Below are 57,671 nucleotides of genomic sequence, written 5' to 3'. Positions count from 1 at the left end.
ATACGAACTTCCCTTCACAATCATCAGAAATCCTACAAGAGTTAAATCAAATTGATGAGCGAGTGATGTATGGACAGATTACTCCAGAAGAAGGTGCTGAAGAATTTAGAAAAGCAGCTGGTTCAATATTGGGGAATTAACATAGTAGAAAGAGACTCCTTAAGGGGTCTCTTTTTTTGATGGAAACATTCTTACATGTATGGGAAAATACTTGATCAAAATCAGCACCTCTGATTTTTGAACATAAAGTATCTGATTATTTGATTACATCCAAAAAATAGATAGTGTACGATATTAACAGATCTAGAAAGCGCTTTCAAACATTAAAGGGGGTTGCTTCATGAAAAAGAAAATGTTGTTTCTATCAGCTTCTATGTTATCACTTTCGTTAGCTTTGGCTGCATGTGGAGGGTCATCAGATGCAGGGGGAGACTCTAATTCTGGTGGCAGTGGCAGTGATGGTAATGGAGATGATGAGCAGGTTACGTTAAGAATGTCATGGTGGGGTTCTCAGGAACGACATGATATGACCTTTAAGATTATTGAGATGTATGAGGAAGCAAATCCTCACGTGAAAATTGAACCGGAGTTTACTGGATTTGATGGATACTTTGAAAGAATGGCTGCACAAGCTGCTGGGAACAACCTTCCAGACATTATGCAACAGAACTTTGGTGAATATCTAAACTTATATGCAAGTCAAGGATTGTTAACAGATTTAAGTGAATTTGTTGATAATGGCACGATTGATACAAGCCAAGTAGATGAACTGGTACTTGAATCAGGTGTGAAGGACGATCAACAACTAGGAATTCCGAGTGGAATGAATGCGCTTACAGCTATTTACAGCCAGAAGATGCTAGATGAAGCTGGTGTTGAAATAAGTGAAAACTGGACTTGGGAAGAGTTTGAGGAAGTTGCGTATACGATTCACGAAGAATTAGATACGTACGGCACACGTTCATTAGATGTAAAAAACATGTTTGAGTATTATTTAAGAGAAAAAGACTTTACCTTGTTTAACGAAGACGGAACTGATTTAGGATATAGCGATGATCAATTACTTGTTGATTTCCTATCTATGTCTAAAAGAATGGTGGACGATGGTGTAGCTCCTGGTTATGATGTTGTTCAACAAATTCAAGGGGTAGAGGATGAATTGCTTGTGCATGGTAATGCGCCATTTGATTTTAGATGGTCAAACCAAGTGGTGGTTATGTCAAGTGCAGCAGATTATTCGTTTGATCTAAACGTACTGCCCGGAGCTAATAATGAGCATGCGATGTACCTAAAACCAGCTATGCTTTGGTCTGTGAGTGAAAATTCTCAAAACAAGGAAGAGGCAGCTAAATTTATTGACTTCTTTACAAACACAGAAGAAGTGTTTGATGTGATTGGTTCAGACAGAGGTGTTCCAATTAACGCTGAAGTACGTGCCTACATGCAAGAAGATCTAAATGAAGTTGAAACGAAGATCTATGAGTATATCGATTATGTCACAGAGAATAGCTCTCCAATTGACACGAACTTCCCAGCTGAATCTACAGAAGTGTTACAAGCACTAGAAAATGTAGATGAGCGCGTTATGTATGGCCAAATCACTCCTGAAGAGGGAGCCGAGGATTTCAGAAAAACTGCCAGTCAAATATTAGGGAACTAGGCTGAGATTAGATCCTGATAACTCTGGGAGTTACAGGATCTTTTCAATCATGAGACATAAATACGTATAGTAAGGAGTGGAGAAAATGGCTCAAAATCAAACGGGGCAGGAAGTTAAAGTACCAATAAAACCCCCATTCAAAAAACCGTTTAAACGTCCGAAAAGATTGCGTACAGGCTATGAAGAAACGGCTGGCTATGCTTTTATTTCACCATTTATTATTGGACTATTAGCTTTTACTCTCTATCCGATCCTTTATTCTCTTTACTTATCTTTCACCAATTATGGTATGGGTGGCGATTACAACTGGATTGGGTTTGCTAACTATGAGCGTATGTTCACAACAGATGACACATGGAGGCAATCTCTAAAAGTTACGTTTCTTTATGCCGGAACAGCTGTACCAATTAGATTAGTTTTTGCTCTTCTTGTAGCTGTAGCTCTGAACAAAATTGTTGAGGCTGTTGGCTTGTATCGAACATTATTATACCTTCCATCTGTTGTTGGAGGAAGTATCGGTATCTCCATCATGTGGAGACAGTTGTTTGGAAACGATGGAGCATTTAACTCTGTACTTGCTTCTATCGGTTTACCTACACATTCATGGCTTGGGGATCCAGGTACAGCCATTTGGACACTAGTTGCATTATATGGATGGCAGTTCGGTTCATCCATGCTTATCTTTCTTGCTGGTTTACGCAATATTCCAAAAACATTCTATGAAGCTTCAAGTGTGGACGGAGCAAAACCTTGGCAACAATTCTTTAAAATTACGATTCCTTTGCTTACACCGGTGATCCTATTCAACACGATCATGCAGACCATTCAAGGGTTTATGGCATTTACACCAAGTTTTGTTGTAACAAATGGCGGGCCTATGAATAGTACCCTTTTGTACGTACTTTACATGTATCGCCGTGCCTTTGAATTCTTTGACATGGGTTATGCCTCTGCTATGGCGTGGGTGATGTTAATAATCATCGCCGTATTCACAGCTGTTATCTTTAAGAGCTCTGATAAGTGGGTTCACTATAACGATTGATGAGGAAAGGAGAAAGCCATTATGGATACAAAAAGAAAAAAACTAACTCGTAAAATTGTTCAACATATTCTCATGATTATTTTCACTCTAATTATGCTGTACCCACTAGCGTGGATGGTAATGAGTTCTTTTAAAGAAAGTTCAACGGTCTTTGTTGATGCTCATACGCTCATACCAAGTGAATGGGCTTTTGAGAACTTCAGTGAAGGTTGGAAAGGGTTTGGTGGAATCACGTTTACAACGTTTTTCATGAACTCGTTCATTATCACGATTATCTCTACAATCGGAAGTGTCATATCATCAACATTTATAGCGTATGGCTTTGCTCGAATTAAATTTACAGGTAAGAAAATGTGGTTTGTCTTAATGATGATGACATTAATGCTTCCATATGAGATGGTTATGATACCACAGTACGTGATGTTCTCAGGATTTGGCTGGATTGATACGTACTTGCCTTTAATCTTGCCTACATTCTTCGGAGTTCCATTCTTTATCTTTCTGATCATGCAATTTATTAGAACGATCCCAACGGAGCTGGATCAGGCAGCGAAAATTGATGGATGTAATACATTCTCTATTTTCTTTAGGATCATCATGCCACTTGTTGTACCGGCAATGATGACAGCAGCGATCTTCTCATTCTACTGGCGCTGGGATGATTTTATGGGACCACTTATCTATCTAGTGACCCCAGAAAAGTACCCAGTATCATTAGCACTAAAGCTATTCTCTGATCCAAGTGCAGTAACAAACTGGGGAGCCATGTTTGCGATGACAACTCTCAGTATTTTACCAGTATTTCTAATCTTCTTTTTCTTCCAGCGTTACATTGTGGATGGAATTAGTACTAGTGGCTTGAAGTCTTAGATAGCAAGGAGTGGAAAGTATGAAACGATTTGCAGTGTGTGGTGTGAGTAAACGAGCGGTTGGTATGTTTATTAAGCCAATGTTAGAGACATTTTCAGAAACAAGTGAGCTTGTGGGTATGCTTGATCCCGATGTAAAGCGATTTGCTTTATGTAAAGAGGACTTTCCTCAAATTGCCCATGTGCAGGAGTATGATGAATCTCAATTCCACAATATGGTGAAGGACACGAAGCCGGATGTCATCATTGTGACTGGACGAGATGATACGCATGTGAAGTACATTATATTAGCACTAGAGTATGGTCTAGATGTTATGACAGAAAAACCAATGGCAACAACGGCAGCTGATTGTCAACGTATTATGGATGCAGAGGCTAAAAGTAAAGGACGAGTAACGGTAACATTTAATTACCGTTACAGCCCTTTCCATACGAAGATCAAGGAGATGATCTTAGAGGGCAAAATCGGCAGGATTACATCTGTTGACCTTAATTGGTATATCGATACTTATCATGGCTCTAGTTATTTCCAACGTTGGAATCGGATGCGCAAGTTCTCTGGTGGTCTTTCGATCCATAAGAGTTCTCATCACTTCGATTTGGTTAACTGGTGGCTCGATCAGACACCTGAAGAAGTATTTGCTTTTGGGGCACGTAATTATTACGGAGAAGAAAGCGTTCACAATCCGGAGAAGAAAGATGGCCGGGTGTGTGCAACCTGTGATGTGAAGCATTCCTGTTCTTACTATTCAAGATGGAATTCCAGAAGCAATAGCTTTACCGTTCAGGATGATCATATTGAATCAGACAAAGGCAGGAATGAAAGCTACACGAATTATCGTTCTGATCAATGTATTTTCGATTCAGAGATAGAAATTGAAGACACCTATACAGCGACCGTCCGTTATAATCAAGGAGCTTTATTAAGTTATTCAATCAACTTTTCACTTCCTTACGAAGGATATAGTTTAGCGATTAATGGAACAGAGGGCAGGATTGAAACGAAAGAAATCCATGCACCATCGCGTGTGCCTTTTCCGTTTGATGAGCAAACCATTGATTATTATCCATTGTTTGGTTCAAAAGAGATTATTCATGTTGTAAAACGAGATGGAGGACACGGAGGGGGCGATCCGGTCATCCAGGAAGATCTATTTATGGGTCCAGACCCGGCACGTCCATATGAAATTCTATCAGGAAGCCGGGATGGTAGTTATGCGGTTGCTACCGGTGAAGCGATTTGGCGTTCTGTGAAAGAAAAGAAACCAATCCATATTAATGAGCTCTTAGAAAAAACGTCAACGAAAGTATAGTAGATAGGAGAGATGAACATGATGGAGACGAACAGATTATTCACTGGAATCTTTAAATTATGTAGGTGGATCACGTATTTTTTCTGGCTGAATCTTCTTTGGGTAGGGGGCACGTTGTTAGGAGGGATTGTGTTTGGAGTTATGCCAAGTACAACTGCCGTATTTACGATTGCTCGCAAAACAGCTGCTGGGGAAGAAGATGTTCCTCTTTTCAGAACATACTGGTCTATTTACCGTGAATCGTTTGTTCGTTCAAATGGAGTAGGGGCACTCTTACTCATCATCTCTTTAATCTGGTATGTAGACTTCATGTTCTTTCGAAACATGGAGGGTGCTCTTCATTCGGCTCTCCACATCGTCTTAATTGCTGTTGGAATAGCGATAGGGATGTTACTACTGTATGTATTTCCGGTCATGGTTCATTATCAGGTAAGTATCATGGCAACGTTGAAAAAAGCTTTGTTTATAGGATTCTTGTTACCTGCTAATACCGTCTTTCTTTTCGTAAGTTTGCTCTCCATCTATTATCTACTCATTTATTTGCCTGGTTTAATTCCACTTGTCGGAGTGAGTTTTATCATTCATGTGAATATGTGGATTGCATACAAAGGATTTGAGAGACTAACAGAGATTCATCTAAAGCATCAAAAGAAAAACGCTTCATCGGAACGTTTACCAACAACGTGAGTCTGTACTGAACTTTAATAATTATCACAAAACCCGAATCATCATGCAGCTTAACAAGCATAATGATTCGGGTTTTTTTGTTCATTAAAATAGGAGAGTAAGGCTACACCTCAGACATACACTCCTGATCCTCATTGCCCTTCCACTTCATGGGCTGAGGCCGTTCTTGTGGGTGCGTAGGTTTCTCCTGGAGCGGTGCCTATGAACTTATTTCTAGCTGACTTTTTCAATGACCTTCGTTTACTCCCATTGGAATCTCCACGTATGTCCTAAAATAGGTTTAAACTGACTAGTAATCTGTTTTGAGTTACTGTAGCCATGCGTTTCATTCAGATAGATTGTTAGATCCCAAACCCATTCTAAGATTTTCCTAGATATATTATCTAACAAGAAAGGTGTCGGTACGATTGTGCGTGGGTATATTACATACATGATACGTATTTAGATTTTTCAGATAAATAGTATAGCTAGGAGGGAATTATATGCAGAAGCTAGAAGTTAAGCAATATCTAGATATACTTGAACTACAAGAGGAACCCCCATCATTTGCTTACTTATCTAAGCTTGTGCAGGCCCATGTGTACCGTTTTCCGTTTGAGAATATAGGAAAACTACTGAATAACCATAATCAATCATTTGGCAGACGAGCAATCCCTACGTTGAGTGAGTTTGTATCACAATTTAATGACTATCAATTTGGGGGTACTTGTTATGTATTAAATACAGTACTGAAGCAGCTATTAAAGGAATTAGGGTTTACTTGCTATAATATTCACTTAGGGGATGAGCATCTTGCACTGATTGTCCACCTGAATGGAGAGACTCTATTTGTAGATTGTGGTGTAGCGGCGCCTATTTTTGAACCAGTGCGCATTGAAAAGGAAGATACACACATATTCACTTATCATGCAGAAACGATCATTATAAAAAGACTCGATGACACCACATTTGAATTTGCTCGATACATTAAAGGAAATCTAACAGAGGATTGCTGGAGCTTTACTCCATATAAACCAACTAGCAAAGCGTTCATCAATAAGATGCTACTCCAATCACATAAATTAACAGCGACCTATATGTCTGAGCTCCGTTGTCAATTATGGAAGCCAGACAAAAACATGCGAATTCGAAACAATCAATTGAGAGTGTATTACCCTGATGGAACGACAGAAAAGCATGAGTTTAAAACTGTAGATGAAATTGAACATTGTATTCACAATGAATTTGGTTTTACGAAACTTCCAGTTAAGCAAGCGGTACGTATTCTTAATGAGTTAGGTGTAGACATTTTTGAAAAGAAACAAGCTGTCATTAAAAGTGTAGAGAAGAGTTAGGAACCGCAGATTTCTGTGGTTCTTTTTTGATCGTACGATTCTATTCGTTCAGTATATCCGCTTCTAACTAACACTTTCTAATTCTCATTTACATATGTTATTAGTGTCTCACGTTTTTTTAATTTGATGAGAAAGGAGATCATAATTAATGGATAGTCACAAACAGCTTATAGACGTCGCAGTTGGACGTATTCTAAACAAATATGATGTGACCCCTTCTAAAGATCTGTCTGTTTCTGAGAAAAACAAAGTGAAGCAAACAGTGTTAAGTATCCAACAAGAAGTGGAGCAATTCCTTGCACGTCAAAAAGAAGCCGCAGATGCTTCTGGGAAACCAAGTCTTGATCTAACTGGTTTAGACCTTTTAGGCTCTGCACCTAAGATTACACTAGAGCCTGAGGAAGAGGAAGTAGTTGAAGTAGTAGAAGTTGAGGAACCTGTAGTAAATAGAGTAAACCCTGTTGCCTCAGTAAAAAAAGCTCAAACGAATCGTATTCAAACGTTTAAACGTCCTAAACGTTAAGCATAAACCTAAAAAAGGGTATATGTACCTGATGAATTCGAACAGGCATAACCATCGCTTTGACATAGAGTAAATTAGAAAGGAGAGGAGATCAGAATATGAGTGAAGAATTGTTAAGAGAAAAAGATGAGTGTAAAGAAGAGGAAAAAGAGTGTAAAAAGTGGTCTGCTCTTGATCCCGATTCGTGTCATCCTTTCAGTAAACGTAATGATGGGATAACTCAAAAAGGAGATCAAGAAAACAAGACGTTACAGCTTACAGAAGAATATATCTTCATTAAAGATTCATGTGATGTTGATGTTTCATCTGTAGATACAAAAGCTGCGGTTTCATTACAGGCTGCATTACAAGCTGCAATCGCGATTCTAATCAGTATCTCAATTGCGGATAATGCAAAAGCTGACCAAATTACTCAAGAGCTTTTACAAAGCTCAAAAGTGAAACAAGTAAACTTCCAAAAAACAGTCGTTGAAAATTCAAGAGGTGTTACAGTTAACACGGTAGATACCCAAATCTCTATCAATATTCAACTTTTACTTCAAATCCTTATTGCTCTACTTGTAAGATTAGATATTCTATAGAATCTTTAATTGGGAAGAAGATGCCTATTTTCTTCCCAATTATTTTCTTTTAATCGAATGAGCGGGAAGCGGTTTTACTCTAATCGTTTCGGGAATAGTGATTATACATAGGTATGGAAAGAAGGGATTTAAGGTGCTAGAAAAGAAATCATTACGTACAACAAATCGAGACAGTATGGTAGATGTCTCTCATGAGGTACGCAGTACAGTTAGAGAATCAGGTGTGAAAGATGGACAAGCCATCATTTATTGTCCACATACAACAGCAGGTATTACGATTAATGAAAATGCAGATCCCGATGTGAAGCACGATATGTTAATGAGGTTGGATGAAGTGTACCCTTGGGAGCATAAGCAGTATCGCCATATGGAAGGTAATAGTGCAGCTCATCTTAAAGCAAGTACCGTGGGAACATCTCAAACCGTATTGATATCTGAGGGAGAACTTATTCTGGGACAATGGCAAGGGATCTATTTTTGTGAATTCGATGGACCTAGATCAAGAACGTATTATGTAAAGGTAGTAACTGACAACTAAGGAGGCGTTACGATGAAAGCGGAAGTTGTATGGAAAACGCGAGCTCAATTAGGAGAAGGACCCTTTTGGGATGAAAAAGAACAAGTTCTTCATTGGGTCGATATTGATGGGTGTAAGCTCAATACATATTCTCCTAGTCTTAATGAAAATAAACAACTTTCATTCGGCCAGCAGGTAACGGCAGTTGTGAAAAGGAAGAAGGGTGGTTTTGTTTTAGCAATGAAGGATGGAGTCTATCTATTCGAAGGGGATCGATTAGAAAAAGTAGCCTCCCCAGAGAAGGAAGTCTCACACCACCGATTTAATGATGGGAAATGTGATCCGGCAGGACGTTTATGGGCGGGGACAATGGTCACAAAAGGACAGCATAAGGATGCAGCACTTTATCGAATTGATACAGATTTGTCCTGTGAAAAAGTAATTAGTGATGTGCAAATTTCGAACGGATTAGCTTGGGATATGTCACAACAGCTAATGTATTATATTGATACAAAAACTCAACAAGTAGTCTCATATCAATATGATATAGATAGTGGAGAAATCCAACATAAAGAAGTCGTCTATACATTTGATGACAGAGACGGGCACCCGGATGGAATGACAATTGATCGTGATGGAATGTTATGGGTAGCGATGTACAATGGCTGGCAAGTCATCCAACTAAATCCACGTACGAAGGAAAAAGTAAACTCAGTAGAAGTGAACGCCAAGTGCGTGACCTCCTGCGCGTTTGGTGGAGATGATTATCGCACGTTGTTTATTACATCCGCTTCAAGTGATGATGAACAGGATGAGTTTGGTGGAGCGTTGTTTGCAGTGGAAACCGATTCACAAGGGATGAAGCCTGATGAGTTTGCAGGGTAAAGAAAAAGGATACAATAAACATCAAAGAGACGTATAACGTCTCTTTTTTTTACATGAATCGTCACGAATATCTTGTATTAAACTATGCTACAATTCAAGTTAGATATTTTTTTGCGGTTACAGCACAGGAGGAAAACATGGCAGAAACAAACTTGATGCGCGGGACAAAGATTTTAACCGTGGCAACTCTTGCTTCAAAAATTCTTGGTTTCATCTATGTTGTTCCATTTTCAGCTTTAGTTGGACAAACTGGATTGGGCCTTTATTCTTATGGATATACACCGTATACGATTCTTTTAAGTCTGGCTACATTAGGTTTTCCTTTAGCCGTTTCAAAATTTGTTTCAAAATATCAATCACTTGGAGATTATGAGACAGGCTATCGATTATTTAAATCAGGTCTACTTGTTATGAGCATAACGGGATTGCTTGCTTTTTTATTGCTTTTTTTTATGGCACCCGTCCTTACACCTTACATACTTCCGGATGAACAAGCAGGAGTCAATTCATACGAGGATATTATCTTTACCATTCGAATGGTGAGTGTGGCACTATTAATTGTGCCGATCATGGGTATGATTAGAGGGTACTTCCAAGGGTGTCAATCGATGATGCCTACGGCTGTCTCACAAGTCATTGAGCAAATTGTACGCATCGCTTTTATCTTGTCAGCGGCCTTTTTAATTATGAATGTTCAAGATGGAGATATTGGTTTAGCCGTTGGTTTTGCTACATTTGGTGCGTTTGTGGGTGGACTAGCTGGGTTAGCTGTTTTGTTGTACTTTTTATTTAAGAATCGTACAAATATGCTTGGTCTGGCCACAACGAATGCGTCATCGAAACCTTTGCCACTTAAGTCGATGTACAAAGAGCTTATTTGGTACGCCATTCCTTTGTCTATTGTTGGCCTAGCCATTCCTTTGTTTCAGTTAATCGATACGTTGACCATTAATGGAGCATTAGCGAAAATTGGGATGGGAGACATATCTGAGAATTATGTGGGTGTATTAACACAATCAGCACATAAAATCGTTTTAATTCCGATGGCATTAGCTACAGCCTTGTCGGTTACCTTAGTTCCAACGATTACAAACGCTTATACATCAAACGATTCTGTCCGATTACAAAAATTAATTACACAAACCTTTCAGCTAATTCTTTTTATAACGTTACCAGCAGCTGTTGGCCTAGCCGTTTTGGCTAATCCGATTTTTGTGGCGTTATTTGGTTTAGAAGATCTAGCGATTGGAGGAGAAACGCTTCGTTACTACGGACCAATCACATTGTTCTTTTCCTTGTTCTCAGTAACAGCAGCTATTTTACAAGGGATTAATCGACAACTACTTGCCATCACAGCTCTACTTGTTGGCTTAGTGCTAAAGCTCGCACTAAATAATTTGTTATTACTTCAATTAGGACCAAATGGTGCGATTTTAGCTACCTATATAGGATTTTCAGCAGCCATAGCTATTACAATTTGGGGAATTGGCAAGCATACATCATTTTCCTATCAATTAATTATCAAAAGAGCAGGATTGATGCTGTTGTTTGCTCTTATTATGGCCACCTCTGTTTGGATCATTGATACAGGGTTACGCATAACACTTCCTCTAGACAACCGGTTGAATAGTTTTATTCTTTCTGGAATAGGTGCTGGTAGTGGAGCTGTTGTATATGCGTATCTTGCATATCGATCACGGATGGCAGAAGTGGTTTTGGGAGCAAGGTTTAAGCGTCCAGATTAACGATTTAGAGAATTTGCGTCAATGGCGCATGATTTTCAACAAGTTATGACAGCTTCATCCTCTTTTTCAAAAGCCGTGGCTCTGCTATAATAAAAGAACTGACTATGTTCGGGTGAAGTGGGGGAGGCAATGAAATATTCATTTTTAAAAGACAATGATTGGCTGCTTATCCTGACCACCTATGCACTGGCTTGTTTTGGTGTGTTAATGGTGTTTAGTTCTAGCTATGTAGAAGCTATGTATATGGGAGAAGGAGGAACTGGAGATCCTTATTTTTTCCTGAAAAGACAGTCTGTTTGGTTTATATTAGCCACATTGTTTTTCATCTTTTTTATGCATCTTAATTATCAGCTATTCAAAAAGATGTCTCCGTATATTATTATTTTGTCCTTTGTTTCATTATTGCTAGTGATTTTTGGATTTGGGAGTTCAGGTGGAGGGGCTCAGCGTTGGCTTCAACTCGGCCCAATAAGGCTTCAACCTTCTGAATTTGTAAAGCTTGGTATGGTTATTTACCTTGCACAAGTTTATTCTCAAAAACAAGTATATATTCATAAATTCATCAAAGGAGTTGTTCCTCCTTTAATTGTTGTTGGTCTTGTATTTATCCTTATTATGAGACAACCTGATTTAGGAACTGCTACAGCCATTCTTATGGTCACGTTTTTTATCATCTTTCTATCAGGTGCTAGATGGACTCATTTACTTGGTTTAGGTGTAGTAGGAAGCTCACTTTTTATTGCATTAGCTGTATCAGAAACCTATCGTTATGAACGATTAACTTCGTTTGTGGATCCTTTTGCAGATCCGATGAATAATGGACTTCAACTGATTCAAGGGTATATTGCATTTGCTCATGGAGGTTTAACTGGAACTGGTTTGGGTGGGAGTGTACAGAAGCTTCTTTACTTGCCTGAGGCTCATACCGACTTTATCCTTCCTATTATCTCAGAAGAGCTTGGTATTCTTGGTGTCTTATTTGTAATCGGGTGTTATGGCGTCATTCTCTTTAGGGGCGTGGTCATTGGATCTAGATGCAGAACACCATTTGGAAGTTTGTTGGCATTTGGAATTGTGTTTCAAATAGCCATTCAAGTTGTATTTAATATTGGTGCGGTCAGTGGACTGTTGCCTATAACAGGTATTACACTCCCGTTAGTAAGTAATGGTGGCTCTTCACTTCTTGTTACGATGATCTCTATAGCGATTTTGGCGAGTATTTCAAGAACGAACATTCGTCAGAAACGTCTTAAATTGGATCAGGATGACGAATTAAAAACTGCCTGATAAGGGAGTAACCTTAGTTTTGGAGGCATACTATGCAAGAGAAAAAAACAAGCCTTCAGCAGCTTGACTATACTTTATTGTTTCTATTATTTATTTTAATGTGTATCAGTCTGATGGCTATCTATAGCGCTTCTGGGCAATACAGTGTTGATCCAAGTTTTTTTGTGATTCGACAAGTATTATGGTTTGCTGTAGGCGCAATAATTATTGTTGGAGTTATGTTAATTGATTATGATTTTTTTAAAAACTTAACGATTCCAATTTATTCTTTTGGAATGGTCTTGTTACTTGCCGTTGAGTTTTTTGGGGTTTATCGAAATGGAGCACAACGTTGGATTAACATTGGAATCACAGAAATCCAACCGTCAGAGTTTATGAAGATCTTTCTTATTTTAGCTCTTGCTCATTTATTATTTAAAGTGACCAGCAATCGGAAGGACACATCGATTCAAGGTGATCTGATGATTTTGTTAAAGGTCTTGGCGTTGGGGATCCCACCATTTTTCCTTATTCTCAAACAGCCAGACCTGGGTACGGCTCTTGTAATTGCCTGTATCATTGCGGTGATGCTTTTAATGTCAGGCATTAGATGGCGGATACTATTCTTCCTAGCTTTTATGATGGTGTTTGCTATTCTTGTCCTTGTCTGGTTGCATAACAATTACTTTGAACTGTTTAGTATCTTTATTGAGCCCCATCAGCTTGACCGGGTTTATGGGTGGTTAGACCCTGATGGAGATACATCGGGAATTGGCTATCAGTTAAATCTGGCTATGCAGGGTATTGGTTCCGGGCAGTTTTATGGTAGTGGATTTATGCAAGGTGTACAAACGCAAAGTGACACTCTTCCAGAAATTCATACAGACTTTATCTTTGCAGCAATTGGAGAAGAGTTTGGCTTCTTTGGTGCAATGGTCTTGTTAGTTACGTATTTCTTATTGTTTTATCGAATGATTATGATCGCTCTGTCATGTAACAATCTATATGGTTCCTATTTAGTGGCAGCAGTCATCGGACTTCTAGTGTTTCAAGTGTTTCAAAACATTGCAATGACGATTGGTTTAATGCCGATCACGGGGCTTGCTCTGCCTTTTATTAGTTATGGAGGAAGTGCTTTATTAACGAATATGATTGCGATGGGTATTGTATTAAATGTGAACTTTAGAACTAAACACTATATGTTTGAAACAAAAGAATCAGCTGCTGACTAAAAGCGGCTGATTCTTTTGTGTGGATAAAAGGAAAAAAACCTGTGCAAATAACGCCTAAGTCGATATAATGAATGATAATTGGAAATTAGGTGGGTTTTTATGACGAAAACAAAAATTGATTATAATATTCTCTTTCTCTTATTTCTTTTTATGGTAATTAGCTGTTTTTACATATATGAAGCACAGGAAATGCAACAATACCTTGGAAACTTTATGCTAAGACAATTTTTATTTTATTTTTTGATGTTTCTTTTGGTAATCGCAATGTCCTATTTAGACATTGATTATATTAAACAGAGTCAATGGATTCTTTATGGATTTGGTATTGTGGTCCTCGTTGGGCTTTTAGTTGTACCCGATTCATTTGTACGTGGTGAAGATTCAGGTGCCATACGGTGGTATAGATTACCTATAATCGGTTCTTTTCAACCTGCTGAGCTAACAAAGATCTTCTTAATTATTACTTTTTCTTATGTGGTTAGTAAGCATAAAGAATGGTCAAGTAAATGGAAGGGAGATTTTTGGTTAATAATTAAACTTGCAGCTCTTTGTTTTCCGGTTGTGTTATTGTTAGTCGAGCAACCTGATATGGGAACAATTATGCAGATAGCCGCTATTGTTTTATCTATATTGTTAGTATCAAAAGTAAGTATGAAATGGACTTTAACCATGATATTGGTACCAATAACGGCTATACTTAGTTTTGTTTATCTTTATTTTGCTCGAATGGATTTAGTAGAAAAATACATATTCTCAAATCTTAAAGATTATCAGGTAAATCGTTTTCATGGTTGGTTAAACCCAACTGAGTATGCGAATGAGGCTTATCAAGTGAATCTTGCCATGAGAGCAGTAGGGTCAGGGCGTTTGAGTGGGACTGGTGCAGAGGATAATTTATATTATATCCCGGAAGCTCATACAGACTTTATCTTTGCAATTATTGCTCATACGCATGGCTTTATTGCTGCCTGTCTTTTAATTAGTATTTATTTTATCCTGCTGTATCAAATTGTGATGGTAGGCTTTCATTCGACGAATCAATTTGATTTAAGTATTTGTGCCGGAGTTGCTGGATTGTTTGCCTTTCAAATTTTTCAAAATGTCGGAATGAATGTTGGCCTTCTTCCCGTTACTGGGTTTTCGTTGCCATTAATCAGTTATGGAGGAAGCTCACTCATAACAGCAGGTTTGGCATTAGGCTTAGTCTTATGCGTCAAATCGAATCGGAAAGAATATATGTTTGAAAAGTCTGAGGACATGTAAGCAAAGGAGTTTGAGTAGTATGAGATTAGATAAGTTTCTTGCTGATTCCGGGTATGGATCCAGAAAAGAAGTGAAAAAGCTTCTGAAGTCTGGGCTCGTGTCTGTTGATGATGGAGTGGTAAAAGAAGCTAAAAGTCAGATTGATGTTGAGAAACAGAAAGTGACCGTTTCAGGTGATGTGATAGAGTATCAAGCGGAAGTGTACTTAATGTTAAATAAACCCCAAGGTGTGATATCAGCTACCGAGGATACGATGCATAAGACAGTCATTGATCTTCTTCATTCTGACTGGGAACGATTCAAACTGTTTCCTGTAGGTAGACTAGATAAAGATACGGAAGGGTTATTGTTGTTAACAACGGATGGTGCATTTTCTCATCAATTAATGTCTCCACGTCGACATGTCTCAAAGGTGTATGAGGCAGATGTGGATGGAGAGGTTACTAAAGAGGATGTAGACGCCTTTAGTGTAGGAGTAAGGTTAGACGATGGATACATGACAAAGCCTGCAGAATTAGTGATTAAAGAGGCAGGAACAACCTCCAAAATCGAGTTAACGATTACAGAGGGGAAATTTCATCAAGTAAAGCGAATGTTTAAAGCGCGAGGAAAAACAGTACTCACACTAAAGCGCAGGGCAATAGGCAAGCTGGAGCTTGATCCTAGCCTTGCTCCTGGAAGCTACCGACAATTAACCGAAGAAGAGTACAAATTGTTTCAATAAAGGCAAAAGAGACCTCGGTAATCATGATTACCGAGGTCTCTTTTTGATATAAAGTTTCATTATGAAACCCGTGTTTTTTTGTTTGTTGTGCTCCATTTTCCCCGAGTAGGACTTGTCACAAGTTTGTTGTACTCAAGTACGTTTAGGTCGCGTTGGATCGTTCGTTGTGTAATTCCGAACTCTTCAACTAATTCATTCGTCGTGACGGTCCCCCTTTGTTTAATGTAGAGGTAAATGGACTTGATACGAGTCAGCATGCGATCAGTTGAAGTTTTCAAAACACCACTCCTTATACATAATCATGACTAGATCCTATTGCTAAATCTATGCAGGATAATACTGCATCATGCACGGTTCTTTAATGATTGATGCGTGTCAGGGGATGTATAGTCTCTTTATCCGAAGAAAAACAGATCAATCTGTTGTCGATATAATCTGACATTTCAACGTCTTCCCTAGACGCTTATATTATACAAATACGTGGTTTTTTAATCAAGGGATTTAATGTGTAAAATTGTGTGATTGTAATGAAGGCAGACTAGGACGTTTTAGCTAACTAAAATCCGAACAGTTCTGCGGTTTAGCTCACATAACTGTTCGGGTTCTTGTCAATTAAAGATACGAGAGTGAGGCTACCGCTTCGGACATACACTCCGCTTTCCATGGGAGGCTGGTGAGCCTCCTTGTGCTACCGCACTGCGAAGTCTCACCTTGGCCTTTGCTCCCATAGGAGTCTACGTGTATGTCCTACGCTGGTTTTGCTTTCAGCTCATTTGTAAGGAATTGAATTACTGAAGATGGTTCCGTCCCAGTCCCTTAATCATTTATTCAAATGAAAATAAATCTGTTGATAAATAACGTTCACCAGTATCGCAGGCGATTGCTACAACGGTGTCCTCAGGAGTGAGCCTCTTAGCTACTTCCATCGCCGCATAGCAGGCTGCACCAGAAGATGGTCCAACGAGGATTCCTTCTTGTCTAGCTAATTCTCGTGTGATGCGATAGGCATCTTCATCTTCAATCTTGAGGATTTCCCCGTATACCTCTGTATTCAAAATAGGTGGGATAAAACCAGGACTTGTACCAACAAGCTTATGAGGACCTGGCTTTCCTCCAGATAGGACTGGGGACCCTGCAGGTTCAACAACATGAACTGAAACGCCAGGATAGATTTTTTTTAATTCCTCTCCTGTTCCCGTAACCGTTCCTCCTGTTCCAGAAGCAGCTACAAATGCGCTTAATTCTTTGTTTATTCCATCTAATGAACGCTTGATTTCAAGTGCCGTTGTTTTCCGGTGGGCGTCCGGATTTGCTGGATTCTCAAATTGCATCGGCATAAAGCTATTTGGTGTAGTAGCTGTTAATTCATGTGCTTTCTCAATCGCTCCAGGCATTTTTTTGTCGCCATCTGTTAAGACTACCTTAGCACCATACGCCTTAAGTAAATTAATTCTTTCTTGAGACATTGTATCTGGCATGACAAGTATGGCTTTATATCCTCTGGCAGCGGCATTCATTGCTATGCCAATTCCAGTATTCCCACTAGTCGGTTCTATGATGGTTGCACCTGGTTTTAAATGTCCGTCTTTCTCTGCTTGAAGAATCATATATAATGCTGCACGATCTTTTACTGAACCACTAGGATTTTGAGTTTCCATTTTTAAGTAGACTGCTGCGCCTTTATCTGATGCGATTCGTTGTAAGCGAACTAAAGGAGTATTGCCAATTAGCTCTGCCATATTTTGATAAACGTTCATGCTTACACTCCTTTTTTTGAAACTAAAGCTGACATTAGTTTATCATAAGATGAACGACAACCATGACAAATTTGATTAGAGATTCATTTGATGACAAAAAAGAAAGAAGGCAATACGCTTGGAAGCTCATTTTTTTATAGCATTACCATTACCTAAGCAGTTAAAACAAGAGATTCACGACCAAATGAACAAGCAATGGGACCAAGGGGATTTTTTGAAATGGGTCCACATGGAGGATTATCATCTTACTCTCGCTTTTTTAGGGTCCATTCAAGAAGAACAAAGGCAAACGCTCGCTAACAGGATTGAAAACCTTGTGATAACATGCCCGTCTTTCACCTTATCAATTAGTGACCCTGGAACATTCGGACGTATGGACCAACCGAGGATTTATTGGCTGGGATTAGAAGAAAACCAAGAGCTTAGAAAGCTTCAACATGATGTGCACAAAATAGTGAAAGATTGTGGGTTGAGAGTAGATACTAGGCCATATCATCCACATATAACGATTGCGCGAAAATGGAACAAACAGGCTTCATTTAAACATTCAGACGTGTCATTAAAGGACAAAACATTTAACGTATCTGAATTGGTTTTATTTAAAACTATGCTCCGCAATGAACCAAAGTACAAGCCGGTTCTTTCAATGCCTTTGGGACGTGATAAAAAATGAAAAGCGTAGGTAGGATTATTCTTCATTTACTCATATTAAGTGTATTTTATTGTATTGGAATGGCCCTTCAAACGTGGCTATCCATTCCTCTTCCGGGTAGTTTGGTTGGTATGATTCTTTTATTTATCTGCCTCTCTAGTCAAGTGGTACCGGTTCGATTTGTTGATCAAGGTGCTGAATGGATACTGAAGCATCTATCCTTAATGTTTATTCCTATTATTGCAGGTATCGTGACATTTCCTATCTTGTTTACAAGCAGAGGACTTTCACTGATTCTTCTGACGATGTTTAGTACGTTGCTAGTGATCGTGTTATCTGGATTAATTAGTCAATATTTAGCATTGAAACAAGAAAGGAAATCATCATGATCTTCACAATATTGGCCATGACTGGCCTAACCATTTTATGTTATGTAGGTGGGAAGTGGTTATATAGTCGATTCCCTTATCCTTTCTTACTCCCTTTAGTAACAAGTACTGTACTCCTATTAATGGTCTTGTATGTAGCGGATATTCAATATAATGATTACCTAGATGGAGCTGGCTGGCTTGAATCCTTAATAGGTATTGCAGTGGTTGCTTTGGCTTATCCGCTCTACAAACAGCTGCCTATCTTAAAAAAATATTCGTTGCCTTTATTGGTTGGTACGGCAGTTGGTTCGATCGTAGGTGTAATAAGTACGTTGATTTTATCGAGTTTATTTGGATTTAATGAAGAGATTATCGTTTCCCTGTTACCTAAATCTGTAACAACGGCTGTTGCCCTTGATTTGGCCGAAGCCTTTGGAGGGCAAACGTCACTTACAGCGATCTTAGTAACGGTGGCCGGTATTACTGGAACCGTCTTATACCCATATTGCTGTAAGCTTTTTCGGATCCATCATGTAGTAGGCAGAGGAGTAGGAGTTGGTAGTGCTTCTCATGCGATTGGTACAGCAAAAGCACTAGAATATAGTGAATTAGAAGGAGCAATCAGTACAGTTGCTATGACACTATGCGCATTAATGGTCTCGGTAATCATACCCATTAGTATTTTTCTATGGTTTTAAGTATTTGCTTTGTAAAAACAGAAGTTTCAGTTCCTCCAATGTTTTACTATGGTAAAATAAATAAAAAGAAAGCTAGCGAAGATAATGAGTCGCAAGCAGTCTAATGGAGGCGGAGCTGTGGCTCATATTATACGAATTATGGAATATCGATCCCGGTATCAAACAGATTTGCAACGATACCCTAGTCAGTTCACACGATTAAAAAAAGAAAGATGGCATTATTTACATGAAAGTTGGAAACGTGAATTTGCAGAGACTCTCCGACATGAATATGAAGATTTAACGGAGAGTTCACCGCTAGCTGGCATGTGGTCTAAAGCAGTGACTCATGTTCGGAAATGGACAAACACTGAGCAAAATGAAGTAGATGAGAAACAAAGAGAGCACGAGGCTTTCCAAAGGGTTAAAAAGCAATTCAAGGATGAGATGTATACGATGCAGTTAGAATGGGCTGGTGTCTTCTTGGAGGAGAGTGAAGAGCAAGTAGAGTCTAATTCGCTTTTCAAAAACACATGGCTTAAATGGCTGGCGTTGGATCTCCCTGATAATTGCTTTATCTTCTATAAACCGATTATGTACGTGAAAAAAGCAGAGATTGAATTAGACATTTTATTAATCACCCCAACTGAATTAGTTTGTATGACCATTCTTAAGGGTGATCCGTTAAGTGTATTTGAAGCTAGCTCTGAAAGGTATTGGATTGAATATGTGAATAAAGAAAGGCATAAACGATTAAGTCCTCTCCCATCACTAGAGAGAATGGAACGAGTAGTTAAGGCTGTTTTAGATCAACATGAAATTGATATGCCTATTCGCAGTTTAGTGGTAGCTCCTGATGCAATTATTGATCAACGTACAAGTGGCTTAAAATTTGATTGTGTTGATAAAAGGACATTCCAATCATGGAAAAATAAGCTCTCGCAATCAACTACACCGCTTAAATATCATCAGGTGAAGGCAGCAGAGTACTTGTTAAATGTTTGTGAGCCAAAGCACCTAGAACAAGAAGAAGCATAGCTTATTAGGCTTTTTTTAGCCTATACCATTGAAAGCGTAGGCAATGAGCCGTATAATAGAAAGTTGATTAAGCAATGTTCGTGAGAGAGATAGAGACTGTCCACGCAAAAATCGAGAGGAGAGTAGGTTACAATGAGGACGGAAAGCGATTTTCCGTATGATCATGTATGCCCTGAGGAATTCACTTGGTACCTACGTCAAGTTCCAAATTGGTTTGGCAAAAAGGAATACATGATTGAACTGGAAGGTATTGATGGATGCGTGAGCTTTGGAGATAGCGTTAAAGAAGCGAAACAAGGATTGAAAGAGGCATTGAGTTTATGGTTAAGGCGCTATGGAGAGTCAGCTCTCCCGGTGCAACGTGAAGGGGCACAGCTTATTCATATTCTCCCGGAGATGTCTAATCTAGACGTACAATATATTAACGAAGAACTTCAAAAGTTTATTTAATAAAACAAGCTGACTCCATTTGGAGTCAGCTTGTTCTTGTTTACCTTATGAAAAAACAACCGTTTTGTTTCCGTGAATAATCACACGGTCTTCGTGATGCCAAACCACGGCACGTGCAAGGGCAATCCGCTCTACATTTCGACCTGCTACTCGAAGCTCGTCACTTGAATATCGGTGATTAACTCGCATAATATCCTGCTCGATAATGGGTCCTTCATCCAAATCGTCTGTCACATAATGAGCGGTGGCACCAATTAATTTGACACCTCGTTCAAAGGCTTTCGCATAAGGATTCGCTCCAATAAAAGCAGGTAAAAAGGAATGGTGGATGTTAATAATCTTTTTGGGAAAAGATTGAACAAAGTTTGGTGAAAGAATTTGCATGTAACGGGCTAACACAATAAAGTCAGCCTCATGTTCTTTAATAAGTTGAATTGCTTTTTGCTCAGCTTCTTGTTTCTTTCCCTTTTCAACTGGAATATGAACAAATGGAATACCATAAGATTCAACTTCCTCTTGCTGATCTGGATGATTACTAATAACCAAAGGGATATCCACGTGAAGTTCACCGGCTTTCCACTTCCACAATAATTCGAGAAGACAGTGATTTTCTTTTGAAACAAAAATCACCATTTTTTTCTTTCGAGTGGCTCTTTCCATTCGCCAGTCAAATTGAAATGCCGAAGCAATGCTTTGGAAATCCTCTCTAATTTGATTAAAGTCATCACCTTTTGTTGACCAATCAAATTCAACACGCATAAAAAACATGCCGCCCTCGGGATCGGTTGTATATTGATCCGATTGAACGATATTTGCTCCTTGCTTTTGCAAAAAACTTGATATAGTAGCAACAATTCCTGGCTGATCTTTGCAAGCAACCAAAAGTCGTCCTCTATTATTTGGTAAAGATTGTATCATGATCTTCCCTCCACTAAATGAGTAGCAACCTTACGAAAAATAAGCGCATGATGGGTTATCTATAAACATAGGCTAGAGCACAACTCGTAATCGATCTCTTCTGTTCGAGAATGTACTTACCATTCCTCTAAACTTTATTTATATGTAAAAAAAAACAACGTTGCGACTTATATGGGAAGGAGCTTTTCTTATTGAAGCAAACGAAGACCCTAACTGTCAATTCTCTTTTTACGGAGGCAGCCTTGGTTAGTATGAGGTTAGTAAAGCTAACAAGTAGGAGAGCTCTTTCAGACTGCGAGCTTAAAACAGTGCAAATTTTAGTGAATGGAACGTTACTCCCGTCAAAGGTTCAGATGCATAGTTCAAATGAAGTATTGTTATATTTAGAGGAACCGTATCCATTTGGTCAGGTGACTTTGGCTGGGGTGCCAGGACAATTTTGCCCTGTGTTACCTAAAGAGGTGGTTCGAACTAAGGAATTTGATGATTTGTTTTATTATTCTGGGTCTGATTTAGGTGTTTGTTATAAACAGAAGCAAAGTACGTTTGTCATTTGGTCACCAACAGCCGTTAAAGTGGAGCTGATTATCTATAAACAGTGGTTTGATGAAAAGGGCACAATCATCTCATTCGATCGTGAAACCTCTGGTGTGTGGCGATCACATCTTGATGGCGATTGGCAGGGGTTTTGGTATCAATATATTGTGACAAACCCAGGTACTGATCCTGTACGAATTGTGGATCCTTATGCCGCATTCTTATCAATTAATGGGCAAAAAGCGATGATAGGTAGACTGATTTTAAAGGGTGATGACACCCATAAATTGAAACCATTAAAAAAGGAGCAATCCGTAATATATGAAGTGCATATTCGTGACTTTACGAGTGCTGCTTCGAGTGGAGTTGTTCAAAAAGGGACGTTTAGCGGACTCTTAGAACGAGGGACAAGAAATAGGCAGGGCTTAACTACTGGACTTGATTACATGAAGGAACTGGGTATCACTCATGTACAGCTAATGCCAGTCCAGGAATTCTCTACTGTTGATGAGAGCAATGCTTTGGAGACATACAATTGGGGGTATGATACAACACACTTTTTCGGTATTGAAGGAAGTTATTCAACGAATCCCTATAGTGGATATAAGCGAGTAGAAGAACTTCATGAGCTGATAAAAGGATTTCACAACGAGGGCATTCGAGTGATTCTAGATGTTGTGTACAATCATCAGTATATATGGGAGGATTCAGCGATTGAACAATTAGTTCCAGGCTATTTTTTTCGGTACAAAACAAATGGAAACATGAGTAATGGAACAGGTGTAGGAAATGATCTGGCAACTGAGAGAAGTATGGTACGAAAAATGATTGTCGACTCTGTGACTTATTTATTAACCACGTTCAACGTTGACGGTCTTAGATTTGATTTAATGGGCATCATCGATCTGGAAACGATGAAAGAGATTTCTGATCTTACCGATAAAATGAATAAGGACATTTTATTACTTGGTGAGGGGTGGAGAATGGATACCGCGTATCCAGACCATCAATTGGCCATAACGGAACAAGCAAATGAGTTACTTCACGTTTCTTTTTTTGAAGACCGCTTCAGAGATCTGCTAACAGGTCATCTCTTTTCCCACCAGTCAGGAGGATTCACTCTGACGGGAACAGACCCTAGTGCGATGAAGGATGCGATTTGTGGTAACCCTTCTCGGTTCAATCATCCCGCACAAGCTATTCACTATGCAGAAGCGCACGATAATTTAACCATTTGGGACAAATTCAGTCATCAACAAGCTGAGAGTGGCACAGAAGGAACAGAAAGACGCCATATCTTAGTTACCAGCATGATTCTTCTATCGCAAGGTATTCCTTTTCTACACGCAGGGCAGGAATGGTGCCGCACTAAATTAGGTGTGGAAAACAGCTACTGCACCCCAGATTGGATCAATGGGTTGGATTGGGATAGACGAACGGCTTATGATAACTATGCGCAATATGTCAAAGGAATCATTCAAATCAGGAAGGCATATTCAATTTTCTCATTGCCAACGTATCATGAGATCCATAAGAGAATAAATTGGTTGATTTGTGAATCGGACTTCTTGTTGTATGAGCTAAATTATGGGTTATCTGGTCATCAAGGTATACAAAAAATACTCATTGCACACAACGGAACAGAGCATAATAGGTCGTTTTTTTGTAAAGTTCAAGGAATATGGCAAGTTTGCGTTGACGAAAAAGCTGCTTCTTTGGTACCATTATATTCACTGCGTGGAGAAGAGCTAACTGTTTCTCCACTGTCCACGATGGTATGTCTTCAATGATGTATAAGCGGAGCCAGTCTTGCGAGCAGCTCTGCTTATTTTTGGTTGGGTTTTTACCATAACGTTCTTGGTTCATTTGATTAAATAAGATATACTACTAATAATGAAACCAATGTGTTTGAAAAGAAGAGGAAATTGAAGGTGAATGGGTTGGAAATGTTTTTAGGAGATGGCTGGGAGGTTCAACCAGCCGGAGGTGCAACAGGTGAAGCATATGTAGCCCGGTACGGTGACCAGCAGGTCTTTTTGAAACGCAATTCATCACCTTTTCTAGCGGTACTTTCAGCTGAGGGCATTGTTCCAAAGCTGTTGTGGACAAAACGTTTAGAGAATGGCGATGTCATTACGGCTCAAAGATGGGTTAAAGGTCAAGAACTTAAGGCCAATCAGATGAAAGATAGCCAAGTGGCAAATTTGCTCTCTACTATCCACGGATCAAGCGAACTGCTTGATATGTTTAAGCGAATTGGGAATGAACCACTTGTTCCTGAAGTGATGCTTGAAAACCTGCATATACAGACTGAACTTGCTGATATCGGATCGGATCGAATTCAATTAGGAATGGATTACCTGAAGAGCAATATTCATAAGGTGAAGGACTTTCCGAGTGTGGTCTGTCATTGTGATATCAATCATAACAACTGGATGATTGATGATGCGAGTCGTAACCTATATTTGATTGATTGGGATGGGGCAATGGTTGCAGATCCTGCTCTTGATATTGGATTATTATTGTATTCCTATATTGCCGAACAGGATTGGCCAGAATGGTTACATAATTATGGAATTGAGCTTGACCAATCTCTTCGTGACCGCATGCATTGGTATGTGGTTGCGCAGACAATCACTCTGATTACCTGGCATTATGAACGAGGTCAGCCAGAAGAGGCAATGAAGTTTCGAGAGTATTTGGTCACCCTTCTATAAATAGGAGAAGCTCATCCATAAAGTCGGATGAGCTTTTGTTATGAATGTTATTTCCTGAGAAATGATCAGTTATTCTGTCGTTTGATCGGATGAAAGAGTCATTACCCATCCAGAAACATCATTTGAAAAAGGTCTGTTATCTAATTGATGTTGTTCTTGAATCCGCTGAAGTGTTTGTAATAAAGTAGGATCTAAGGAAGTGTCTCTAGATAGAACTTGAAGCAAACGATCAATTTGATGGGCTTCACCATCGGTCATGTATTGCTCATCGGATTGATTTTGGAGAAGGTCGCACAATAATTGTAGTTTGTGTGAATTAGAGAGGGTCATGTCGAGACTCCTTTATACAATGGTGCTCTTAATGTAACCAAAAATATATGGACTATACAAAAATAGACAAGCAGGAGGAAGAACGAACATGAGATTACGTCATAAACCTTGGGCGTCTGATGAATTAAAGAAACGAGATCATATTGTGATACAAGATCCTAAAGACATAGCAGGAAAGTGGAAAAATTACTTTGGTAACTATAAGAAAATTCATGTAGAGGTAGGGACTGGAAAGGGGCAGTTCTTAACTGGAATGGGCCTTCAACATCCTGATGTATTGTACATTGGAGTTGAGAAATATCAAAGTGTACTTTACACGGCGATGGAACGCGTGGAAGAAGCAGGTCTGACCAATGTAAAACTGCTTAGTGAGGATGTTGCAGACATAGCTGACTTTTTTGAACCTGGTGAAGTGGATCAGTTTTTTATTAATTTCACAGATCCGTGGCCAAAATCACGACACGAAAAGCGTCGCTTAACTTACAAATCATTTCTGTCTTTATATGAGCGTTTACTGGTGCCAGAAGGTGAAATTCACTTTAAAACCGATAACCAAGGTCTATTTGAGTATTCATTGCACAGCTTTTCGTTATACGGTATGGTCATAAACAATGTTAGTCTTAACCTTCATGAGAGTGAGTTTGAAGGAAATGTCATGACAGAATATGAAGAAAAATTCTCAAAAAAACAAATGCGCATTTATCGCTGCGAAGCAAAGTATAGAGCAAAAAATTAGACTGGGACATAATCACAAAGTTGATTTTTAAAATGAGATAAAACTAGCGTAGGATATGCATCTAGCTCTCTATGGGAGTAAAGGCCAGGGTGGAGTTACAGTGCGGTAGCACAAGGAGGCTCACAGGCTAGCCCGTGGGAGTGTAGCGTTACTCTCTTATTTCAAACGACAAAAACCCGAATCATTCTGCGAGTTAAACCGCAGAATGATTCGGGTTTTTAGATAGCTAAAACAGCTTTGTGTCAGCGCCCATTTAGTACGTTAAGACTGTGTTAACTCTAATAACGTTCCGTTTTTCGTTTCACTAATAAAGTCATATTGAATGGTGCCGTCTGGAGTGGAAGTAGATATGCCTCCACGATAGATCTCATATTGAAGACCATATCTTTCAACGGTTTCAGGGTTCATATGAATCCAAGATCCACTAATTGTATGCTGTGAAGAAGCTGTTGCTTTTGCTTTTTTAAGGGCCTTTTCAGGTGAAATTCGTTCTTTTGTAATGGTCGGACGAAGAAAATAACCGAGTAAAAAGCCAACGCCTAATCCTAATGACAGTTTTTTCATGTCTTTTCATTCCTTTCATTCATAAGTAACATCGCTGATAACTTATATGTGTGTACGATTGAATGTCTATAATCATACCAGTAGTTTAAAAACTCTGCAAAGCTTGTCCATTGATACCATACCATACGAACTAGACTTACGTCATGAATATAAGAAATGTGGCATTTTAAAAGAAGATTCGATACACTAAGGATAGGGATAAAGGCTACATAGAAAATGACTAGAGCGAAGAAAGAGAGGAACTTTAAATGAATAAGGATACATTAGCATTATTTAAGACTTTAACAGAACTACAGGGAGCTTCAGGGTTTGAGCATGGGGTACGTCATTTCGTTCGAGAGGAACTAACGAAATACACCGACGAGATTGTTCAAGATCGTCTTGGAAGTATTTTTGGAGTTCAACGTGGGGACGAAGCTGGTCCAACTGTTATGGTTGCTGGCCACATGGATGAAGTAGGATTCATGGTGACATCTATTAATGATAAAGGCCTTATCAAATTTCAAACACTTGGTGGCTGGTGGAGCCAAGTTCTTCTGGCACAGCGTGTACAAATTATGACTGATAATGGTCCGATTATTGGAGTGATTGGTTCAACTCCTCCGCATCTACTTGAAGATAGTCAACGAAATAAGCCAATGCCACTTAAACAAATGTATATCGACATTGGGGCTGACGATAAAGAGGAGGCTGTGAAGCTTGGTATTATGCCAGGACAACAAATTGTACCAGTAAGCGAATTTACGCCTCTTGCTAATCCTAAAAAAATTCTTGCGAAGGCATGGGACAATCGTTATGGTGTTGGACTTGCCATCGAATTGTTAAAAGAGCTTCAGGGTGAGTCAATCCCTAACATTCTCTATTCTGGTGCAACGGTTCAGGAAGAGGTTGGTCTTCGTGGTGCTCAGACGTCCGCTCAAATGATTAAACCAGATCTTTTTTATGCATTAGATGCTAGTCCAGCTAATGATGCAACAGGTGGAAAAGACGCGTTTGGTCATCTGGGAAAAGGTGCACTTCTACGAATTTTTGATCGTACAATGATCACACATAAAGGCATGCGTGAGTTTGTTTTGGATACAGCTGAATCAAATAATATTCCGTATCAATATTTTATTTCTCCAGGTGGAACGGATGCAGGTCGTGTTCATCTAGTAAATGAAGGCGTACCTTCGGCTGTAGTTGGAATCTGTTCGCGTTATATTCATACATCAGGTTCAATTATTCATGTTGATGATTATGCAGCAGCAAAAGAGCTAATTGTGAAGCTTGTTAAAACGTCTGATAAATCGACGTTTGAGACTCTAATCGGCCACTCACTATGAGTAATGAAAAATCATATCAAGTCCTAGCTATTGGCACAAAGAATCCAGCTAAAGTTCATGCTGTCCAAGAACCATTAATCCGCGAACTCTTTGAGTTTATTACGGTGGATGCTCCTTCAGGTGTTAGCTGTCAGCCGTTTTCAGATGAAGAAACAAGGCAAGGAGCCATAAACCGAGCTAAGGCAGCCTTAATGGAAGCTAACGCAGATTTAGGGATTGGACTCGAAGGAGGGGTAAGTGAAACCGATTCTGGCTCACTACTCTTATGCAACTGGGGAGCACTTGTTGATTCTAAGGGACGAGTTTGGGAAGCGAGTGGACTGCGAATTCCAGTCCCGGCAGATGTAAGTGTTGCTCTTTCGAGAGGGCAAGAACTAGGTACCATCATGGACGAACATAAAAATGAAGAGGGAACCAATACAAGAGAAGGAGCTGTGGGGTTATTTACAGCTAATTGGGTTTCTCGAAAAGATATGTTCAGTCAGATTGTAAAGGCTCTGTACGGCCAATATCTTTTGTCAAAGTGAAAAGACTAAAAAGACATCTACCAACAAAAATGTTTGGTAGATGTCTTTTTTTATTCGCTCTCAAAAATATAGGATAACGCGGCCACTGCCTGTTGAGGTGTTTCTACAACAACCTGAGCTTTGTTAGATAGTTCTTTTAGTGCATGATGCAACGTATCTGGGCGAATGAGAATGAGTGGCTTACCTAAAGCAACGGCCGTTGATGCGTCCATTGCTGTATTCCACTGTTTATATGACTCACCAAACAAAGCGATTACTACATCTGATTTTTGCAGAAGAACTTGGGTACGCAAGTTGTTGAGGCTCGATGCCGCTTCATCTTTTGCGATTGCATTCGGTTGTGATCCCAATATTTCTTCACCGATGTTATCCGATCGTTCGTGATTTTCCATTGGACTAAAACATGTAATGGGAAGATCACTAGTTAACTGCTTGATTTCGTCTCTCCATGAACTATGAATTTCTCCTGCAAGATAGACTGATAAATTCATCTAAACATCCTTTCTTTGGTAGCATCTTCCTTTAGTATACCTAAGCAACTAAGTTAGAGCAAAAAAGAGAGATAAAGAGTTAACAGGTGTCTTGTCATATGTATGAACTGGATGTATGATGGGATAGGATGATCGACAGGGGGAGAAAAATGAATACGTTTCTTAGAAAAAAAGGAGTACATCTTCATTGGCGAGTGTATCTCATTGACGCAATGGGACAGATGGCCATTGGCTTTTTTGCTACGTTAATTATTGGACTTATTATAAGTACTGCAGGAGAACAATTTGGTTTACCTAGTTTGGTTCGTGTTGGTGAATTAGCAATGGGCATGATGGGACCAGCAATCGGTGCAGCTGTAGCTCTTGGTCTAAAAGCTCCTAGACTTGTTGTATTATCCGCTGTTGTAGCAGGTGCAGCAGGTGCAGAATTTGGTGGAGTTTCTGGAAGTTTTGTTGCTGCTGTCATCGCGACAGAGCTTGGTAAGTTAATCAGTGGTGAAACAAAAATGGATATCATCTTGGTACCCTTTGTTACAGTAGTCAGTGGGTATCTTACGGCAGTATTTGCAGGGCCAGGAGTTCAGACAACCATGACCACACTAGGTAAAGCGATGATGTGGGCTGGAGAACAACAGCCTTTAATTATGTGTATTGTGGTTGCCACCTTGATGGGATTAGTTATTACAGGACCAACGTCAAGCGCTGCGTTAGCCATGGTACTGGAGCTTGAAGGACCAATTGCGGGTGCTGCCACAATTGGATGTGCAGCGCAAATGGTTGGCTTTGCTTTAAGTGGGTACAGAGATAATGGATTTTCTGGGATCATCCCACTTGGCATGGGTACGTCTATGCTGCAGCTGCCAAATGTCGTGAAGAAACCAATTATTATTATTCCTCCATTACTAGCAGGTGCGATCCTAGCACCAATTGGGGTAATCGTTTTTGGTATCACAAATATTCCAGCTGGCGCAGGCATGGGGACAAGCGGACTTGTAGGACCGATTATGACATTCCGAGATATGGGGTTTAGCGGATCAAGTGTAACGGCTGTCCTTCTATTTTATTTTATTACTCCTGCTCTTCTCAGTCTCTTTTTCTCGGAAATTATGAGGAAAATGGGTTATATTAAAGATGGAGATATGAAAATCTATACTTTATCAAAAGAAAGCTGAGGAGATTAGACATGGAACACGTTAAGGATTTAGAACACTTTAAGCAAATTAGTGAAAAAGAAACAGCTGTATTTATGTTTTCGGCAGATTGGTGCCCTGACTGTCGTATCATAGAACCGATTCTTCCAAGAATTGAAGCTGATTTTCCAACGTTTAATTTTTATTATGTGGATCGTGATCAGTTTATTGATCTTTGTGGAGAGCTTAGCATATTTGGAATTCCAAGCTTTTTAGCTTATGCGAATGGTGCAGAAGTTAATCGCTTCGTAAGTAAAGACCGCAAGTCACAGGAAGAAATAGAAACATTCTTAACAGAAGCAGAGGCAAAAAGCGTTTAAATGGTTTTAGAGAGCCAGGAGCAAATCATTTGATTTGTTCCTGGCTTTTTTTGTTGTTGGATTAACGATCGAATGACACTTGAATGTAAGCCAAATATTCTGGAGATGCCCGTTTCGTTGGAATGTGAGTCATTGCATGATAGAATCTTATCTAGAAGAGTTCGTAACGGTCTACCGTTTGTTAGAAAGGAAGATATTAGATGAATATGCAGGAATTCAGAAAGAAAATAGAATCACAGCTTGAGCGACCAGATTGGCGTATTAAGTATGATCAAAAAGAAGCGACACTCCGAGTAGAGGATAGCGCTACCCAAAAGGGTGTAACCTTATCTCTACGCCCATTACTTGCTAAATGGGAAAGGGAAGACTATGCAGGGGTCGAGGAATCGATTCGCTATGTACAAGTAGGCTTAGAGTCTATGCGTCAGAAGGTTGAATTAAAGGGGAATGAGAGTAAGATACTCCCTGTTATTCGTGCTGCCTCTTTTCCTGAAGAATCAGCTGATGGGAAGAAGCTTGTGTTTCATGAACACACGGCAGAAACAAGAGTTTATTATGCGTTGGATCTTGGTGATTCCTACACATTAATCGATCATGCTCTTCTTGAAGAGAATGGCTTTACGGCTGATTCTTTAAGGGAAACTGCATTATTTAATGTCCGATCACTTCCACAACCGTTTAAACAGCAAGAAGTAGCTGGTAACACATTTTACTTTATGAATGCCAAGGATGGCTATGAAGCAAGTCGAATTCTTGATCAATCTCTCATTGAACGTATGGGAAAAAAGGTGCACGGCGAATTAGGCATTGCCATTCCTCATCAAGACGCACTTATGTTTGTGGATCTAGTGAATGATACTGGCTATGATGTCATGGCACAGACAGCTTTAACGTTTTTCGGACAAGGTAGAGTCCCAGTAACAGCCCTACCTTTTTTGATGAAAGATGGAGAGCTTGAGCCAGTGTTTATTATGGCGCAAAAAAAACCTAAAGGCCCATCTACTAAAAAATAACCTATGTTATACTAATAGGCAGAATAGAATAAAGGAGAACGTCCATGAATATATTTTATAATCAAAAAGGGATAGGCGATACGTTGTTAATCTCTCTTTCAAATAGTGAACCGGTAGAGCTAGCATATGAGCGTAAAGGGAATGTTTCTAGAATTTATGACACTTCAACAAAACAGACGACAGGATATAATATCTTTGATGCGTCTTCCTATGGAGAATTAACTGAATCAGGCGTTGTTGATCTGACAGAATCTGTGAAGGAATTGATTAATAAGGCGTTAAGCGGAGAAGGATTCGACATTAACTTTGAAGGCTCTAACAAGCCATTATTTGTTGTTGGCTATGTCTCATCAAAAGACAAGCATGAAAACGCTGATAAACTAAATGTTTGTCAAGTTAATGTAGGAAGTGAAACATTGCAAATCGTATGTGGTGCTCCAAATGTGGAGGCAGGACAAAAGGTTGTTGTTGCATTAGAAGGGGCTGTCATGCCAAGCGGACTCCAAATTAAGAAAGCCTCTCTTCGTGGCGTTGAATCGAATGGTATGATTTGTTCGGCAAAGGAATTGAATCTTCCGGATGCCCCTGAAGAAAAAGGGATTCTAGTTCTTGATGATTCATCAGAAATAGGTTCTTCATTTACACGATAAAAAAACAGCCTAACTGATGAAAAAGGCTGGTTTAGCAACGGGTCCATGTAACAGCCATTTAAGGTTGTCCTGGCGATCAGATGCTGCCGGCTTTTTTCTGTTCACAAGGTAGATGTGTTTAGAAAGCAGGTGGAACGAAAAATGGAACCTATACAACGCTTGCGGAAATGGATTCAACAGACATTTTATGGAGTGGAACAGAATGAAAAGGATGAGAATAAGAAAGAGACAGAATCGTCCAATGTTCAACAGTCTAAACAAGTTGATAGAAGATCGAGCCATACATACCCTTCCTATCAAGAACCCTCTGATAAAGGCCCACGAATTACGTATCAGTACGCAAGGTCCAACGGCATAAGGTTCCCATTAGAGGTTGAAGAACAAGCAAAAGAAATGATGCAAGATAGGAAGGCCGACACGCCTAAACCTGATAAATCGCATGAATCTGTAGAGAAGCATGTTGATCGAACGGGGAAGTCAACGAGAGAAGAGCCGACTAAAAAAGTAGAAAAAAAGGAACGCGTGAAATTTAATAATCCAGATTTTAAACCAACGTCGATTCCATCACCTATACACGGATTTAGGAAGGTCTTGCCAAGCCAACGGACTCAGCTTACCCTGCATGAGCCAGAGGTTGAACCGACAAAGATAACTGAAGAGTCAATTCCTCAAACGTTCTTCTCAGAGTCTACTAAAGAGGTACATCAAGTGGTAGATCATAAGGATGAAGAAGACGCGATTCAAGATACGACTTTTACGTTATCTGAGAGTTCCTATGCGCAGGAAGAGAGTAAAAAGGAAGAGATCGTGACTGAGCCGGTTCAAGAGATTGAAGAGGACATAGCTACTAATCCACATCCGGTCGAATCAAATGAAGAAGTGGTGTACATACCAGTTGAGAAGGTAGAAGAAATAGTACCTGAACAGGATGATACGTACACAGCTGAACCGATTGAGCAAAAGACTCAATCAACTCTTGAAGTCATAGAACCTCAGCCTGAAATACTAGAGCTAGAGGAGGCGGCCTCAGAGCAAAGTAGTGAGAAAGAGGAAAATCCTCATTCAGACTACGAAGAACCAATCGTAGAGGATGAATCACCTTTTTATGAAGAACCAACAATTGAGGTGAAAGAAGAACAGCAGCCTGTTGTAGAACCTGTTAAAACCAAGCAGCCTACTAAAGAGAATACCGCGTTCACATCCCAAACCAAGCAAAAGGCTTCTGTTCCTTTTAATGTATTAATGATGCCGAAGGATAAAAAGACTGCAACACCGTCTACAACAAAAGAAGTTGAGTCGAATTCTGGTTATATGAAGCCAAGCATACAACTTCTTCGTTATCCGGAGGCAAAGCGGGTGATGGATACGGAGTGGTTGGATCAGCAGGCCGTGCTACTTGAAGAAACGCTACAAAGTTTTCATGTCGACGCAAAGGTTGTTCATACAACCATGGGTCCTTCCGTTACGAGATTTGAGATCCAACCTGCACGCGGGGTAAAGGTAAATAAGGTGACCAATTTAAGTGACGATATTAAAATGACTTTATCTGCGAAAGAAATTAGAATTGAGGCGCCGATACCAGGTAAAAATACGATAGGTATTGAAGTGCCAAACTTACATCCGGAAGCAGTATGGTTAAGAGAAATATTGAGACGTGATGTATTTATTCAACCTTCTTCGCCAATGACTGTAGCGTTAGGGCTAGATATTTCTGGTCAGCCGATTGTGACTGATTTGCGAAAAATGCCACACGGATTAGTTGCTGGAGCTACAGGATCCGGTAAAAGTGTGTGCATTAACTCGATTTTGATTAGTCTCTTATATAAAGCTACACCAGACGAAGTAAAACTACTCCTAGTTGATCCGAAAATGGTTGAGCTTGCACCTTACAATGATGTGCCCCATCTTGTAGCACCAGTTATCACGGATGCAAAACAAGCGACCATTGCCCTAAAATGGGTGGTAGGTGAGATGGAACGCCGGTATGAACAGTTCAGCCAAAAAGGTGTTCGTGATGTAGGCCGTTATAACGAGCTATATTCAGAAGAACCGTCTAAACCAGCCATGCCGTATATTCTTGTAGTCATTGATGAACTAGCTGACTTAATGATGGTCTCTCCTCAGGAGGTTGAAGATTCTATTTGCCGTATTGCTCAAAAAGCGCGTGCATGTGGAATTCATTTATTAGTTGCTACGCAACGCCCTTCTGTTGATGTCATAACAGGATTAATTAAAGCGAACATTCCAACTCGAATTGCCTTCTCTGTTTCATCTCAGACTGATTCAAGGACCATTCTAGATATGAATGGTGCAGAGCGTCTGCTGGGGCGTGGAGATATGTTATTTAATGAGAACGGATCGCCAAAGCCTGTTCGTGTGCAAGGGACTTTTGTGACAGATGAGGAAATTGAAGATGTCATATCTTATGTAAAAAAACAGCGCAAACCAGAATTTATGTTTGATACTGAACAAATGCAAAAGTCATATGAACAGAGTGAGCAAGAAGATGATTTATTCGAAGAAGCTTGTTACCATGTTATTAACCAAGGAACGGCTTCCGCTTCAAATCTACAACGCCGCTTCCGCATTGGGTATAACAGGGCTGCAAGATTAATTGATATGTTAGAAGCTCGAGGTGTTATTACTGGTGCAATGGGCAGTAAACCGAGACAGGTACTTATTGATGAGATGTCTGTCGATCAAGTGCTCGGATACACTGAGTAAGAAGGCTCTTGTCTAATCCTAACTTGTTCTATAGTATAGAGAATGTTCGTGAACGTTGCGAATCAGTGGAGTAGGTTGTCAGAGTCTTTTTACAAGCATGGCACATATAGTAATGGATAGAATCAAGCGAATGGGAAAGATAGGCGTGAGCCTGGAAATCATACGATGATGTACTCAAATAATATAAAAAAATGAATGAACGCTACTTCTCACTTTATAGTTGAAATAATAAGAGAGGCAGCGGGGAGGTTTACCTATGAGCAATTTTCATTTTGTTGGAATAAAAGGATCAGGGATGAGTGCTCTGGCTCAAATCCTACATGATATGAATTATAATGTACAAGGTTCAGATGTTGATAAAACGTTCTTCACCCAAAAACCTCTTGAACAAAAAGGGATTCCACTATTACCCTTCGATAAGGCAAATATTAAAGAAAATCAAAAAATCATTGTTTCTGCAGCCTACAATGAAGACCACATTGAACTTCAAGAAGCTGCCCAAAAAGGAATCGAAATTGAGCAGTATCCATCTTTTCTCGGTCGGTTTATTAATCAATTTACTAGTGTTGCTGTAACAGGCTCCCATGGAAAAACCTCAACAACCGGTTTATTATCCCATGTGTTGGGATCAGTCCATCCAGTTTCCTACTTAATAGGGGATGGAACAGGTAAGGGAGAGGAAGATTCAAAGTATTTTGTATTTGAAGCATGTGAATATCGCCGTCACTTTTTAAATTACAAGCCTGATTACTGTGTCATGACAAACATTGATTTTGATCATCCGGATTATTTTAAAGATGTTCATGATGTGTTTAATGCATTCCAGGAAATGGCGAAACAAGTGAACAAAGCGATCATTGCCTGTGGAGATGACGAATATCTGCAAAGTATTCATGCGAATGTCCCTGTTGTCTATTATGGTTTCAAAGAGCATAATGACTTCCAAGCTTATAATGTGGTAAGTGGTGAGAATGGAACTACGTTTGACGTATATGTCCGTAACAGCTTATATGGTACATTTACAATTCCTGGTTTCGGAAATCATAGCGTATTAAATGCATTGGCTGTCATTGCGATCTGTCATTATGAGGGAGTGTCTGCAGAAGCGCTTGCTAAACACCTTCAAACATTTGATGGGGTAAAACGCCGATTCAGTGAGCAACATTTCGGAAGACAAATTCTAATTGATGATTATGCACATCATCCAACAGAAATTGCCGTTACGATTGAAGCAGCTAGAAAGAAATATAGTGATCGTGAAGTGGTAGCTATTTTTCAACCACACACATTTACGCGTACTAAAACATTCCTTGATGAATTTGCAGAAGCCCTTTCAAAAGCAGACTCAGTTTATTTGTGTGATATTTTTGGATCTGCAAGAGAAGATAAAGGTAGCTTAACGATTGGACATCTACAGCAGTTAATTCCTCAATCGGAACTACTCTCAGAAGAAGAAGTTTCTGTTTTGACTAAACACTCTAACAGCGTGCTGTTGTTTATGGGTGCAGGTGATATTCAGAAATTCCAAAAGAAATACGAACATTTAGTTAAGCAATAAATAATAGGTGTAAGGAGAGTACGTTTTTCTCCTTACACCTTATTTTTGATTAAGCGATACTTTTTAAAAAATTAATTTAAATTATAAAAAAACGCATAAATGGGGTAAGATAAAGGATAATCAAAAAAAATGTCGAATATATATCCATGCGCTTATGTTTAATCATGAAGCGTAATGGGTAAATCTTTGATATGGAGGAGGGATACATCATGGATTGGGCAATTCTTTTGTACATAAGTGCCCTGGTAGCAGCAGTTGCTTTTGCAGTATTAGTTATTTTTCTTGTTCGAACGCTGCGATCAGCCAATCGTACGCTTGAGCATACAGCTAATACCGTTGCCAATTTAGAGAAACAAGTAAATGGTATTACAAGCGAGACAGAACAACTACTTCATAAGACTAATCGACTTGCTGATGATATTCAGCAAAAGACTGAAGCAGTGAATACATTATTCACATCAGTAAAAGATTTAGGGCAATCTGTGACTCAGTTCAACCAATCAATTAGGCAAGTGTCTAACACTGTTTCAAGCCAAACGGTTGAACAATCTGAGAACATAGCTAAAGCTGTAAATTGGGGGACAACAGCCCTTGATTTGTATACGAAGTTTAAGTTAAGAAAACAGACTCTCGACGAACCAATAAAAACTCAAGGAGGAATTAATCATGGGAGACATTAATACAAAGGATTTTCTAATTGGAACACTAATCGGTGGAATTGTAGGGGCAACTACTGCTCTATTTTTAGCACCTAAGTCTGGTAAAGAACTTCGTAATGATCTTGGAGAGCAAGCTTCAATTGCAAAAGCAAAAACAACGGAAATCACTTCAAGTGCTTATGATAAAGGAAATGAGTGGGCTTCAATTGCTAAAGAGAAGTCTTCAAACATTGCAAAAACCGTTTCAGAACAATCAAACCAAGTTGCAGATAAAGTGAAAGAAGTAGCTGGTGGCATTAAGACTGAGGCAGATATTGCAAAAGAGAATGTATCTGCATTAACAGATGACTTAACAAGCGAAGTTAAGGATTCAAGTTCTAAGGTTTCTCAAACAGTTAAATCTGAAGTAGATGACCTAGAAAAAAAGGTTGAACAAGAAAAGAAGAATCTAAAATAAACAAAAAATAAAGGCGTACCAGCTCTTAGATGCTGGTGCGCCTTTTTTATCATTTTAATCTTGAAAAGGATAATTCAATTGTATCCCCATGGTTAATTACTGCTGTAAATTCAGCTGTTTGTTGATTACACGTTAGTGAAAACGTCTGGTTAGGTCCTGTTGGGATTTGAATATCTGTTACGGCAAAAAGATCTTGAATAACAAATGGAGTCAAATCTTCTGATTGGGTTACGATAGAATCATCGTGGTTTACAGCAGTTTCTGCAGACATTTTCTCAGATGATCGATAGAGCTCAGTTGTATTTTTATTTAATCGTAGTCGCTCTGAATTAAATAAGATTTCGATAGATTGCTGTGTATTTCCAAGGTGGTGTCGTACATCATCGGCAGTGATACTAGGATCACCCTTATCAGGATGATCCACAGTAATGTGATCTCCTTGTTTTATCGCATGATCTAAATGAACTGCACGTCCATTAACAAGCAACTTTGTTTTACGATGTAAAATACTCTGATCTTGACCATCAACTTTAATTTTTGTCGGTTTAAACCACTCTGTATTAAACTTGTTTTTTAGTAAAATATCACGTAATGAATAGTTGGTCCCAATGATAATCTCATCGCGATCAATTAGTTGTTGGTTAAGATCAGCACGTTGACCGTTTCTCCTAATTTCGGCTGTTAATTCATACAGATGCTCATTTACTTGGCAAGTAAAGACAGCCGACTGTTCAATGACATCACCAATGGTCGCAATTGGGGGAGTTCCATCTTCCCCTTTTTTTATGGTCAGCTGATCGCCTTCTTTTATTAAATCTGAAATAAGTGCAGGTTGACCATTTTTGCATATAGTAGGTGCTTTTCCTGGGTGCCCTGGTATGGATACAAGATTGCCATTAACTTTTACAACAATCGCAAAGCCGGGTTTTCCGTATTGTTTGACAACGTCAATGCCCGCGGAGACAAAAGCATCTCCAATCGTCAGTTCTTTTGCATCAAATAAACGTAACGTCCTGTCATTCACTTGCACACTGACATAATGAATGGGATTTTGTTTAGCTGCAATCGCAATTCCAACAGGCGTAACGAGTTCTGGCCCCATTAAGTCAGGGTCTAATGCAATGAAATTCTGAATCGCATCAATGCCACGAACGGCAACGCGTTCTGGTGGCAGCTGTAAAGCTTTAGCTAGCATTTGTGGAAGCATCGGCGTTTGACTGCCGCCCCCAACTAACATAACGGCCTTAGGTGGTTTCCCATTTAATTCAAGAATTTCATTTGCTATAGTGTGGGCTAAGTGTTGAATGCTTGGTGTAATTGGCTCAAATAGTTCTGAACTAGTGTAGTCCGTTGTAAGACCTAGAATATCAGTCATTGAAATTTTATCCGTTTCAAGAGACTGTCTTTTAATTTTTTCTGCTTCTGGAAAATCAAGCAGGTAATGATCACTGAGTGCTTCGGTAATCTCATCACCAGCTGTTGGAACCATTCCATACGCTTGGACACTACCATTAGCGGTAAGTGCAATATCAGATGTCCCTGCTCCAATGTCAACAAGCGCGACATTTAAGCGACGCATCGAAGCAGGAATTAATACATCGATTGCTGCAATAGGTTCCAGCGTAAGAGCTTCAAGTTGCAGCCCAACTTGATGTAAGGCTTGCAACAAAGACTCCACAACAACTTTGGGTAAAAACGTAGCAATGATTTCAATTTCTGCTTCCTTCCCATTTTGCTGAAGTAAGCTACCGATAGGCGTTCCATCTAAGCGATATTCAAGAACTGAATACCCTACACAATCATAGCGAGAGGCAGATGTATCATCAGATTCTAATGATAATTGATATTGTGCTTGTCCAACAGCACTTAACTCAAGGTTAAGAAGATCTTCTCGTGTATGCAACAATTGTTCATCTAATCGTACTGAGTATGTGGCTCTCTTGGTTAATAAAGAACGTCCAGCCGCAGCTACACATGCTTTTTCTAAAGGATAATGTCTTTCTTCAAGTTTGTTTTTAACTGCTTTAATAACGGATGCCACAGCAGGGATATTATGTATTTGACCATCAAGCATAGATCGTTCTTCATGCTCCATGATTTCAATATCAATCAGCTCATGTTGGGTTCCTCGTTGTCTAAGCAGGAGTCCAACAACAGAGCGTGTACCAATATCCAGGGCAAACAATGTAGGAGAATCTAATTCCAATGTAATCACCTATTACCTTTCAATTGAACTACTTCTATTTTACTAGAAAAAAGCAAGAAAAGGTATATAGAAATCAATATTCGCTTTAGCGCTTAAAAGCGTCTAAGAAATAAAGAGAAATTCCGTGACATTCATGATCACATCATTTATAATGAATCTAAGTTAAAGAGAACTTATTTTTTGAAGGAGTGGAGAAGATATGAGTAACGAACAATTAGAACAGCTAAGATCAGAGCTAGATGACGTAAACTTAAAGTTATTATCTTTAATAAATGAGCGTGCAGGTCTAGTACAAAAAATTGGGACAGTTAAACGTGAGTCTGGGGTCAACCGTTTTGATCCGGTTAGAGAACGGAAAATGCTAGATCATATCGCAGATCACAATGAAGGACCTTTTGAAACAAGTACTCTACAGCATCTATTTAAACAAATTTTCAAAGCAGGACTTGAGCTTCAAGAAGAAGACAACAGTAAAGCACTACTCGTATCAAGAAAGAAACAGAAAGAAAATACCATTGTAGATCTTAAAGGAGAAGCAATTGGTGACGGTCAACAGCGTCTTATTATGGGACCATGTGCGGTTGAAAGTTATGAGCAAGTAACGGCAGTTGCAAAAGCTATGAAAGCAAGAGGACTAAAACTTCTTCGGGGTGGAGCGTTCAAACCTAGAACTTCTCCATATGACTTCCAAGGGCTTGGACTTGAAGGACTTCAGATCTTACAACGTGTAGCGAAGGAACAAGACATGGTTGTTATTAGTGAAATTGTTAGTCCATCTGATATTGAAATGGCCGTTGAGTATATTGATGTTATTCAAATTGGTGCACGTAACATGCAGAACTTTGAGCTTCTAAAAGCAGCTGGCTCAGTGAACAAGCCTGTATTACTTAAGCGTGGACTATCTGCAACGATTGAAGAGTTCATTCATGCAGCAGAGTACATTGTTTCTAAAGGGAATAGCCAAATTATGCTTTGTGAGCGTGGAATTCGCACATATGAGAAGGCTACACGTAACACCTTAGATATCTCAGCAGTACCAATTCTTAAACAAGAAACACACTTACCTGTTCTTGTAGACGTAACACACTCTACAGGTAGAAGAGACCTTCTTCTTCCTACAGCTAAAGCTGCCTTTGCGATTGGTGCGGATGCGGTGATGGCAGAGGTACATCCAGATCCAGCTGTTGCATTATCTGATTCGGCACAGCAAATGGATATCCCAACGTTCAACACGTTTATTGATGAGTTAACTGCTTCAGGATTATATAAGAATTAATAAGTTTTTAAAGCAGCCCCTTCGATGGAAGTGGGTTGCTTTTCCTATGTAAGAGGATTAAAATGGTATGATGACCTTTTTGGTAAATTAAAGCATATAAAGCTGTAAATAAGGGAATAATAACGGTATTATACGTAAAGAATTATGTGGTTTCTCTTAAATGTCGGAGGAATTATCAGATAGTGTCGAATAAATTCGAAAGACATTGCGGAAGCTTGGTTTGTAGCGTATGATTAACGTACAAACTAGGTGTAAGGCATGTTACGAGGAGGATCAATGTGAATACAACAATTTATGATGTAGCACGAGAAGCTGGTGTTTCCATGGCAACGGTATCAAGAGTTGTTAATGGAAATCCGAATGTTAAACCAACAACAAGAAAAAAAGTACTCGAAGCCATTGAGCAACTTGGCTATCGTCCAAACGCGGTTGCGCGTGGTCTTGCAAGTAAAAGAACTACGACAGTAGGGGTTATTATTCCTGATATCTCAAGTATTTTCTTTTCAGAATTAGCTAGAGGTATTGAAGATATTGCCACAATGTACAAGTACAATATTATCCTTTGTAACTCTGATCAAAACAAAGAAAAAGAAATTCATTTGATTAATACTCTTTTAGAGAAACAAGTAGATGGTATTGTTTATATGGGTGGAGAGATTACAGAAGAGCATGCAGAGCAGTTTAAGCGTTCACCTGTTCCAATCGTTCTAGCGGCAACTCTTGATCAAGAAAAGAGCTTCCCATCTGTAAACATTGATTACAAACAAGCAGCAGAAGATGCAGTAACGACATTAATTGAAAAAGGGCATAAGCGTATTGGTATGCTTAGCGGCTCACTTGATGATCCAATTAATGGTTTCCAAAAATTCGCTGGTTATCGCTCTGCGTTAGAGAATAAGAACATTGATTTCGATGAGAATTTGATTGTACTAGGAGACTATACATACGATTCTGGAATCGAAGCAATGGAATCCTTTATTGAAATGAAAGAAATGCCTACAGCTATTTTTGCTTCGTCTGATGAAATGGCCCTTGGTGTCATTCATGGAGCACAGGATAAAGGCTATCACGTACCTGAAGATTTTGATGTAATTGGTTTTGATAACACAAGGTTATCTGTCATGGTACGACCAACACTGACAACTGTTGTACAGCCAATGTATGATATCGGAGCTGTATCTATGCGTCTGTTAACGAAGTTTATGAACAAAGAAGAAGTTACGGATCACACGGTTCAATTGCCTCACCGAATTGAATTTAGACAATCTACAAAGAACAATTAGGTTTGGATGGGGAACATGACAAACAGAATTGGTCTGATTGGTGCAATGGACGAGGAGATACGACAGTTACGACTAGACTTAAAAACCGAACAGATTGACGTTCGGGCAGGCATTACGTTTTATATTGGCGAAATAAAAGGGTGCTCTGTGGTGCTTTGCCGTTCAGGAGTAGGTAAAGTAAATGCAGCTGTCACAACTCAAATTTTAATTGATGTGTTTGATGTATCTCATCTCATTTTTACTGGGATAGCGGGTGCATTGGATGAAAACTTACATGTCGGAGATTTGGTTATCTCGTCAAGCGCGATACAGCATGATATCGATGCAACGGCGCTTGGTTTTAAGAGAGGACAAATCCCAATGCAATCGACGTCATCTGTGTTTGAACCAGATTCAACCTTAGTTGAATTAGCTGAGCAGGCTGCAGCCAAGGTGCTCGATTGTCGAATTGTTAAGGGTAGGATATTAAGTGGAGATCAATTTATTGCCGATGTAGAAGTCGCCAAAACACTTCGTCAAGAATTTGACGGTAGTTGTGTGGAGATGGAGGGTGCTTCAGTAGCCCAAGCTGCATCGATGAGTGAACGACCGTTTGTGATTATTCGAGCAATTTCTGATAATGCCAATAAAGAAGCAACCATGAGTTTTACTGAGTTCACTGAGCTGGCAAGTAGACAATCCTATTTGCTAGTTTCAGAGATGCTTAATAATTGGAAAAGATAACCTACACACGTGTAGGTTATCTTTTTTGTGAGTAAGAGGATTGGTGAAATCTCTTCTCGTTTCGAATATAATATAATGCCTTATCTACAGTTTGTTGGTTTCTAGTCTCAATGATCGATTTTCTAGGAACTTCGGGTAACATTCCAGCTGGGTCCCCCCATGAATATGGAAGTGGTACATCCGCTTTTTCTTGCCATTGATCGATCCAAGAGGATGGAATAGGTAGCTGACTTATGTGTGTTTGATTGGTCATTTCCAACCAAATGCTTGCCCATGCTCGTGGAACTACTCTCCAATGGTCGTATCCGCCACCACCTACGGCAATCCATCGCCCCTCACAATAAGTATGTGCTAGTTCGTGCGCAAGTTTTGGGATAGACTGAAAGCTTTTTAGGGAGGTGTGCAGATGTGTTAATGGATCTAGGTAGTGGGAATCGGCTCCATTTTGAGTAAGAATGACATCTGGCTTAAAGAATTCAATGGCCTCTCTAAAAGCAGTCTCGTAGCTTTCAAGAAAAGAGTCGTCTTCCGTAAACGCCTCTAATGGAATATTTAGCTTAAAACCATATCCTTCCCCAGCCCCTTTTTCCGTCACACTTCCAGTTCCGGGAAAAAGATATCGCCCTGTTTCATGAATACTTAATGTGAAAACATCAGGATCATCATAGAAGGACCATTGGACACCATCTCCATGATGAGCATCAGTATCGATATACATGACACGAGCTTTATACTTTTGCTTTATATATTCAATCGCGATGGAGGAATCATTATATATGCAAAAACCTGAAGCTTTGCCTTTAAATCCATGGTGAAGACCCCCACCTAAATGAAGGGCATGAGAAACAGAGCCACTCATCACGGCATCAACAGCTGTTAATGTTCCTCCTACTAAAAAGGAGGCCGCATCATGCATCCCTTTAAAGAAAGGTGTATCATCCGTACCTAATCCATAACTGCGTGCCTTCTCAGCACTTAGCTGCTTTGAACCTGCCATTTGAACAGCGTCAATAAAAGCTTGATCATGAACAAGGGCGATCTCTTCATTGGTTGCTTTTCGAGGTGGTAGGACGTGACCATCCTCTAAGCTACCACATGCTTCAAGTAAATCTTTTGTCAGTTCAAGACGTAAAGGATTAAAAGGATGTTTTTCGTGAAATTGGTAGGCATGTTCCTCAAGGGAATAAACAAATACAGCATCAGCTGTCTTCATATAACTCTCCAAATGATGTAGGACCTTTCACATTAAAACCAGCTTCTTCGATTGCTTTGATAACGTGCCGCGCATCAATCGTTTGTGCTCTAAATAGCAGAGTCTTAGTCTGTTCGCTCTCAGAAGGGTAAACCATGACACTATGAATATTAATATCAAACTCTTTAAAAATGATTGCTATGGATGCCAATTGTCCAGGGCTGTTGCTCACCTCAACATCAATCTGAGTGCTAGGTTGATCTGCGCCCATTAATTCAACAAATGTGTGCAGTAGGTCCGTTTCAGTAACCATACCAACTAAACGGTCTTCTTCTGTGATCGGTAAGCAGCCGATATGGTATAAGTAAAATACAGAAGCTACTTCTTGAACGAGATCATCTGGTTCTGCTGTAATAATTTTTGTAGACATAACGGTGGTGACCGGCTGATCTAGTTCGGGTGCATCTGTACGCTGTTCGAAAATAGAAGGTCTAGCATCGCGAATATCCCGATCAGAAACGATGCCTTCTATTTGTCCTTTATCATCCACAATAGCAATATGGCGAATGCGATTTTTCTCTAGTAAATGTAGTGCATCCTTTATCGTGTGATGAACTGTTAAAGTGACTAAATCTCGCTGCATGATATCTTTTACTTTCATATGGACAAGACCCCTTTATGTAGAGTAATTAATACATAAACCGATTGTGAAAACGAAGTAAATCAAATTGTTGAACAGATTCTTGATCAACACGTGAGCCAATTCGTGCCATAAGACAATTAGCAGGGTGGGAGCTAATCTCGGGATCATCTGTAGCAAACCATTCAAGTCCGCCATTGCCCATCATTTTCTCCATAACTTTTCGATATTCCCAAACATCTAAGCCGCTTCCTTTTAGGTCCCAATGCCAATAATATTCTGTTGTGATAATGATATAATCCTCCATGGCTTGATCAAGCATGGACAGTTTAATTAAATTCTTTCCTGCAGCAGCTCCTCGATAAGGGGAAGCGATTTCAATTGCACCTAGCTCAAGTAAATTTTCCATATTGCCTTCAGACCAACGTTCCATAGGGTCAGGGTATAGGAAGGTGACATATCCAACAACAACTTGATTATCGACCACCACATTAATACGACCTTCTGGTAATTCAGCAATTTCTAACAGAGCCTCTTTTTGTTTTTCAGCTGGACGGAATGACTCTAACCCTTCATGAAATCCATAATTGGAAAGAGTTTCACGTGTGATTGGTCCTTCGAGTAATAAAGATCTATCTTGAAATGGAATGTATGTTGAATGATAAGATTTAGTATGAATCATTGACTATTCACTCACCTTTGTAAGGCTGATACGTCCATTATACACAAATCTATGAATCTTGCAGTGAGTGAATGAACATTCGGACTATTTTTTTTAGCTCATTTTATAAAGCCACTTTCTGTTTGTGTTAATTTATCTTGTATATTATACTAATGATAATTCATTACGGAAAGGAAGAGAATATATGAATATGCAAGCGCTTCCACCTGAGAATGGAACTTATAATCTACAAAACTATAATCAGGAATATGAGAATTTTGAATGGAACTCAGTTGAAAAGGAATTCTCGTGGCATAAAACAGGAAAGTTGAATTTAGCATACGAAGCCATTGATCGTTTTGCTGAGGGTGATAGAGCAGAACATGTAGCGTTGTATTACAGTGATCAAAAAAGAGATGAATCATTTACGTTTAAAGAAATGAAAGCACTCTCAAATAAAGCAGGTAATGTATTAAAAGAAGCAGGAGTCCGAAAAGGAGATCGTGTTTTTATCTTTATGCCACGATCACCTGAACTTTATTTTGCCTTATTTGGTGCGATTAAATTAGGAGCAATTGTTGGTCCATTATTTGAAGCATTTATGGAGGGCGCAGTTCGTGACCGTCTTGACGATAGTGGGGCAAAGGTTCTAGTTACTACGCCTACATTAATGGAACGAGTACCTTTTGAAGATCTACCAGACTTAAAAAAGGTATTAATTGTTGATGATCAGCATGTAGAATCGGGTCCTTATTTAAACTTCACCAATCGTCTTGAGTTAGCTTCGGATCAATTGAAAATCGAATGGGTCGATCGAGAAGATGGGTTGATACTTCACTACACATCTGGATCAACGGGTAAGCCAAAAGGCGTACTTCATGTCCATAACGCTATGTTACAGCACTTTCAAACGGCTAAATGGGTTCTTGATCTTAAGGAAGATGATGTTTATTGGTGTACCGCAGACCCAGGTTGGGTGACAGGAACATCCTATGGTATTTTTGCGCCTTGGCTGGCTGGCGTAACCAATGTTGTTAGAGGGGGACGATTCAGTCCTGCCGATTGGTATGCAACACTTGAAAAGTATCATGTTTCAGTTTGGTACAGTGCACCAACTGCCTTTAGAATGTTGATGAGCGCTGGCGACGAAGTGGTGAAAAAGTATGACCTTACGAATCTTCGGCACATCTTAAGTGTTGGAGAGCCTCTTAATCCGGAAGTGATTCGTTGGGGAAGCAACGTGTTTAACAAGCGTATTCATGACACGTGGTGGATGACAGAAACCGGTGCACAGCTCATCTGTAATTTCCCGTCTGAAGAAGTGCGACCAGGCTCGATGGGCAGACCGATTCCAGGAATAAAAGCAGCTATTATCGATGACCGAGGAAATGAACTTCCCCCAAATCGAATGGGTAATCTGGCTATTCGAAAAGGATGGCCATCTATGATGAGACAAATTTGGAACAATCCTCAGAAGTTTAATAGTTATTTTGAACTTGAAGGCTGGTACATTTCTGGTGACTCAGCTTATCAAGATGAAGATGGTTACTTCTGGTTCCAAGGAAGAATTGATGATGTCATTATGACGTCTGGAGAAAGAGTCGGTCCATTTGAAGTTGAGAGTAAGCTAATCGAACATCCAGCAATCGCTGAAGCTGGAGTCATCGGTAAACCAGATCCAGTTCGCGGAGAGATTATTAAGGCCTTTGTCGCTCTTCGAGAAGGCTATGAGGTGTCTGATGAGCTGAAAGAAGATATTCGTTTATTCGTGAAACGGGGATTGTCTGCTCATGCAGCCCCACGTGAAATCGAATTCCGCAAAGGACTACCTAAAACAAGAAGTGGTAAGATCATGAGACGAGTTCTTAAGGCATGGGAACTTGATTTGCCAACTGGTGATCTATCAACAATGGAAGACTAATAGAGAAAGTGCAGCTGAGATCAGGCTGCACTTTTTTTCTATTCACCAATGAGAAGTAAGTAGAATCAAAGAATGGTTAATTAGAAAAAAGCATAAGGGCATCGTTTTGATTAAAATGATAAGAAGGGATTTATAACGGGGAGGAAGTAAAGATGAAAGAAAAATTTGCGGCTCAACTATACACTCTTAGAGAAGAAATGAAACGAGGTATTGCTCCTGTATTTGCTGAATTAAAACAAATGGGGTGGGCAGGGGTTCAACTTTCAGCCCTTCCTGAAGGCCATGATCCAGATGAGATAGCTTCCTATTTAAAGAAGTATCAGCTTGGCACAGCAGGAGTACATGTGGGGTTATCTAGGCTGGAAACAGACCTAGAAGCTGTTTTAAAGGAAACGAAGAACTATAACACAGTTGATATCGTCTGCCCGTTTCTTTCCTCAGAGTTACGAACCATTGATGGATATAAAAAAGTAAAACAAACGCTGAATGCCCTTGCTAGAGACTCAAAAGGGTTCCGGATTAGCTATCATAATCATGACTTTGAGTTCAAAACCACCGTAAACAATCAATCAGCTCTAGAGTTTCTCTTAGAGCCTTCAGTTGAAAATGAAATCTTAGCAGAGATTGATGTCTATTGGGTAAAAAAAGCAGGAATAGATCCACTTACTTTCATTCAACCCTATACACAGAGAATGCCACTCATTCATTTAAAAGACATAACAAAAGACGCGGAAGAAACGTTTGCAGAACTAGGAACAGGCCAAATTGATTTTAAGCCAATCCTCCAATGGGGCGAGCGTTCCGGTGTAGAATGGTATATCGTCGAACAAGATCTATGCGAAGGTGATCCAATGAAAAGTCTTGAAATAAGCCTCCAACACCTCAATGAATGTACGAAAGCCATCGAATAGAAAGAGGATGGGACACATCAATTTGTGTTAGATGAGATGAAGAACAATAAAGGCATAGATGAACGATATCGCTAAAGTAGAATCGTCCGCGCTCGTTACAAGGACGATTCTTTGAAGGTGAGGCTAGGTATGTTTTACTTTCTTAATATGTCATCCAGGGGCTACCACTAATCAAGCGGACGAAAATGGAGGGCCGACACCTGCGGAATATAATGAAGGTCACTAAAAAGTTAGCTAGAAATAAGCTCGTGTGTGCCGCTCCAGGAGAAACCTACGCTTTCCACGGGAACGGCCTCAGCCCTTGAAGCGGAAGGGCACCCCTTCAATGTCTTCAGACTCGTTCTGTTCCGTAGGAGTCTTCGGTTTCTCCTTCCGCTACTGATGAGATTAATTGTAAAAAAGCTATTTTATGTTTATAAGAGAAATCCTAAATACCTATCGATTCTTTTTCAATGCCTGCCCGCGGTAAGCGTGCCCCCATTTTCGGGAGCGGTGGCGAGGAACTCTTATTCGAATAACCTCCTAACCTTTTGTTGGTACTGGGTTAATTTATCGGCAGGGGTACTTCATTTTATAATAGGGCCGAAAAATGATGTGTCTGACGACGTCATTTTTCGGCCCTTATTGTGTTTAAAAGACTTCTTTCCCAGCTTTATATGTCTTAATTCACAAGCTGTTTACGATATTGTTCTGGTGTAAAGCCTGTTAATTGTTTAAAGACTCTAGAGAAGTGAGAAGGGTATTTGAATCCGCTTTGATAGCTTAGTTCAGTAATACTGATTGATTCATTCAGCATTAAACTAACCTTTGCCTGATTCACTCTTTTTTGATGAAGGTATTTGAAGATAGTTACACCCGTCACTTCTTTAAAAATCTTTGATAGATAGTATTTACTCACATGCAACTCTTCACCAAGTGCCTCTAAATGAAACTGAGTTTGATAATGATTTTCGATAAACTTGATCACATTTTGAACGTGCCATTCCTTCTCCGTCTGTGGGAGAACCGTGTCCTGTAATGACTCAGTACAATATGGAAAGATAAAGCTTAGCAAATCCATAAATAGAAGCTGATATCGAAAAGTAGATATCGAGCTATCTTCTTTTTTGCATTCATTCATGTCAGATAAGTAAGACTCCAGCTTCGTCCGATCGTCACCACTAAAGGACAAGTGGATAGAGGAAAGAGTGGAGAAGGGGTCCACTAACTTTTCCATACCCATTGGCTGAAGAAGTTTTTTGAAATAAGATTGATTAAAATGAATCGTTGAACGAACATACGGGTGACCTTCAAATAATTTTGGACGATGTAAGGTCAATCCATTCATTAGGATTAGATCTCCAGCAGACAAATGAATAATCTTGTCTCCAATCAGATAGGTACACTTTCCGTGATGGAAATAAAAGAGTTCCGCTTCTTGATGCGAATGAAAATGAATTTTATAAAGTTGATCTTGAGAAAAATTCATAGAAAGATGAGGAAACTGAAAAGGCGTGGTACTCATCTATGATTGTACTGTTGACTTAATTTCATTTGCTTGCTTTTGTGCCAAAAGACATAGCTCCGCTGCTTTAAATGCATGTTCTTGCGTCATAGCATGTTCTGTTCGATTGATACAATCGAGAATCAGCTCTCCGAAAAATGGGCAGCCTACTTTTCCTTGAACAGAGAAATGCTGTTCACCATCATCATTGACAAGATACACATGATCACCTGCTGAATCTTTTGCGACATCTATATATTTACGAATCTCAATGGTACCCTTCGTACCTGTAAGGAATAATCGCCCATCACCCCATACCCCTAAACCATCTGGCGTGTGCCAATCGACTCTGAAGTAATGAGTGGCACCATTCTCTCCAACTAGAGTGGCATCTCCATAATCCTCTAGCTCTGGATAATCAGCTGATGTGTAGTTGGCTACTTTACTATGCACGACCGTTGCATCCTTATTCCCAGTATAGAATAGAAATTGTTCAATCTGATGACTACCAATATCACATAATATGCCGCCATATTGCTCTTTCTCAAAGAACCAATCTGGCCGACTTGGAGCATTCAATCGATGGGGGCCAAATCCAGTCACTTGGATCACTTGACCAATCGCTCCTTCTTGAACGAGCTGTCCAGCATAAACCGCGGATTCTACATGAAGACGCTCACTATAATAAACCATATACTTTTGGTTTGTTTCTACACATACTTTTTTTGTTTCCTCTAGCTGTTCTAATGTAGTGAAGGGTGTTTTATCTGTGAAGTAATCTTTTCCACTTCTCATGACTCGATTGCCAAGTACACTTCTTTTATTAGGAATAGCTGCCGCTGCAACGAACTGAATGGATTGATCTTCTAGTATTTCTTCTTCAGATGAAGCGAGTTGTACAGAAGGGAACTTATTTTGAAACGCTTTCATTTTTTCCGGATCTGGATCAAATACTTTTTGTAAGGTTGCACCGGCTTCAATTAGGCCTTGGCACATTCCATAAATGTGACCATGATCTAATGCGATGGCTGCAAAGATAAACTCTCCGTCTTTCACTACGTGACGTGATTGTCCTTTAGGTGCGTAATTCATTCCATCTTTTCGACTCATAGAATCCTCCTTAGTGAGTACCTTTGACATTCAACGATTTGCCAGTGCTTACTTTTTGCACAGTTGATTGATCAATTTGTTCGTTAAGGTGTTGTAGATAGAGATCTTCATCAATAGGGAAAGTCACCCATGTATCTGTCCAAGTTGATAGCTGCATCGCATTAGAGAGACTGAGACCATATATTCCTTCAGATCCAGGCGCAACTAATGGCTCATGATCTTTAATGGCATTAACAAAGTTCTGCGTAATTCCTTCATGTGCGGTATTTAATCCTTCTACTGGAATGTCGCACTTCCAGGTCTCTGGTTTTCCGAACCCACCAGTATATTCTTGATTAAAATCTGTTTCTGACTGTCGCAGACGCCAAAAAGTCAACTCGTCATTTTCAATCACAATTTTTCCACGATCACCAGTAACCTCAAGTCTATTTGTACCTGGAGCTTCACCAGTAGTAGTGACAAATACGGCCGTAGCACCATTGTCGTATTCCGCATATGCAGTGACATTATCTTCTACTTCAATCTCTCTGTACTTCCCAAATTGACAAAAAGCTCTCATTCTTGAAGGCATCATCCCTGTTAACCAATACATTAGGTCTAATTGGTGAGGGCATTGATTAATTAACACTCCGCCACCTTCACCTTGCCAGGTAGCACGCCAGCTACTTGAATCATAGTAACTTTGAGAGCGGTACCAATCTGTAATAATCCAATTAAGCCTTCTAATTGAACCTAGTTCATTAGAGAGGATGAGCTCTCTTAGTTTCTGATAAATCGGGTTCATACGTTGATTATACATCATAGAGAAAACGAGTTGACTTTTTTCTGCGGCCTCATTCATTTCACGCACTTGTTTTGTATAGACACCAGCAGGTTTCTCCACAAGCACGTGTATACCTTGATTAAATGCACGAATGGATAAGCGTGGATGACTATAATGAGGGGTTGCAATCAGGATAGCATCAATTTGACTAGATTGAAAGAAAGCATCTTCATCTGAAAAGATGGTAACCTGATTCTCTGAAAATTGATCCTCAATTTCGGTGATTCGACTCACTCGTTCCTCAAGAATAGCAGTTAAGACAGCTCCTTTGATGCGACCTTCGTATAAATAATCTGCATGAGCTTTACCCATATTACCTGCGCCTATTACACCAACTCGAACCACATCGCTCATCTAACCAGCTCCTTATTCATCAATATAAAATAAGTGTAATTCATTGTTTATTGTCATGCTTCCCTCTCATTGATGAATGTTCAATACCATTTATATCTGATTGTTGTTTATGGGGAAGAAGAGGCTAATTTTATTCGGTATTGACGTGTTATGAGCATTTGTATAGTGAGGTAAGTTTAGACAAAAAGAAAAGTGCAATGAGGGATCTATTCCTCATTGCACTACATACGAGTCTATTCGTCTTCATTAGAATCTTCTTCTGAATTCTCATCATCTTCATTGTTTTCATCTGAAGAGTCATCATTTTCTGTTTCGTCTTCATTTTCTTCTGATTCATTATCTGAATCATCGTTTTGCTCTTGTTCAGCATCTTCTCTTGAAGTCCAATCATCCGCCTCGACGATATCAGAGGCACTGGATTCATTTCCAATAGAATCAACAGCTGTTACATAGAATGCATGTTTGCCGCTTCCTACGTTAAAATCAGTAGATTCATTTCCACGAACGGCCTGAACGGATTTAAAATCATCACTGCCGTCATCTGCCCGATAGATCCGGTATCCGACGATGTCGCTTGCGTCATGTTTAGACCAGCTTAGAGAATCTCCGTTAAGTGACACACCCGATACTTTCCCAGGTGTATTTCCGTTCTCAGGTGCTTCCTCATCTGCAACAATTCCATCTACGGAATCAGGAAGGTAAGATGATATGTTACCTACTCCAAAGAGATCACCAGAAAGTGATAGTCCTCTTTGTGTAAATTCATCCGGCGTTTCTGAACGTGCTTTGTAATTCTTCCCGTTAATTGTTACATAACGTTCTGATTTCAAGTCATCGCTTGAATCTGGAAGGAATTTTTTGTTGAATAAATCAGTCGTTACTAGATCAGCCTCTTCACAAGCCTTAGATGGTGCTGCACCGGTAAGACTACAAATCTTTCTAGATACCACGCCTTCTGGCTGATTAAAGGATTCGGATGGTGCCATTAACTCAGAGTCGACGCTATAGGCAGCATTAGCAATATCGGACCAGATTTTTTGGTTTCTTGGACCGTAACGTAAGCCGTTAACTGTCGTTTCAATGGAATGGTTTGAATCATAGCCAATCCATACGCCTAGAGTTACATTGGGATTCGTAGCTACAAACCATGAATCTTGTGTATCTTGGGTTGTTCCTGTTTTTCCTGCCCAATCAGCTGAAAAGTTTAGGTTGCCTGGGACACTACTTGCGGTTCCGCCAGTTTTCAGTACATCTCTCATCATATCAATCGTTAGAAAATTCGTTTCAGGAGTAAAAACGTCTGTTTCTTTTGCTTCATGCTCAAACACTACTTCTCCATCTACTTTTTCAATTCTTTCAATCATGTAAGACTCTACTCGTTTTCCTCCATTACCAAATGTTGAATAAGCGTTTGTGTTTTCTTCGACGCTCATATCTATTGTTCCAAGCACGGAGGACTCATGTGGCTGCTCAGAATTAATTGGAATACCAAGCTTTTGTAACGTCTCTCTAGCTGATTCATGAGCGACGGTATTGGCTGCTCGAACAGCAGGTACGTTTCTAGATTGTGCAAGTGATTTTCTTACAGACTGTAAACCTTTATGGCTACGGTCAAAGTTATTAATAGGTTTTCCATTTGATTTATAATTCATTGGTGTATCTGGAACTACTAGACCTGGTTGAACGGCTCCAATTTCCATTGCAGGTGCATAGCCAAGTAATGGTTTCATCGTTGAGCCGGTTGGTCTATTCGCTTGTGTTGCATGATTAAATTGCTTATCAGGACTTCCTTCTTCTCGTCCGCCAACAAAGCCGATGATGGCTCCAGTTTTGTTATCTTGAAGAACAGCTCCAACTTCTTCTTGTTCCCCTTTTTTTTCAGGGCCAAAAAGGTTGTCGTTTTTTACAGCTGATTGCATTTCATCGTAGATATCTTGATTAATGGTTGTATGAATGCGATAGCCGCTATTAGATAGATCATAGGAGGCAGCAGCTGCATAGGATTCAAGCGTCTCTGCACGTTTGGCATCACTCATCTCATCGAGGTTGACGCCATCTTCCTCCATTTTTGCTTGCGCGATAACAGGTGTTGCTCTCCTTAGGATTTCATTGGTTAGATAATGATACTTCTCTGTAATAGGAGGAGTACGATCTGTAAAATCCCCTTGAATATCATAATCTAATGAGTCCTGCAGCTCTTCATCGGATATGTATCCTTCTGATTCCATCCGATTTAAGACGGTGCTCATGCGATTTAACGCAGGATCAATAGATTCTTTGACTGCTCCATCTGAAAGAAAGGGTGTGTAACCAAATGGACTTTGTGGCAAACCAGCAATAAAAGCAGATTGCGCAAGGTTTAAATCCTTGGCATCCACACCGAAAATGCCAATCGCTGCAGATTGAACCCCAGCAATTTGATTCCCGGATGCATTCCGTCCAAATGGAACAACATTTAAGTAAGCTTCTAATATGTCTTCTTTGCTCATAAAGTGCTCAAGTCTCATCGCTAGCAGGATCTCTGTTGCTTTACGATCAAATGAAACCTCGCTTGTAAGGATCTGCTGTTTAATGAGCTGCTGAGTCAGTGTACTTCCACCAGTTTGTGTAGAGGCATTGGCAAGCTCTTGATATGTTGCTCGCATGATCGCCTTAGGTACAACACCCTCATGCTCATAGAAATACTCATCCTCTGTGGCGATAATCGCCTGCTTCACATAATCTGAAATATCATCGAGTGCAACCTCATGACGCTCAAGATCTGATGGTAATTCTCCCATATAGGTATCACCTGCGAAGAATACTTGACTCGTTTCTTCATAATTATGAATCTTTGTTGTCATCTCTTCTGCATTTTGAAGGGGTTCATCTTTCACGAGAGAAGCAAAGTAGCCCGCGGCTGTACCTCCAACAAAAAATAAAGACATCGTACCAAATACAATAAAAAGTAGAAATAGGTTCCAAAATACTTGATAGGTAATGCCTATTCTACGGAATAATTGAATGTCGTCTAGTTTTTTATACAATACGTGTATTCTCTCTTTAACGCGAGAAAACATGGACATAACATACCTCCCTAAATAATCAGAAACAGTATAGCATAGGTTTAATTCAGATGAAATGCTTTCTAGCAAGGTTTCACTTATTTATTGACTATGTCATCACTTTGTGTTAAAACTGTAACAATTGAATGAAATCACAAGCGCGGAAGGGTCGGAGTATTTCAGTACACATCGATTTCAGAGAGCTGGCGGTAGGTGCAAGCCAGTACGAGATGCTGAAAGAATTACAGCCTGGAGCTTTTTCTTTGCCTAGCAGCAAAGAACGGTTAATGCCGTTATAAACTGAGTGGGAAAGCTTTTTTGCTTTTCAACAAGGGTGGTACCGCGAGAACTCGTCCCTTTTTAGGAGACGGGTTTTTTTGTGTTCAAAAAGAGATACTAATCGGAGGGCTACAGGGATGGAAGAGAAAAAACAAGAGCTGACACAGGAACAAAAGCAGGCAGTTGATACACAGGTTAAGGAATTAATGAGAGGTGTTGTGGAGATAGCTCCGGAATACGCCTTTCGAGAAAAAATCGAAAAATCTGTGGTGACAGGTGTACCACTTAAAATTAAACTCGGAATGGACCCATCAGCCCCTGATGTTCATATTGGGCACACTGTGGTTCTTCATAAACTACGCCAATTTCAAGAGTTTGGCCATGAAATCCAATTATTAATCGGTGACTTCACAGGACGTATTGGCGATCCAACAGGAAAGTCAGAGACAAGAAAAGCTTTGACGGATGAGCAAGTAGCTGAAAATGCAAAAACGTATGTAGACCAATACAGTAAAGTTTTAGACATGGATAAAGTTACATTGATGTATAACTCCGAATGGTTAAAGCCACTTAACTTTGAAGATATCATCAAGTTAGCAAGTAACCTAACTGTTGCTCGTTTACTTGAACGTGATGATTTTGAAAAACGCTATAAATCTCAGCAGCCTATTTCCATCCACGAGTTTTTCTACCCACTCATGCAAGGGTATGATTCAGTCGCGATGAAATCAGATATAGAGGTAGGCGGAACAGATCAGAAGTTTAACTTGCTAATGGGTAGACAGCTTCAAGATGCATACGGTCAAGATAAGCAGGTTGCTATGACATTGCCATTAATTGAAGGCCTTGATGGCGTCAGAAAGATGTCAAAGTCTCTTAACAACTACATTGGTATCGATGAAGCGCCAAACGAAATTTTCGGAAAATCGATGTCTATCCCCGATGAGTTAATGGCGAAGTACTTCAGACTGGCTACAGACATTCCATTAGAAGAAGTCGATATATTGGAAAAAGGCTTAGCAGACGGATCGATCCACCCAAGAGATGCGAAGATGAATCTAGGGAGCAAGCTCGTTGAAATGTACCATGGTCAAGAAGCAGCAAAAGAAGCAAGAGCTTATTTTGAGACTGTATTCCAAAAGAAATCACTTCCAGATGACCTACCAGTTGTTAAATGGGAGAAAGAAACGCAGATTAGCGCAATTGATCTTCTTGTAGAGTTAAAGATGCTTCCTTCAAAAGGTGAAGCACGCCGAATGATTCAAAACGGCGGAGTCAAAGTGAATGAAGAGAAAGTAACGGATATTAAAGCAGAAATTACGATTGAAGAAGGATTAATCCTTCAAGTAGGAAAACGTAAATTTGTGCAGCTAACACTATAAGGAAACGCAGCGGGTGTCTTAGGATGCTCGCTGTTTTTTTGTTGGTTTGGAGAGGGGATATGTTTGGAGATAGAGGGTGAGTAGCAAGACGAAGTGAAAGAAGGGACTTTGAAATCGACGTGACGCAGTTCAAAAAGTGCTCTGACATCAAACGATCTTACTAAACGGTCTGTTCTTCTGTATGAACACAGGCTAGCTCGTGACTCCACCTTCTAGCTCTTGCTGAATTTTAATCCGTCTTGAAGAGGTGGCGCGCTCTCTTGAAGACAGCACTAACTTCTTGGTTGGATCTTTAACTATCTTGATTAAGATGTCATTTCTCTTTGTAAGTTCTCAAACAATAAGATAACAAAAAAACTCCAACACCTATAAGGTGTTGGAGTTGGCTTCTTAGATTAACGTGAGTAGAACTCAACGATAAGTGCTTCAGTAATTTCAGCAGGAAGCTCAGCACGTTCAGGAAGACGAATGTACGACCCTTGAAGTGTCTCAGCATCAAATGATACGTAAGAAGGGATGAAGTTATTTACTTCAATAGCTTCTTTTACTGCTGTAAGGTTACGTGAAGACTCACGAAGACCAATTTGTTGTCCTGGTGCTACGCGGTAAGATGGGATATCTACGCGTTTACCATCTACAATTACATGACCGTGGTTTACAAGTTGGCGAGCTGCACGACGAGTGCGAGCAAGACCTAAACGATAAACTAGGTTATCTAAACGAGACTCAAGTAAGATCATGAAGTTCTCACCGTGGATTCCGTTCATTTTACCTGCGATATCAAATGTGCGACGGAATTGACGCTCATTTACTCCGTACATGTGACGAAGTTTTTGTTTTTCTTGAAGTTGTAAACCGTACTCAGAAAGTTTCTTTCTTTGGTTCGGACCGTGTTGACCTGGAGCGTAAGGACGCTTTTCTAATTCTTTACCTGTACCTGTAAGCGAAATCCCAAGACGACGGGAAAGCTTCCAAGATGGACCTGTATAACGTGACATAAGGTGAATCCTCCTGTTATTTTGAATGTTGCAAAATAACAACCTCGTGGCAATCTCTCAGACTAGACGTTCTATTTTCATGC

55 protein-coding genes and 1 other annotated feature (1 of these 56 running past the window's edge) are annotated in these 57,671 nt (G+C 39.7%); of the genes, 40 read left to right on the top strand and 15 right to left on the bottom strand.

Annotation, left to right across the window (positions count from 1 at the left end; genetic code table 11):
- From J2S05_RS14710 to J2S05_RS14635, 16 genes are all read left to right on the top strand, one after another.
- On the top strand, positions 1–140 hold the 3' end of the coding sequence (locus tag J2S05_RS14710) for an ABC transporter substrate-binding protein (RefSeq protein ID WP_306984058.1). The gene continues 1,177 nt to the left of window position 1, outside the view; the window shows 140 of its 1,317 coding nt (coding positions 1,178–1,317); its start codon lies off the left edge, out of view; the stop codon is at positions 138–140.
- Between the two features lie 200 nt (positions 141–340).
- A complete protein-coding gene (locus J2S05_RS14705) occupies positions 341–1,660 on the top strand; it encodes an extracellular solute-binding protein (RefSeq protein WP_306984056.1) in 1,320 nt (439 codons plus the stop codon).
- A gap of 85 nt (positions 1,661–1,745) precedes the next feature.
- Complete coding sequence (locus J2S05_RS14700; RefSeq protein ID WP_306984054.1) at positions 1,746–2,702, top strand: carbohydrate ABC transporter permease; 957 nt, start codon at positions 1,746–1,748, stop codon at positions 2,700–2,702.
- A 21-nt stretch (positions 2,703–2,723) separates the two neighbouring features.
- The gene (locus J2S05_RS14695) at positions 2,724–3,572 is read left to right on the top strand and encodes a carbohydrate ABC transporter permease (protein WP_306984052.1); all 849 of its coding nucleotides are present in this window, start codon (positions 2,724–2,726) and stop codon (positions 3,570–3,572) included.
- A gap of 19 nt (positions 3,573–3,591) precedes the next feature.
- Positions 3,592–4,884, top strand: a complete 1,293-nt coding sequence (locus J2S05_RS14690) for a Gfo/Idh/MocA family protein (RefSeq protein WP_306984051.1) — start codon at positions 3,592–3,594, stop codon at positions 4,882–4,884.
- A gap of 18 nt (positions 4,885–4,902) precedes the next feature.
- Complete coding sequence (locus J2S05_RS14685; protein WP_306984049.1) at positions 4,903–5,571, top strand: YesL family protein; 669 nt, start codon at positions 4,903–4,905, stop codon at positions 5,569–5,571.
- Between the two features lie 482 nt (positions 5,572–6,053).
- On the top strand, positions 6,054–6,905 hold the full coding sequence (locus tag J2S05_RS14680) for an arylamine N-acetyltransferase (RefSeq protein ID WP_306984047.1): 852 nt from the start codon (positions 6,054–6,056) through the stop codon (positions 6,903–6,905).
- Between the two features lie 148 nt (positions 6,906–7,053).
- On the top strand, positions 7,054–7,428 hold the full coding sequence (locus tag J2S05_RS14675) for a hypothetical protein (RefSeq protein WP_306984045.1): 375 nt from the start codon (positions 7,054–7,056) through the stop codon (positions 7,426–7,428).
- Positions 7,429–7,526: 98 nt separating this feature from the next.
- Positions 7,527–8,009 (top strand): spore coat protein, encoded by a 483-nt coding sequence (locus J2S05_RS14670; protein WP_306984044.1) that lies wholly within the window; start codon positions 7,527–7,529, stop codon positions 8,007–8,009.
- Positions 8,010–8,142: 133 nt separating this feature from the next.
- A complete protein-coding gene (locus J2S05_RS14665) occupies positions 8,143–8,547 on the top strand; it encodes a secondary thiamine-phosphate synthase enzyme YjbQ (RefSeq protein WP_306984043.1) in 405 nt (134 codons plus the stop codon).
- Between the two features lie 12 nt (positions 8,548–8,559).
- Positions 8,560–9,411 (top strand): SMP-30/gluconolactonase/LRE family protein, encoded by an 852-nt coding sequence (locus J2S05_RS14660; RefSeq protein WP_306984041.1) that lies wholly within the window; start codon positions 8,560–8,562, stop codon positions 9,409–9,411.
- 137 nt (positions 9,412–9,548) lie between these two features.
- On the top strand, positions 9,549–11,156 hold the full coding sequence (locus tag J2S05_RS14655; protein ID WP_306984039.1) for a putative polysaccharide biosynthesis protein: 1,608 nt from the start codon (positions 9,549–9,551) through the stop codon (positions 11,154–11,156).
- Positions 11,157–11,285: 129 nt separating this feature from the next.
- Complete coding sequence (ftsW, locus tag J2S05_RS14650; protein ID WP_306984036.1) at positions 11,286–12,443, top strand: putative lipid II flippase FtsW; 1,158 nt, start codon at positions 11,286–11,288, stop codon at positions 12,441–12,443.
- Between the two features lie 32 nt (positions 12,444–12,475).
- Positions 12,476–13,654 carry a rod shape-determining protein RodA gene (gene rodA / locus J2S05_RS14645; protein ID WP_306984034.1) on the top strand — a complete coding sequence of 393 codons (1,179 nt, stop codon included), beginning with the start codon at positions 12,476–12,478 and terminating at the stop codon, positions 13,652–13,654.
- A gap of 99 nt (positions 13,655–13,753) precedes the next feature.
- Positions 13,754–14,917 carry an FtsW/RodA/SpoVE family cell cycle protein gene (locus tag J2S05_RS14640; protein ID WP_306984033.1) on the top strand — a complete coding sequence of 388 codons (1,164 nt, stop codon included), beginning with the start codon at positions 13,754–13,756 and terminating at the stop codon, positions 14,915–14,917.
- 19 nt (positions 14,918–14,936) lie between these two features.
- The gene (locus J2S05_RS14635) at positions 14,937–15,641 is read left to right on the top strand and encodes a pseudouridine synthase (RefSeq protein ID WP_306984031.1); all 705 of its coding nucleotides are present in this window, start codon (positions 14,937–14,939) and stop codon (positions 15,639–15,641) included.
- A 59-nt stretch (positions 15,642–15,700) separates the two neighbouring features.
- On the opposite strand, the gene J2S05_RS14630 is transcribed toward J2S05_RS14635, so the two are convergent.
- Together J2S05_RS14630 and cysK are read right to left on the bottom strand one after the other, a co-directional pair.
- Positions 15,701–15,919, bottom strand: a complete 219-nt coding sequence (locus J2S05_RS14630; protein WP_143846456.1) for a DeoR family transcriptional regulator — start codon at positions 15,917–15,919, stop codon at positions 15,701–15,703.
- Positions 15,920–16,465: 546 nt separating this feature from the next.
- Complete coding sequence (cysK, locus tag J2S05_RS14625; protein ID WP_306984028.1) at positions 16,466–17,398, bottom strand: cysteine synthase A; 933 nt, start codon at positions 17,396–17,398, stop codon at positions 16,466–16,468.
- A 118-nt stretch (positions 17,399–17,516) separates the two neighbouring features.
- On the opposite strand from cysK, the gene thpR reads away from it, so the two are divergent.
- The 5 genes from thpR (at position 17,517) to J2S05_RS14600 (ending at position 20,586) form a co-directional block, all read left to right on the top strand.
- Positions 17,517–18,071 carry an RNA 2',3'-cyclic phosphodiesterase gene (gene thpR, locus J2S05_RS14620; RefSeq protein WP_306984026.1) on the top strand — a complete coding sequence of 185 codons (555 nt, stop codon included), beginning with the start codon at positions 17,517–17,519 and terminating at the stop codon, positions 18,069–18,071.
- Positions 18,068–18,439 carry a CidA/LrgA family protein gene (locus tag J2S05_RS14615; protein ID WP_306984025.1) on the top strand — a complete coding sequence of 124 codons (372 nt, stop codon included), beginning with the start codon at positions 18,068–18,070 and terminating at the stop codon, positions 18,437–18,439. Before thpR ends, J2S05_RS14615 begins: the two co-directional genes overlap by 4 nt.
- Positions 18,436–19,119, top strand: coding sequence for an LrgB family protein (locus J2S05_RS14610; protein WP_306984024.1), 684 nt, complete (start codon positions 18,436–18,438; stop codon positions 19,117–19,119). Before J2S05_RS14615 ends, J2S05_RS14610 begins: the two co-directional genes overlap by 4 nt.
- 117 nt (positions 19,120–19,236) lie before the next feature.
- Positions 19,237–20,136, top strand: coding sequence for a nuclease-related domain-containing protein (locus J2S05_RS14605; protein ID WP_306984022.1), 900 nt, complete (start codon positions 19,237–19,239; stop codon positions 20,134–20,136).
- 132 nt (positions 20,137–20,268) lie between these two features.
- Positions 20,269–20,586 (top strand): type II toxin-antitoxin system HicB family antitoxin, encoded by a 318-nt coding sequence (locus tag J2S05_RS14600; RefSeq protein WP_306984020.1) that lies wholly within the window; start codon positions 20,269–20,271, stop codon positions 20,584–20,586.
- Positions 20,587–20,631: 45 nt separating this feature from the next.
- On the opposite strand, the gene purU is transcribed toward J2S05_RS14600, so the two are convergent.
- A complete protein-coding gene (purU, locus tag J2S05_RS14595) occupies positions 20,632–21,504 on the bottom strand; it encodes a formyltetrahydrofolate deformylase (RefSeq protein WP_306984019.1) in 873 nt (290 codons plus the stop codon).
- Positions 21,505–21,695: 191 nt separating this feature from the next.
- On the opposite strand from purU, the gene pulA reads away from it, so the two are divergent.
- Complete coding sequence (pulA, locus tag J2S05_RS14590; protein WP_306984016.1) at positions 21,696–23,831, top strand: type I pullulanase; 2,136 nt, start codon at positions 21,696–21,698, stop codon at positions 23,829–23,831.
- A gap of 150 nt (positions 23,832–23,981) precedes the next feature.
- On the top strand, positions 23,982–24,758 hold the full coding sequence (locus J2S05_RS14585; protein WP_370873653.1) for a phosphotransferase: 777 nt from the start codon (positions 23,982–23,984) through the stop codon (positions 24,756–24,758).
- 69 nt (positions 24,759–24,827) lie between these two features.
- Here the strand turns inward: J2S05_RS14585 and J2S05_RS14580 are convergent, their stop codons facing one another.
- Complete coding sequence (locus J2S05_RS14580; RefSeq protein ID WP_306984013.1) at positions 24,828–25,088, bottom strand: YtzH-like family protein; 261 nt, start codon at positions 25,086–25,088, stop codon at positions 24,828–24,830.
- 88 nt (positions 25,089–25,176) lie between these two features.
- Here J2S05_RS14580 and trmB point away from each other — a divergent pair, with 88 nt between their 5' ends.
- Positions 25,177–25,824, top strand: a complete 648-nt coding sequence (gene trmB, locus J2S05_RS14575; RefSeq protein ID WP_306984012.1) for a tRNA (guanosine(46)-N7)-methyltransferase TrmB — start codon at positions 25,177–25,179, stop codon at positions 25,822–25,824.
- Between the two features lie 261 nt (positions 25,825–26,085).
- Here trmB and J2S05_RS14570 read toward each other — a convergent pair whose 3' ends face one another.
- A complete protein-coding gene (locus J2S05_RS14570; RefSeq protein ID WP_306984010.1) occupies positions 26,086–26,388 on the bottom strand; it encodes a hypothetical protein in 303 nt (100 codons plus the stop codon).
- 248 nt (positions 26,389–26,636) lie between these two features.
- Here J2S05_RS14570 and J2S05_RS14565 point away from each other — a divergent pair, with 248 nt between their 5' ends.
- A complete protein-coding gene (locus J2S05_RS14565) occupies positions 26,637–27,713 on the top strand; it encodes a M42 family metallopeptidase (protein WP_306984008.1) in 1,077 nt (358 codons plus the stop codon).
- Positions 27,710–28,240: a DUF84 family protein gene (locus tag J2S05_RS14560; protein ID WP_306984006.1), complete on the top strand. Its 531-nt coding sequence runs from the start codon at positions 27,710–27,712 to the stop codon at positions 28,238–28,240. Before J2S05_RS14565 ends, J2S05_RS14560 begins: the two co-directional genes overlap by 4 nt.
- Before the next feature lie 50 nt (positions 28,241–28,290).
- On the opposite strand, the gene J2S05_RS14555 is transcribed toward J2S05_RS14560, so the two are convergent.
- A complete protein-coding gene (locus J2S05_RS14555) occupies positions 28,291–28,731 on the bottom strand; it encodes a YtoQ family protein (protein ID WP_306984004.1) in 441 nt (146 codons plus the stop codon).
- A 149-nt stretch (positions 28,732–28,880) separates the two neighbouring features.
- Between J2S05_RS14555 and J2S05_RS14550 the strand changes: the two genes are divergently transcribed.
- From J2S05_RS14550 to J2S05_RS14515, 8 genes are all read left to right on the top strand, one after another.
- Positions 28,881–29,903: a PTS transporter subunit IIC gene (locus J2S05_RS14550; protein WP_306984002.1), complete on the top strand. Its 1,023-nt coding sequence runs from the start codon at positions 28,881–28,883 to the stop codon at positions 29,901–29,903.
- Positions 29,904–29,914: 11 nt separating this feature from the next.
- Entirely contained in the window at positions 29,915–30,241 is a 327-nt protein-coding gene (locus J2S05_RS14545) for a thioredoxin family protein (RefSeq protein ID WP_306984001.1), read from the top strand.
- Between the two features lie 200 nt (positions 30,242–30,441).
- Positions 30,442–31,254, top strand: a complete 813-nt coding sequence (locus J2S05_RS14540; RefSeq protein WP_306983998.1) for a DUF1444 domain-containing protein — start codon at positions 30,442–30,444, stop codon at positions 31,252–31,254.
- Between the two features lie 44 nt (positions 31,255–31,298).
- Entirely contained in the window at positions 31,299–31,904 is a 606-nt protein-coding gene (gene ytpR / locus J2S05_RS14535) for a YtpR family tRNA-binding protein (protein ID WP_306983996.1), read from the top strand.
- A gap of 141 nt (positions 31,905–32,045) precedes the next feature.
- Complete coding sequence (locus J2S05_RS14530; RefSeq protein ID WP_306983994.1) at positions 32,046–34,628, top strand: DNA translocase FtsK; 2,583 nt, start codon at positions 32,046–32,048, stop codon at positions 34,626–34,628.
- Between the two features lie 256 nt (positions 34,629–34,884).
- Positions 34,885–36,186 (top strand): UDP-N-acetylmuramate--L-alanine ligase, encoded by a 1,302-nt coding sequence (gene murC, locus J2S05_RS14525; protein WP_306983992.1) that lies wholly within the window; start codon positions 34,885–34,887, stop codon positions 36,184–36,186.
- A 209-nt stretch (positions 36,187–36,395) separates the two neighbouring features.
- Positions 36,396–36,866: a DUF948 domain-containing protein gene (locus J2S05_RS14520; RefSeq protein WP_306983990.1), complete on the top strand. Its 471-nt coding sequence runs from the start codon at positions 36,396–36,398 to the stop codon at positions 36,864–36,866.
- The gene (locus J2S05_RS14515) at positions 36,853–37,302 is read left to right on the top strand and encodes a YtxH domain-containing protein (RefSeq protein WP_306983988.1); all 450 of its coding nucleotides are present in this window, start codon (positions 36,853–36,855) and stop codon (positions 37,300–37,302) included. The genes J2S05_RS14520 and J2S05_RS14515 overlap by 14 nt, the downstream gene beginning before the upstream one ends.
- A 49-nt stretch (positions 37,303–37,351) precedes the next feature.
- On the opposite strand, the gene J2S05_RS14510 is transcribed toward J2S05_RS14515, so the two are convergent.
- Positions 37,352–39,508 (bottom strand): cell division FtsA domain-containing protein, encoded by a 2,157-nt coding sequence (locus J2S05_RS14510; protein ID WP_306983986.1) that lies wholly within the window; start codon positions 39,506–39,508, stop codon positions 37,352–37,354.
- Positions 39,509–39,707: 199 nt separating this feature from the next.
- On the opposite strand from J2S05_RS14510, the gene J2S05_RS14505 reads away from it, so the two are divergent.
- The 3 genes from J2S05_RS14505 to J2S05_RS14495 all read left to right on the top strand — a co-directional run bounded on the left by J2S05_RS14505 (position 39,708) and on the right by J2S05_RS14495 (position 42,790).
- A complete protein-coding gene (locus J2S05_RS14505) occupies positions 39,708–40,784 on the top strand; it encodes a bifunctional 3-deoxy-7-phosphoheptulonate synthase/chorismate mutase (RefSeq protein WP_306983985.1) in 1,077 nt (358 codons plus the stop codon).
- A gap of 278 nt (positions 40,785–41,062) precedes the next feature.
- Positions 41,063–42,067, top strand: coding sequence for a catabolite control protein A (gene ccpA, locus J2S05_RS14500; RefSeq protein WP_306983984.1), 1,005 nt, complete (start codon positions 41,063–41,065; stop codon positions 42,065–42,067).
- A gap of 15 nt (positions 42,068–42,082) precedes the next feature.
- Positions 42,083–42,790 carry a 5'-methylthioadenosine/adenosylhomocysteine nucleosidase gene (locus tag J2S05_RS14495; RefSeq protein ID WP_306983982.1) on the top strand — a complete coding sequence of 236 codons (708 nt, stop codon included), beginning with the start codon at positions 42,083–42,085 and terminating at the stop codon, positions 42,788–42,790.
- A gap of 16 nt (positions 42,791–42,806) precedes the next feature.
- Here the strand turns inward: J2S05_RS14495 and J2S05_RS14490 are convergent, their stop codons facing one another.
- The 3 genes from J2S05_RS14490 to J2S05_RS14480 are packed head-to-tail and all read right to left on the bottom strand — an operon-like array spanning position 42,807 to position 45,304.
- Positions 42,807–44,003 carry an acetoin utilization protein AcuC gene (locus J2S05_RS14490; RefSeq protein ID WP_306983980.1) on the bottom strand — a complete coding sequence of 399 codons (1,197 nt, stop codon included), beginning with the start codon at positions 44,001–44,003 and terminating at the stop codon, positions 42,807–42,809.
- Positions 43,990–44,643 (bottom strand): CBS and ACT domain-containing protein, encoded by a 654-nt coding sequence (locus tag J2S05_RS14485; protein ID WP_306983978.1) that lies wholly within the window; start codon positions 44,641–44,643, stop codon positions 43,990–43,992. The genes J2S05_RS14490 and J2S05_RS14485 overlap by 14 nt, the downstream gene beginning before the upstream one ends.
- A 28-nt stretch (positions 44,644–44,671) precedes the next feature.
- Positions 44,672–45,304: a GNAT family N-acetyltransferase gene (locus J2S05_RS14480; protein WP_306983976.1), complete on the bottom strand. Its 633-nt coding sequence runs from the start codon at positions 45,302–45,304 to the stop codon at positions 44,672–44,674.
- 184 nt (positions 45,305–45,488) lie between these two features.
- On the opposite strand from J2S05_RS14480, the gene acsA reads away from it, so the two are divergent.
- Together acsA and J2S05_RS14470 are read left to right on the top strand one after the other, a co-directional pair.
- On the top strand, positions 45,489–47,204 hold the full coding sequence (acsA, locus tag J2S05_RS14475; protein ID WP_306983974.1) for an acetate--CoA ligase: 1,716 nt from the start codon (positions 45,489–45,491) through the stop codon (positions 47,202–47,204).
- Between the two features lie 152 nt (positions 47,205–47,356).
- The gene (locus J2S05_RS14470) at positions 47,357–48,115 is read left to right on the top strand and encodes a sugar phosphate isomerase/epimerase family protein (RefSeq protein WP_306983972.1); all 759 of its coding nucleotides are present in this window, start codon (positions 47,357–47,359) and stop codon (positions 48,113–48,115) included.
- Between the two features lie 661 nt (positions 48,116–48,776).
- Here J2S05_RS14470 and J2S05_RS14465 read toward each other — a convergent pair.
- The 4 genes from J2S05_RS14465 to J2S05_RS14450 form a co-directional block, all read right to left on the bottom strand.
- On the bottom strand, positions 48,777–49,619 hold the full coding sequence (locus J2S05_RS14465; protein WP_306983970.1) for a helix-turn-helix transcriptional regulator: 843 nt from the start codon (positions 49,617–49,619) through the stop codon (positions 48,777–48,779).
- Entirely contained in the window at positions 49,620–50,708 is a 1,089-nt protein-coding gene (locus J2S05_RS14460; protein ID WP_306983968.1) for a Gfo/Idh/MocA family protein, read from the bottom strand.
- Positions 50,709–50,718: 10 nt separating this feature from the next.
- The gene (locus J2S05_RS14455) at positions 50,719–51,885 is read right to left on the bottom strand and encodes a Gfo/Idh/MocA family protein (protein WP_306983966.1); all 1,167 of its coding nucleotides are present in this window, start codon (positions 51,883–51,885) and stop codon (positions 50,719–50,721) included.
- Positions 51,886–52,118: 233 nt separating this feature from the next.
- Positions 52,119–54,950 (bottom strand): transglycosylase domain-containing protein, encoded by a 2,832-nt coding sequence (locus J2S05_RS14450; protein ID WP_306983965.1) that lies wholly within the window; start codon positions 54,948–54,950, stop codon positions 52,119–52,121.
- A gap of 131 nt (positions 54,951–55,081) precedes the next feature.
- Positions 55,082–55,290, top strand: a binding site (T-box leader).
- Positions 55,291–55,345: 55 nt separating this feature from the next.
- Here J2S05_RS14450 and tyrS point away from each other — a divergent pair.
- Positions 55,346–56,590, top strand: a complete 1,245-nt coding sequence (gene tyrS, locus J2S05_RS14445) for a tyrosine--tRNA ligase (RefSeq protein ID WP_306983964.1) — start codon at positions 55,346–55,348, stop codon at positions 56,588–56,590.
- A 395-nt stretch (positions 56,591–56,985) separates the two neighbouring features.
- Here the strand turns inward: tyrS and rpsD are convergent, their stop codons facing one another.
- Complete coding sequence (gene rpsD / locus J2S05_RS14440) at positions 56,986–57,588, bottom strand: 30S ribosomal protein S4 (RefSeq protein WP_306983963.1); 603 nt, start codon at positions 57,586–57,588, stop codon at positions 56,986–56,988.
- Between the last annotated feature and the right edge of the window lie 83 nt (positions 57,589–57,671).

This window comes from Alkalicoccobacillus murimartini (assembly GCF_030813245.1).
GTDB classification, from domain to species: domain Bacteria; phylum Bacillota; class Bacilli; order Bacillales; family Bacillaceae_D; genus Alkalicoccobacillus; species Alkalicoccobacillus murimartini.
This window is presented reverse-complemented; position numbering and strand designations above follow the sequence as displayed.

What these genes read in the sequence shown, in the direction of transcription:
- J2S05_RS14705 (WP_306984056.1), top strand. Translation starts at nt 341, where the DNA reads ATGAAAAAGAAAATGTTGTTTCTATCAGCTTCTATGTTATCACTTTCG.
- J2S05_RS14700 (WP_306984054.1), top strand. Translation starts at nt 1,746, where the DNA reads ATGGCTCAAAATCAAACGGGGCAGGAAGTTAAAGTACCAATAAAACCC.
- J2S05_RS14695 (WP_306984052.1), top strand. Translation starts at nt 2,724, where the DNA reads ATGGATACAAAAAGAAAAAAACTAACTCGTAAAATTGTTCAACATATT.
- J2S05_RS14690 (WP_306984051.1), top strand. Translation starts at nt 3,592, where the DNA reads ATGAAACGATTTGCAGTGTGTGGTGTGAGTAAACGAGCGGTTGGTATG.
- J2S05_RS14685 (WP_306984049.1), top strand. Translation starts at nt 4,903, where the DNA reads ATGATGGAGACGAACAGATTATTCACTGGAATCTTTAAATTATGTAGG.
- J2S05_RS14680 (WP_306984047.1), top strand. Translation starts at nt 6,054, where the DNA reads ATGCAGAAGCTAGAAGTTAAGCAATATCTAGATATACTTGAACTACAA.
- J2S05_RS14675 (WP_306984045.1), top strand. Translation starts at nt 7,054, where the DNA reads ATGGATAGTCACAAACAGCTTATAGACGTCGCAGTTGGACGTATTCTA.
- J2S05_RS14670 (WP_306984044.1), top strand. Translation starts at nt 7,527, where the DNA reads ATGAGTGAAGAATTGTTAAGAGAAAAAGATGAGTGTAAAGAAGAGGAA.
- J2S05_RS14660 (WP_306984041.1), top strand. Translation starts at nt 8,560, where the DNA reads ATGAAAGCGGAAGTTGTATGGAAAACGCGAGCTCAATTAGGAGAAGGA.
- J2S05_RS14655 (WP_306984039.1), top strand. Translation starts at nt 9,549, where the DNA reads ATGGCAGAAACAAACTTGATGCGCGGGACAAAGATTTTAACCGTGGCA.
- ftsW (WP_306984036.1), top strand. Translation starts at nt 11,286, where the DNA reads ATGAAATATTCATTTTTAAAAGACAATGATTGGCTGCTTATCCTGACC.
- rodA (WP_306984034.1), top strand. Translation starts at nt 12,476, where the DNA reads ATGCAAGAGAAAAAAACAAGCCTTCAGCAGCTTGACTATACTTTATTG.
- J2S05_RS14640 (WP_306984033.1), top strand. Translation starts at nt 13,754, where the DNA reads ATGACGAAAACAAAAATTGATTATAATATTCTCTTTCTCTTATTTCTT.
- J2S05_RS14635 (WP_306984031.1), top strand. Translation starts at nt 14,937, where the DNA reads ATGAGATTAGATAAGTTTCTTGCTGATTCCGGGTATGGATCCAGAAAA.
- cysK (WP_306984028.1), bottom strand. Translation starts at nt 17,398, where the DNA reads ATGAACGTTTATCAAAATATGGCAGAGCTAATTGGCAATACTCCTTTA.
- J2S05_RS14615 (WP_306984025.1), top strand. Translation starts at nt 18,068, where the DNA reads ATGAAAAGCGTAGGTAGGATTATTCTTCATTTACTCATATTAAGTGTA.
- J2S05_RS14610 (WP_306984024.1), top strand. Translation starts at nt 18,436, where the DNA reads ATGATCTTCACAATATTGGCCATGACTGGCCTAACCATTTTATGTTAT.
- J2S05_RS14600 (WP_306984020.1), top strand. Translation starts at nt 20,269, where the DNA reads ATGAGGACGGAAAGCGATTTTCCGTATGATCATGTATGCCCTGAGGAA.
- purU (WP_306984019.1), bottom strand. Translation starts at nt 21,504, where the DNA reads ATGATACAATCTTTACCAAATAATAGAGGACGACTTTTGGTTGCTTGC.
- J2S05_RS14580 (WP_306984013.1), bottom strand. Translation starts at nt 25,088, where the DNA reads ATGACCCTCTCTAATTCACACAAACTACAATTATTGTGCGACCTTCTC.
- trmB (WP_306984012.1), top strand. Translation starts at nt 25,177, where the DNA reads ATGAGATTACGTCATAAACCTTGGGCGTCTGATGAATTAAAGAAACGA.
- J2S05_RS14570 (WP_306984010.1), bottom strand. Translation starts at nt 26,388, where the DNA reads ATGAAAAAACTGTCATTAGGATTAGGCGTTGGCTTTTTACTCGGTTAT.
- J2S05_RS14565 (WP_306984008.1), top strand. Translation starts at nt 26,637, where the DNA reads ATGAATAAGGATACATTAGCATTATTTAAGACTTTAACAGAACTACAG.
- J2S05_RS14560 (WP_306984006.1), top strand. Translation starts at nt 27,710, where the DNA reads ATGAGTAATGAAAAATCATATCAAGTCCTAGCTATTGGCACAAAGAAT.
- J2S05_RS14555 (WP_306984004.1), bottom strand. Translation starts at nt 28,731, where the DNA reads ATGAATTTATCAGTCTATCTTGCAGGAGAAATTCATAGTTCATGGAGA.
- J2S05_RS14550 (WP_306984002.1), top strand. Translation starts at nt 28,881, where the DNA reads ATGAATACGTTTCTTAGAAAAAAAGGAGTACATCTTCATTGGCGAGTG.
- J2S05_RS14545 (WP_306984001.1), top strand. Translation starts at nt 29,915, where the DNA reads ATGGAACACGTTAAGGATTTAGAACACTTTAAGCAAATTAGTGAAAAA.
- J2S05_RS14540 (WP_306983998.1), top strand. Translation starts at nt 30,442, where the DNA reads ATGAATATGCAGGAATTCAGAAAGAAAATAGAATCACAGCTTGAGCGA.
- ytpR (WP_306983996.1), top strand. Translation starts at nt 31,299, where the DNA reads ATGAATATATTTTATAATCAAAAAGGGATAGGCGATACGTTGTTAATC.
- J2S05_RS14530 (WP_306983994.1), top strand. Translation starts at nt 32,046, where the DNA reads ATGGAACCTATACAACGCTTGCGGAAATGGATTCAACAGACATTTTAT.
- murC (WP_306983992.1), top strand. Translation starts at nt 34,885, where the DNA reads ATGAGCAATTTTCATTTTGTTGGAATAAAAGGATCAGGGATGAGTGCT.
- J2S05_RS14520 (WP_306983990.1), top strand. Translation starts at nt 36,396, where the DNA reads ATGGATTGGGCAATTCTTTTGTACATAAGTGCCCTGGTAGCAGCAGTT.
- J2S05_RS14515 (WP_306983988.1), top strand. Translation starts at nt 36,853, where the DNA reads ATGGGAGACATTAATACAAAGGATTTTCTAATTGGAACACTAATCGGT.
- J2S05_RS14505 (WP_306983985.1), top strand. Translation starts at nt 39,708, where the DNA reads ATGAGTAACGAACAATTAGAACAGCTAAGATCAGAGCTAGATGACGTA.
- J2S05_RS14495 (WP_306983982.1), top strand. Translation starts at nt 42,083, where the DNA reads ATGACAAACAGAATTGGTCTGATTGGTGCAATGGACGAGGAGATACGA.
- J2S05_RS14490 (WP_306983980.1), bottom strand. Translation starts at nt 44,003, where the DNA reads ATGAAGACAGCTGATGCTGTATTTGTTTATTCCCTTGAGGAACATGCC.
- J2S05_RS14485 (WP_306983978.1), bottom strand. Translation starts at nt 44,643, where the DNA reads ATGAAAGTAAAAGATATCATGCAGCGAGATTTAGTCACTTTAACAGTT.
- J2S05_RS14480 (WP_306983976.1), bottom strand. Translation starts at nt 45,304, where the DNA reads ATGATTCATACTAAATCTTATCATTCAACATACATTCCATTTCAAGAT.
- acsA (WP_306983974.1), top strand. Translation starts at nt 45,489, where the DNA reads ATGAATATGCAAGCGCTTCCACCTGAGAATGGAACTTATAATCTACAA.
- J2S05_RS14470 (WP_306983972.1), top strand. Translation starts at nt 47,357, where the DNA reads ATGAAAGAAAAATTTGCGGCTCAACTATACACTCTTAGAGAAGAAATG.
- J2S05_RS14465 (WP_306983970.1), bottom strand. Translation starts at nt 49,619, where the DNA reads ATGAGTACCACGCCTTTTCAGTTTCCTCATCTTTCTATGAATTTTTCT.
- J2S05_RS14460 (WP_306983968.1), bottom strand. Translation starts at nt 50,708, where the DNA reads ATGAGTCGAAAAGATGGAATGAATTACGCACCTAAAGGACAATCACGT.
- J2S05_RS14455 (WP_306983966.1), bottom strand. Translation starts at nt 51,885, where the DNA reads ATGAGCGATGTGGTTCGAGTTGGTGTAATAGGCGCAGGTAATATGGGT.
- J2S05_RS14450 (WP_306983965.1), bottom strand. Translation starts at nt 54,950, where the DNA reads ATGTCCATGTTTTCTCGCGTTAAAGAGAGAATACACGTATTGTATAAA.
- tyrS (WP_306983964.1), top strand. Translation starts at nt 55,346, where the DNA reads ATGGAAGAGAAAAAACAAGAGCTGACACAGGAACAAAAGCAGGCAGTT.
- rpsD (WP_306983963.1), bottom strand. Translation starts at nt 57,588, where the DNA reads ATGTCACGTTATACAGGTCCATCTTGGAAGCTTTCCCGTCGTCTTGGG.